The 57671-nt window shown below is 73.5% G+C and carries 47 protein-coding genes, 1 tRNA gene and 1 pseudogene (2 of these 49 only partly in view); 21 read left to right on the plus strand and 28 right to left on the minus strand.

The window, feature by feature from the left end; all coding sequences use genetic code 11:
• A protein-coding gene (gene hppD, locus LX15_RS13270) for a 4-hydroxyphenylpyruvate dioxygenase (RefSeq protein ID WP_253669863.1) crosses the window boundary here: on the plus strand, nucleotides 1-1040 show its 3' portion. Its footprint begins 160 nt before the window's first position; the window shows 1040 of its 1200 coding nt (coding positions 161-1200); the start codon falls outside the window, past its left edge; its stop codon occupies nucleotides 1038-1040.
• A gap of 159 nt (nucleotides 1041-1199) precedes the next feature.
• On the opposite strand, the gene ilvA is transcribed toward hppD, so the two are convergent.
• Entirely contained in the window at nucleotides 1200-2408 is a 1209-nt protein-coding gene (gene ilvA, locus LX15_RS13275) for a threonine ammonia-lyase (protein ID WP_253669864.1), read from the minus strand.
• Between the two features lie 140 nt (nucleotides 2409-2548).
• Here ilvA and LX15_RS13280 point away from each other — a divergent pair, with 140 nt between their 5' ends.
• A complete protein-coding gene (locus tag LX15_RS13280) occupies nucleotides 2549-2818 on the plus strand; it encodes a hypothetical protein (RefSeq protein WP_253669865.1) in 270 nt (89 codons plus the stop codon).
• A gap of 59 nt (nucleotides 2819-2877) precedes the next feature.
• Here LX15_RS13280 and LX15_RS13285 read toward each other — a convergent pair whose 3' ends face one another.
• The 5 genes from LX15_RS13285 to LX15_RS13305 all read right to left on the minus strand — a co-directional run bounded on the left by LX15_RS13285 (nucleotide 2878) and on the right by LX15_RS13305 (nucleotide 8647).
• Entirely contained in the window at nucleotides 2878-4017 is a 1140-nt protein-coding gene (locus tag LX15_RS13285; protein WP_253669866.1) for a cystathionine gamma-synthase, read from the minus strand.
• Nucleotides 4018-4462: 445 nt separating this feature from the next.
• Nucleotides 4463-5080 (minus strand): hypothetical protein, encoded by a 618-nt coding sequence (locus LX15_RS13290; protein ID WP_253669867.1) that lies wholly within the window; start codon nucleotides 5078-5080, stop codon nucleotides 4463-4465.
• A 221-nt stretch (nucleotides 5081-5301) separates the two neighbouring features.
• On the minus strand, nucleotides 5302-6507 hold the full coding sequence (locus LX15_RS13295; RefSeq protein WP_253669868.1) for an RDD family protein: 1206 nt from the start codon (nucleotides 6505-6507) through the stop codon (nucleotides 5302-5304).
• A 191-nt stretch (nucleotides 6508-6698) separates the two neighbouring features.
• Nucleotides 6699-8069 carry a cystathionine beta-synthase gene (locus tag LX15_RS13300; protein WP_253669869.1) on the minus strand — a complete coding sequence of 457 codons (1371 nt, stop codon included), beginning with the start codon at nucleotides 8067-8069 and terminating at the stop codon, nucleotides 6699-6701.
• 266 nt (nucleotides 8070-8335) lie between these two features.
• Nucleotides 8336-8647 (minus strand): hypothetical protein, encoded by a 312-nt coding sequence (locus tag LX15_RS13305; protein ID WP_253669870.1) that lies wholly within the window; start codon nucleotides 8645-8647, stop codon nucleotides 8336-8338.
• 247 nt (nucleotides 8648-8894) lie between these two features.
• Between LX15_RS13305 and LX15_RS13310 the strand changes: the two genes are divergently transcribed.
• The 3 genes from LX15_RS13310 (at nucleotide 8895) to LX15_RS13320 (ending at nucleotide 12032) form a co-directional block, all read left to right on the plus strand.
• A complete protein-coding gene (locus LX15_RS13310; protein ID WP_253669871.1) occupies nucleotides 8895-9557 on the plus strand; it encodes an NADPH-dependent FMN reductase in 663 nt (220 codons plus the stop codon).
• 155 nt (nucleotides 9558-9712) lie between these two features.
• Nucleotides 9713-10723: an SGNH/GDSL hydrolase family protein gene (locus LX15_RS13315; RefSeq protein ID WP_253669872.1), complete on the plus strand. Its 1011-nt coding sequence runs from the start codon at nucleotides 9713-9715 to the stop codon at nucleotides 10721-10723.
• Nucleotides 10724-10811: 88 nt separating this feature from the next.
• Nucleotides 10812-12032 carry an acetyl-CoA C-acetyltransferase gene (locus LX15_RS13320; RefSeq protein WP_253669873.1) on the plus strand — a complete coding sequence of 407 codons (1221 nt, stop codon included), beginning with the start codon at nucleotides 10812-10814 and terminating at the stop codon, nucleotides 12030-12032.
• Between the two features lie 285 nt (nucleotides 12033-12317).
• Here LX15_RS13320 and LX15_RS13325 read toward each other — a convergent pair whose 3' ends face one another.
• On the minus strand, nucleotides 12318-13091 hold the full coding sequence (locus LX15_RS13325; RefSeq protein WP_253669874.1) for a Bax inhibitor-1/YccA family protein: 774 nt from the start codon (nucleotides 13089-13091) through the stop codon (nucleotides 12318-12320).
• Nucleotides 13092-13499: 408 nt separating this feature from the next.
• Between LX15_RS13325 and LX15_RS13330 the strand changes: the two genes are divergently transcribed.
• Nucleotides 13500-14939: a SpaA isopeptide-forming pilin-related protein gene (locus LX15_RS13330; protein ID WP_253669875.1), complete on the plus strand. Its 1440-nt coding sequence runs from the start codon at nucleotides 13500-13502 to the stop codon at nucleotides 14937-14939.
• Nucleotides 14940-14949: 10 nt separating this feature from the next.
• Nucleotides 14950-15732 carry a class F sortase gene (locus LX15_RS13335; protein ID WP_504977911.1) on the plus strand — a complete coding sequence of 261 codons (783 nt, stop codon included), beginning with the start codon at nucleotides 14950-14952 and terminating at the stop codon, nucleotides 15730-15732.
• A gap of 523 nt (nucleotides 15733-16255) precedes the next feature.
• On the opposite strand, the gene LX15_RS13340 is transcribed toward LX15_RS13335, so the two are convergent.
• Nucleotides 16256-17329: a PQQ-dependent sugar dehydrogenase gene (locus LX15_RS13340; protein ID WP_253669877.1), complete on the minus strand. Its 1074-nt coding sequence runs from the start codon at nucleotides 17327-17329 to the stop codon at nucleotides 16256-16258.
• A gap of 552 nt (nucleotides 17330-17881) precedes the next feature.
• Between LX15_RS13340 and pqqA the strand changes: the two genes are divergently transcribed.
• The 10 genes from pqqA (at nucleotide 17882) to LX15_RS13390 (ending at nucleotide 29259) form a co-directional block, all read left to right on the plus strand.
• Complete coding sequence (gene pqqA / locus LX15_RS13345) at nucleotides 17882-18028, plus strand: pyrroloquinoline quinone precursor peptide PqqA (protein ID WP_253669878.1); 147 nt, start codon at nucleotides 17882-17884, stop codon at nucleotides 18026-18028.
• A 268-nt stretch (nucleotides 18029-18296) separates the two neighbouring features.
• On the plus strand, nucleotides 18297-19025 hold the full coding sequence (gene pqqC, locus LX15_RS13350; RefSeq protein WP_253669879.1) for a pyrroloquinoline-quinone synthase PqqC: 729 nt from the start codon (nucleotides 18297-18299) through the stop codon (nucleotides 19023-19025).
• Nucleotides 19022-19360: a pyrroloquinoline quinone biosynthesis peptide chaperone PqqD gene (pqqD, locus tag LX15_RS13355; protein ID WP_253669880.1), complete on the plus strand. Its 339-nt coding sequence runs from the start codon at nucleotides 19022-19024 to the stop codon at nucleotides 19358-19360. Before pqqC ends, pqqD begins: the two co-directional genes overlap by 4 nt.
• Complete coding sequence (gene pqqE, locus LX15_RS13360) at nucleotides 19353-20471, plus strand: pyrroloquinoline quinone biosynthesis protein PqqE (RefSeq protein ID WP_253669881.1); 1119 nt, start codon at nucleotides 19353-19355, stop codon at nucleotides 20469-20471. Before pqqD ends, pqqE begins: the two co-directional genes overlap by 8 nt.
• Nucleotides 20468-21364: a pyrroloquinoline quinone biosynthesis protein PqqB gene (gene pqqB / locus LX15_RS13365; protein WP_253669882.1), complete on the plus strand. Its 897-nt coding sequence runs from the start codon at nucleotides 20468-20470 to the stop codon at nucleotides 21362-21364. The genes pqqE and pqqB overlap by 4 nt, the downstream gene beginning before the upstream one ends.
• 200 nt (nucleotides 21365-21564) lie before the next feature.
• Nucleotides 21565-22374 (plus strand): ABC transporter ATP-binding protein, encoded by an 810-nt coding sequence (locus tag LX15_RS13370; protein WP_253669883.1) that lies wholly within the window; start codon nucleotides 21565-21567, stop codon nucleotides 22372-22374.
• A complete protein-coding gene (locus tag LX15_RS13375) occupies nucleotides 22368-24959 on the plus strand; it encodes an ABC transporter permease (RefSeq protein WP_253669884.1) in 2592 nt (863 codons plus the stop codon). Before LX15_RS13370 ends, LX15_RS13375 begins: the two co-directional genes overlap by 7 nt.
• 11 nt (nucleotides 24960-24970) lie before the next feature.
• Nucleotides 24971-25708, plus strand: coding sequence for a DUF4097 family beta strand repeat-containing protein (locus LX15_RS13380; RefSeq protein WP_253669885.1), 738 nt, complete (start codon nucleotides 24971-24973; stop codon nucleotides 25706-25708).
• Nucleotides 25709-26506: 798 nt separating this feature from the next.
• A complete protein-coding gene (locus LX15_RS13385; RefSeq protein ID WP_253669886.1) occupies nucleotides 26507-28006 on the plus strand; it encodes an ArnT family glycosyltransferase in 1500 nt (499 codons plus the stop codon).
• Nucleotides 28003-29259, plus strand: coding sequence for a glycosyltransferase family 2 protein (locus tag LX15_RS13390; protein WP_253669887.1), 1257 nt, complete (start codon nucleotides 28003-28005; stop codon nucleotides 29257-29259). Before LX15_RS13385 ends, LX15_RS13390 begins: the two co-directional genes overlap by 4 nt.
• 595 nt (nucleotides 29260-29854) lie before the next feature.
• Here the strand turns inward: LX15_RS13390 and LX15_RS13395 are convergent.
• From LX15_RS13395 to LX15_RS13415, 6 genes are all read right to left on the minus strand, one after another.
• Nucleotides 29855-29928, minus strand: a tRNA-Leu gene (locus LX15_RS13395).
• A 172-nt stretch (nucleotides 29929-30100) separates the two neighbouring features.
• Nucleotides 30101-31177 (minus strand): SagB/ThcOx family dehydrogenase, encoded by a 1077-nt coding sequence (locus LX15_RS13400; protein WP_253669888.1) that lies wholly within the window; start codon nucleotides 31175-31177, stop codon nucleotides 30101-30103.
• Nucleotides 31158-32348 carry an ATP-grasp domain-containing protein gene (locus LX15_RS13405; RefSeq protein ID WP_253669889.1) on the minus strand — a complete coding sequence of 397 codons (1191 nt, stop codon included), beginning with the start codon at nucleotides 32346-32348 and terminating at the stop codon, nucleotides 31158-31160. Before LX15_RS13405 ends, LX15_RS13400 begins: the two co-directional genes overlap by 20 nt.
• 1 nt (nucleotide 32349) lies before the next feature.
• On the minus strand, nucleotides 32350-32472 hold the full coding sequence (locus LX15_RS32450) for a hypothetical protein (RefSeq protein ID WP_268844447.1): 123 nt from the start codon (nucleotides 32470-32472) through the stop codon (nucleotides 32350-32352).
• Between the two features lie 258 nt (nucleotides 32473-32730).
• Nucleotides 32731-34059, minus strand: coding sequence for an NAD(P)/FAD-dependent oxidoreductase (locus LX15_RS13410; protein ID WP_253669890.1), 1329 nt, complete (start codon nucleotides 34057-34059; stop codon nucleotides 32731-32733).
• Between the two features lie 179 nt (nucleotides 34060-34238).
• Entirely contained in the window at nucleotides 34239-34982 is a 744-nt protein-coding gene (locus tag LX15_RS13415; protein WP_308213462.1) for a uracil-DNA glycosylase, read from the minus strand.
• Nucleotides 34983-35031: 49 nt separating this feature from the next.
• Between LX15_RS13415 and LX15_RS13420 the strand changes: the two genes are divergently transcribed.
• Nucleotides 35032-36537: a S10 family peptidase gene (locus LX15_RS13420; RefSeq protein ID WP_253669891.1), complete on the plus strand. Its 1506-nt coding sequence runs from the start codon at nucleotides 35032-35034 to the stop codon at nucleotides 36535-36537.
• 754 nt (nucleotides 36538-37291) lie between these two features.
• Here LX15_RS13420 and LX15_RS13425 read toward each other — a convergent pair.
• The 9 genes from LX15_RS13425 to LX15_RS13465 form a co-directional block, all read right to left on the minus strand.
• Nucleotides 37292-38311 (minus strand): hypothetical protein, encoded by a 1020-nt coding sequence (locus LX15_RS13425; RefSeq protein WP_253669892.1) that lies wholly within the window; start codon nucleotides 38309-38311, stop codon nucleotides 37292-37294.
• A complete protein-coding gene (locus LX15_RS13430) occupies nucleotides 38311-38937 on the minus strand; it encodes a hypothetical protein (RefSeq protein WP_253669893.1) in 627 nt (208 codons plus the stop codon). The genes LX15_RS13425 and LX15_RS13430 overlap by 1 nt, the downstream gene beginning before the upstream one ends.
• A 56-nt stretch (nucleotides 38938-38993) precedes the next feature.
• A complete protein-coding gene (locus LX15_RS13435) occupies nucleotides 38994-39878 on the minus strand; it encodes a hypothetical protein (protein WP_253669894.1) in 885 nt (294 codons plus the stop codon).
• 382 nt (nucleotides 39879-40260) lie between these two features.
• Nucleotides 40261-41214, minus strand: a complete 954-nt coding sequence (locus LX15_RS13440; RefSeq protein WP_253669895.1) for a Ppx/GppA phosphatase family protein — start codon at nucleotides 41212-41214, stop codon at nucleotides 40261-40263.
• A gap of 79 nt (nucleotides 41215-41293) precedes the next feature.
• Complete coding sequence (locus LX15_RS32455; RefSeq protein WP_308213463.1) at nucleotides 41294-42517, minus strand: lytic transglycosylase domain-containing protein; 1224 nt, start codon at nucleotides 42515-42517, stop codon at nucleotides 41294-41296.
• A 593-nt stretch (nucleotides 42518-43110) separates the two neighbouring features.
• A complete protein-coding gene (locus tag LX15_RS13450) occupies nucleotides 43111-43638 on the minus strand; it encodes a DUF501 domain-containing protein (RefSeq protein ID WP_253669896.1) in 528 nt (175 codons plus the stop codon).
• Nucleotides 43635-44180: an FtsB family cell division protein gene (locus LX15_RS13455; protein ID WP_253669897.1), complete on the minus strand. Its 546-nt coding sequence runs from the start codon at nucleotides 44178-44180 to the stop codon at nucleotides 43635-43637. Before LX15_RS13455 ends, LX15_RS13450 begins: the two co-directional genes overlap by 4 nt.
• A gap of 7 nt (nucleotides 44181-44187) precedes the next feature.
• Nucleotides 44188-45474, minus strand: coding sequence for a phosphopyruvate hydratase (eno, locus tag LX15_RS13460; RefSeq protein WP_253669898.1), 1287 nt, complete (start codon nucleotides 45472-45474; stop codon nucleotides 44188-44190).
• A gap of 45 nt (nucleotides 45475-45519) precedes the next feature.
• Nucleotides 45520-46563, minus strand: a complete 1044-nt coding sequence (locus LX15_RS13465) for a LysR substrate-binding domain-containing protein (RefSeq protein WP_253669899.1) — start codon at nucleotides 46561-46563, stop codon at nucleotides 45520-45522.
• 64 nt (nucleotides 46564-46627) lie between these two features.
• Here LX15_RS13465 and LX15_RS33555 point away from each other — a divergent pair.
• From LX15_RS33555 to LX15_RS13475, 3 genes and pseudogenes are all read left to right on the plus strand, one after another.
• Nucleotides 46628-47005: pseudogene (locus LX15_RS33555) on the plus strand (DMT family transporter); the annotation flags it as partial.
• Between the two features lie 292 nt (nucleotides 47006-47297).
• On the plus strand, nucleotides 47298-47576 hold the full coding sequence (locus LX15_RS13470) for a DMT family transporter (RefSeq protein WP_253669900.1): 279 nt from the start codon (nucleotides 47298-47300) through the stop codon (nucleotides 47574-47576).
• Between the two features lie 13 nt (nucleotides 47577-47589).
• Nucleotides 47590-47979, plus strand: coding sequence for a tetratricopeptide repeat protein (locus tag LX15_RS13475; protein WP_253669901.1), 390 nt, complete (start codon nucleotides 47590-47592; stop codon nucleotides 47977-47979).
• 129 nt (nucleotides 47980-48108) lie between these two features.
• On the opposite strand, the gene LX15_RS13480 is transcribed toward LX15_RS13475, so the two are convergent.
• The 5 genes from LX15_RS13480 to mfd all read right to left on the minus strand — a co-directional run.
• Complete coding sequence (locus LX15_RS13480) at nucleotides 48109-48972, minus strand: lytic transglycosylase domain-containing protein (RefSeq protein ID WP_253669902.1); 864 nt, start codon at nucleotides 48970-48972, stop codon at nucleotides 48109-48111.
• Between the two features lie 296 nt (nucleotides 48973-49268).
• A complete protein-coding gene (locus LX15_RS13485) occupies nucleotides 49269-52625 on the minus strand; it encodes a S41 family peptidase (protein ID WP_253669903.1) in 3357 nt (1118 codons plus the stop codon).
• Between the two features lie 523 nt (nucleotides 52626-53148).
• Nucleotides 53149-54156: a nucleoside triphosphate pyrophosphohydrolase gene (locus LX15_RS13490; protein WP_253669904.1), complete on the minus strand. Its 1008-nt coding sequence runs from the start codon at nucleotides 54154-54156 to the stop codon at nucleotides 53149-53151.
• Nucleotides 54157-54500: 344 nt separating this feature from the next.
• On the minus strand, nucleotides 54501-55439 hold the full coding sequence (locus LX15_RS13495; RefSeq protein ID WP_253669905.1) for a hypothetical protein: 939 nt from the start codon (nucleotides 55437-55439) through the stop codon (nucleotides 54501-54503).
• A 160-nt stretch (nucleotides 55440-55599) separates the two neighbouring features.
• Nucleotides 55600-57671 carry the 3' portion of a transcription-repair coupling factor gene (mfd, locus tag LX15_RS13500; protein WP_253669906.1) on the minus strand. The gene runs 1540 nt beyond the window's last position, so only the last 2072 of its 3612 coding nucleotides appear in the window; the start codon falls outside the window, past its right edge; its stop codon occupies nucleotides 55600-55602.

Consider the following 57671-nt stretch of genomic DNA (forward strand, 5'->3'; position numbering starts at 1 on the left):
CGCTGTTCTACCAGTTCGCCTTCGGGATGGAGCAGGTCGGTTACTCCGGGCCCGAGACCGGCAACCGGGACCACAAGGCGTTCGTGCTCAAGTCCGGCTCGGCCCGCTTCGTGATCAAGGGCGCGGTGGACCCGAAGAGCCCGCTGCTCGACCACCACCGCGCGCACGGCGACGGCGTGGTCGACCTCGCGCTGGAGGTCGCCGACGTCGACAAGTGCATCGAGCACGCCCGCTCCCAGGGCGCGACCGTGCTGGAGGAGCCGCACGACGTCTCCGACGAGCACGGCACGGTGCGCGTGGCCGCGATCGCCGCCTACGGCCAGACGCGGCACACGCTCGTGGACCGGTCCCGCTACCAGGGCGTCTACCTGCCCGGTTACGTCGCCAAGAAGGGCTCCTACGTCCGGCCGGAGGGCGCGCCGAAGCGCCTGTTCCAGGCGGTGGACCACTGCGTCGGCAACGTCGAGCTGGGCCAGATGGACTACTGGGTCCAGTTCTACAACCGGGTCATGGGCTTCGTGAACATGGCGGAGTTCGTCGGCGACGACATCGCGACCGAGTACTCGGCCCTGATGAGCAAGGTGGTCGCCAACGGCAACCACCGGGTGAAGTTCCCGCTCAACGAGCCGGCGGTCTCCAAGCGGAAGTCGCAGATCGACGAGTACCTGGAGTTCTACGGCGGCCCCGGCTGCCAGCACATCGCGCTGGCCACCAACGACATCCTCATGACGGTGGACCAGATGCGCGCGGCGGGCGTGGAGTTCCTCGACACCCCGGACTCCTACTACGACGACCCCGAGCTGCGGGCCCGCATCGGTGAGGTCAGGGCGCCCATCGAGGAGCTGAAGAAGCGCGGCATCCTGGTCGACCGGGACGAGGACGGCTACCTGCTCCAGATCTTCACCAAGCCGATCGGCGACCGGCCGACCGTGTTCTACGAGCTGATCGAGCGGCACGGCTCGCTGGGCTTCGGCAAGGGCAACTTCAAGGCCCTGTTCGAGGCCATCGAGCGCGAGCAGGAGCGTCGGGGCAACCTCTGACGCGACGCGCCCTCCCGGCGCGGCGCGCCGACCGACCGCGACGCCCCCGGCGCACCGACCGACCGCGACGCCCCCGGCAGGCCGCCGGGGGCGTCGCCCGTCTTCCCGCTCGGAGCCCTCCGCCACGCCGCGTGGCGGAGGCGCGGGCCAGCACGGCGCTCAGGGCTCCTCCACCACCGTGTGCCCGGCCTCGCGCAGCGCCGCCACGACCTCGTGCCGGTGGTCGGGCCCCCTCGTCTCCAGGTTCAGCGCCACCTCCACCTCGTCCACCGCCAGCAGCCCGGAGATCCGCGAGTGCTCGACGTCGAGCACGTTGCCGCCGAGCCGTCCCACCAACGCCAACAGCCCGGCCAGCGCGCCCGGCCTGTCCGGGATGCGCAGGCGCAGGGCGAGGTAGCGCCCCGCGGCGGTCATGCCGTGCTGGATCACGTGGAGCAGGAGCAACGGGTCGATGTTGCCGCCGGACAGCACGGCGACGACCGGCGGTGGGAAACGCCCCGGGTACCGCGCCACGGCGGCGACGGCCGCGGCCCCCGCCGGTTCGACGAGGAGTTTCGTCCGCTCCAGGCAGAGGAGCAGCGCCCGGGACAGCGCCTCCTCGTCCACCGTCACGATCTCGTCCACCAGCGCCGAGACGTGCGCGTAGGTGACCTCCCCCGGTTCCCTGACGGCGATGCCGTCAGCCATGGTCCGCGTTCCGGGGAGCCGGACAGGGCGCCCCTCGGCCAGGGAGGGCGGCCACGCGGCGGCCCGCTCCGCCTGGACGCCGACCACCCGCACCTCGGGCCGCAGCGGCTTGACGGCGGCGGCGATGCCGCTGACCAGCCCGCCCCCACCGGTCGGCACGAGGATGCTGCCCACCTCGGGGAGCTGGTCGAGCACCTCCAGCCCGACCGTCCCCTGCCCGGCGATGACGTCCGGGTGGTCGAAGGGGTGGATCAGCTCGGCGCCCGTGTCGGCCGCGAACCGGCGGGCGACCGCGAGCGCGTCCTCCAGGCCCTCGCCGTGCAGCCGCACGTCGGCGCCGTAGCCGCGGGTCGCGGCGATCTTGGGCAGCGGGGCGGCCTCCGGCATGAACACCGTCGCCCGGACGTTCAGCAGGGACGCGGCGAGCGCGACGCCCTGCGCGTGGTTCCCGGCGCTCGCCGCCACCACGCCGCGGGTTCGCTGGACCCGGCTCAGGCCGTGCAGGCGGACGTAGGCGCCGCGCACCTTGAACGAGCCGGCCCGTTGCAGGTTCTCGCACTTCAGGTGGACGGGTCCGTGGTCGCGCGCCAGCGCCCGGGAGGGTTCGAGCGGGGTCTGTCGGGCCACGCCGGCCAGCAGCAGGCGCGCGGCGCGGATCCGGTCGACGCTGACCAGCTCCATGGCGGACATGGTCGGACAGGGCGGAAGATCCAGTCCCGGCGACGCGCCGACGGCCGGCCCGGTACGCTCGGACGCGCGTCGCCGCTGGCGCACGCCCAGTCACTCCACGACGTCGAGCCACCGCTGCTGGGAGGTGTGACATGACGCGCCTGGGTCGGGGCACCGGAACCGCCCCGCTGGTCGCGTCCCTGGCCGCGGCCGTGGCGTTGGCCGGCGCGGCGGTGTTCACGGTGGCCAGGGCCGGATGCGCGGACCCCGGTCGGTACGTGTCGCGGGACGGGGTCGTCGAGCTCGTCGGGGGCTGCGTCGAGCAGGGCGACCTGCGCGAGGTGCCGCGCCTGGAGTACTCCAGGGTCGGGCCGAGGCAGGGCGAGACCATCCCCAACTCGTCGAACTTCTACGACCAGTAGCACGTCGGGGCGGTGGGGCCGCGCGGGCGCCGCGCGACCCCACCGTCGTCGGCGTCCGGTCAGCCCAGGGCCTGCACGAGGTCGGCGACCAGGTCGGAGCCGTCCTCGATGCCGACCGACACGCGCACGAGGTCGTTGGGGACCTCCAGCAGGGAGCCGGCGGTGCTGGCGTGCGTCATGCGCCCCGGGTGCTCGATGAGCGACTCCACGCCGCCGAGGGACTCGGCGAGGGTGAACAGCCGGGTCCGGGCGCACACGTCCATCGCCGCCTGCTCGCCGCCGGCGACGGTGAACGACACCATGCCGCCGAACCGCCGCATCTGCTTGGCGGCCACCTCGTGCCCGGGGTGGGTGGGCAGACCCGGGTAGTAGACCTGCTCGACCCTGGGGTGGTTCAGCAACGCCTCCACGATCCGCTCGGCGTTGTCGGAGTGCTTCTCCATCCGCAGCGCGAGCGTCTTGATCCCCCGCAGCGTCAGCCACGCGTCGAACGGGCCGGGCACGCCGCCCGCGCCGTTCTGGAGGAACGCGACCTGCTGCGCGAGTTCGTCGTCGTTCGTGACCATCGCGCCTCCGACCACGTCGGAGTGGCCGCCCAGGTACTTCGTGGTGGAGTGCAGCACGACGTCCGCGCCCAGCTCCAGCGGGGTCTGGAGGTACGGCGAGGCGAAGGTGTTGTCGACGGCGAGCTTCGCGCCGGCGCCGTGCGCCACCTCGGCCAGCGCGGCGATGTCCGCGATGTTGAGCAGCGGGTTGGTCGGCGTCTCGCACCAGATCAGCTTGGTGTTGGGGCGCAGCGCGGCCCGCACCGAGTCCACGTCGGACAGCGGGACCGGCGTGTGCTCGACGCCCCAGTGCCGCAGCACCTTGTCCACCAGGCGGAACGTGCCGCCGTAGGCGTCGTTCGGGATGACGATGTGGTCGCCGGGCCGGACGACGGCCCGCAGCACCGCGTCGCTCGCGGCCATCCCGGAGGAGAAGGCGCGGGCGTGGCGGCCGCCCTCCAGGGAGGCCAGGCACTGTTCCAGCGCGGTCCGCGTGGGGTTGCCGGTGCGCGAGTACTCGTAACCGCCCCGCAACCCGCCCACGCCGTCCTGCGCGTAGGTCGAGGTGGCGTAGATGGGGACGATCACCGAACCCGTGCCGGGCTCGGGGTCCTGGCCGACGTGGATGGCCCTGGTGGCGAAACCGTCACTCATGGACGCAGCCTAGCCACCGTTCCCGCCGGGGGAACCGTCGTCGCGCGCGCCGCGCGGGGCCGACCGCGTCTCACCTCGCTGAGCCGGGGCGTTGTCCGTCCAGCGGGATCAGCGGTCTGTCGTGTCCCTTGCGGACGGGGACGAGGAGGCTCTGGTGACGTGTGGCACCCCCATCGCGCCCATCGCGCCGGTGCCCCGTGATCGCGGCGCGGTCTCCTCGGATCGGCGTCACGCGCGCCGACCCCTGGCATGCGCGCGCCTACAGGCCTGTAGTTGGGGGACCCCCCACTTCAAACGTCTCATGGGGGGCTGACAGAAACCGCTGGTCCGAGGTCCCCCGGAGGAAGGAGAAGCGGGCCGAACCCCACGAACGAGTGGTGTTGGCCCGCCTCGCGCCGACCGGAGACGAACGCCTCTCCCGGACGACCGTGAACCGACACGCCCGTCAGCCGGACCACCCCTGTGGCGGCGGCCCGTAGCCGGGTGCCGGCGGCTGCTGCGGAAACGCGCCCGGCTGACCGTACGCTCCCGGTGGAGCCATACCGGGCTGCGGACCGTAGCCCTGGGGCATGCCAGGACCGGCCGGCGGCCCGGCGGGGACGAACGCGGGAGCCCCCGACACCTGAGCGTTCCGGTAGGCCAGGTACCGCAGGGTCTGTGGGAGAAGAGCGAGAACCACCACCGCGATCGCGAGCACGACGTTGGCCAGCAACTGGAACGTCGCGTTGCTGGCCAAGGGTGGCAGGCCGAACGTCGACACGCTGACCAGCACGGTGACCAGTCCCATCGACGCGCCGACGAAGACCAGGACATGCCCGACGCGCTTGCCCAGCATGAGGAGCACCCCTCCGAGCCCGAGGCACGGCAACCGGACGAACGCCATCAGGGTGAGCACGAACGTCACGGGATCCGTCTTCATGGTGAAGACGAAGAGCAGAACCCCGTTCAGCGCCATCTCCACGATGGTGCCGCCCACCAGGGCCGCGGCGAAGAGGGCGGCGACGGCCGCGAGGGTTGTGGTGACGTTGGTGGGCGGCTTGACCGTGGGCGGGGGTGGCGCCACGGGTCCGGGATGACCGTACTGGGCCGGGTGACCGGGCTGATGCTGTCCGGGCGAGCCGGGGTTCCACATGGGAGCGGACGTTACCGCCCGCTCCGTCGGCGAGAGAGCGGATCCGTGGTGAAACCACCACCACGGCCGGAAACACCGAGGCCCCCGGGCGCGCACCCGGGGGCCTCGGCCGAGAACGGGCTCGGCGAGAGAGGACTCGGCGGAGACCGGTCTCAGTTGACCTTGACGACCACACTGCCGACGATCTTGTCGGCGAAGGTCTGCTTCTTCTCGTCGAACAGCGGCCACAGGAACCCGATGGCCAGCGGCGAGTCCGCGGCGTGGCAGATCTGCCTGAGGAACGCGGTGCCCGCGCCCACCGGCTGGCCGGTCTGCTCGTTGACCAGCCGGGTGCCGGCGACCTTCCTGCCCAGCGACTGCCCGGTGGTGCCCTGCTGGAACACGCTGTTCCACAGGACGAAACCAAGCATGCCGACGTAGCCGACCAGCGGCAGGAAGACGCCGACGCCGCCGATCAGGGTCCCCAGCAGCGCCAACACGCCCACGAGGGCGGCGGGGACCACGAAGTCGATCAACGCGGAGACGGCGCGCGCCCCCCAGTCGGCGAGCTGGCCGGCCGGCGCGCCGTACGGCTGCCCGTAGGCCCCGTAGGGCTGCTGCCCGTACCCGGGCTGCTGCCCCCACTGCTGCGGCTGGCCGTAGCCCGGCTGCTGCCCGTACCCGGGCTGGCCCTGCTGCGGAGCGCCCGGCCACTGCCCCGGCTGGGCGGCGCCCGGAGCCCCGGCGAACGGCTGGCCCGCCTGCGGCATGCCCGGAGCGCCCGGCCACTGGCCCTGCTGCTGCGGGACGCCCGGCATCCCCGGCTGGCCGTACCCGGGCTGCTGGCCCCACTGCTGCGGCTGACCGTAACCGGGCTGCATCCCCGGCTGGGGGAAGCCAGCCCCGGTCGCGGCCTGCTGCCCGAACTGGCTCGGGTTGACGACCTGGGTGGCGCCGGAGTCGGTCCCGGACGCCGACGCGCCCTGCGCGAGCGCCGCGACCTGCCCCGGGGTCACGACCTGCGTCGCGCCCGCGTCGTCGGAGGAGGCCGAGGCCGCGGGGGCGGACGCGCTCGCCGGCGAGGGCGCGACCTTGCCGGGCGGGACCACCTGCGTGGCGCCCGCGTCCGACGCGGCGGACTGGGCGGCCAGCGCGGCGGACTGCGTCGGCGAGACCACCTGGGTCACCCCCGGCTCGCCGCCGGCGGGGGCCTGAGGCTGCTGGCCGGGAGCGACCACCTGGGTGGCGTCCGGGGTCTGCTGCTGGCCCACCGGGGGCTGCGCCCCGCCGCCCGGGTTCACCGTCGGGTCCTGGGGCACCGGGGCGCCGAACGGCGCGCCGGGTGCCACGCCACCGTGCGGCGGCTGTGGAGCGGTCATCGGGTCTGCAACTCCCTTGGCCGTGCCGGTCACGAACGGGGCATCACGGTAGCGGATGCTCCGTTCGGCCCCTGTGAGAACGGCGGGGGTCCACCCGATCGACCGGAAAGCACCCGACGGGGTGAGGCGGCGCGCCGGCCGAACCCGGCGCCGCCGACCAGCCAGGTCGGGGCGGCGCCGGGAGGCCCTGATCAGCGCCCGGCGAGGAAGCCCAGCACGTCCTGCCGGGTCACGACACCGGTGGGCTTGCCGTCCACCAGCACCAGGACGGCGTCGGCCGCGGAGAGCGCGGTCAGCGCGGCGTTGATCGACTCGCCGGCGCCCACCGCGGGCAGCGGCGAGGACATGTGCAGCTCCAGCCGGTCGGAAAGCTGCGCCTTGCCGGCGAACAACGCGTCCAGCAGGTCCCGCTCGTTCACCGCGCCCGCGACCTCGGCCGCCATCACCGGCGGCTCGGCCTTGACGACCGGCATCTGCGAGACGCCGAACTCCCGCATGATCGCGATCGCGTCGCCGACCGTCTCGTTCGGGTGCGCGTGCACCAGCTCCGGCATGTCGCCGGCCTTGCGCCGCAGCACGTCGCCCACGGAGGCGCCGGAGTGGTCGGGCGCGAGGAAGCCGTAGGAGGCCATCCACTGGTCGTTGAAGACCTTGGACATGTAGCCGCGCCCGCCGTCGGGCAGCAGCACGACGACCACGTCGTCCGGCCCGCACCGCTCGGCCACCCGCAGGGCGGCGACGGCGGCCATGCCGCAGGAGCCGCCGACCAGCAGCCCCTCCTCCCGCGCGAGCCGGCGGGTCATCTCGAACGAGTCCTTGTCCGAGACGGCGACGATCTCGTCGCAGATGTCGCGGTCGTAGGTGGTGGGCCAGAAGTCCTCGCCCACCCCCTCGACGAGGTAGGGCCGGCCGGAGCCGCCGGAGTACACCGAGCCCTCCGGGTCCGCGCCGATGATCCGCACCCGCCCGCCGCTGACCTCCCTGAGGTAGCGGCCGGTGCCGGAGATCGTGCCGCCGGTGCCGATGCCGGCCACGAAGTGCGTGATGCGCCCCTCGGTCTGCCGCCACAGCTCGGGGCCGGTGGAGTGGTAGTGGCTGGCCGGGTTCTCCGGGTTGGCGTACTGGTTGGGCTTCCACGCGCCCGGGATCTCGCGCACCAGCCGGTCGGAGACGTTGTAGTAGGAGTCGGGGTGCTCGGGCGCGACAGCGGTCGGGCACACCACGACCTCGGCGCCGTACGCCTTCAGCACGTTGCGCTTGTCCTCGCTGACCTTGTCCGGGCAGACGAAGACGCACTTGTACCCCTTGCGCTGGGCGACCAGCGCCAGGCCGACACCGGTGTTGCCCGACGTCGGCTCGACGATCGTGCCGCCGGGCCGCAGCTCGCCGGAGGCCTCGGCCGCCTCGACCATGCGCAGCGCGATCCGGTCCTTGACGCTGCCGCCCGGGTTGAGGTACTCGACCTTGGCCAGCACCAGCGGAGCCAACCCGTCGGCCACCGACCCCAGCTTCACCAGGGGGGTGTTCCCGACCAGGTCGACGACGTGCTCGACGTACTCCACCAGTGCTGCCCTCCCAGTCGTTGAGACGCTCCAGTGAGCCTATGTCCTCCCCCCGCCGGCGTACAGGACCCGCGCGGACGGCGGAGGACGACCAGGCGGGGACGACAGCGGGACGACCGAACGGGAGAGACACAGCCCACAACCGGCCTCCCGGCGGCGCGGCTCACCCGCGCCCACTCCGCCCGCCCCACTCCGCCCGCCCCGCTCCGGCGACCACGGACGTGGGAGCGCCCCGGACCGGAGTCCAGGGCGCTCCGACCGCCGGTTCAACACGGTTGCTGCTGGAAGCCGTCCGACCCCATCCCGAACACCTTGCACGGGTGGGCCGCGGCGAACGACGAGTCCTTGCCGAACATGCCGAGGCCGGCCTGCTCCGCCATGGTGGGGTAGTCCAGGACCGCCCGGATGCCCTTGGCCGACAGGCTCGCGTGGTCGGTGGTGATGCCCTTCGGCCCGAAGGCGGCGTCCCCCACCCCGAACCTGTTGGACGGCTGCTCCGCACCGGCGGTGCCCGCCGCGGCGATGGCGAGCGCGGCGCCCGCGGACATGACGACCGCGAGGTTCCTGATCTGTCGCAACTCCACTCCCGAATGTCTCTGGGATTCTCGGTCCAGTTGTCTGGAACCCGTGCGGGATCAAAGACCCGGCGCCCACCCCGGTCGAGCCGACCCACCGCGACATCACCTGGACGTATGGACGGCGCCACCCGGGCGGGCAGCGCCACCGGCCGACGATCGCGTCCCGCAGGGCCGTCCCGCGCCGACGGGCGGCCCTCCCCCCGCTTGCCTAGCCTGTCCCCACGCCCGCCCGCGCGAGGAGGTCGGCATGGCAGTCGGCGTGCCAACGGACAACCGCCGTCGGATCCGGTTCCTGGTGTTCGCCGCCTCGCTGCGCGCCGGCTCGCTCAACCACCGGCTGGCCACGCTCGCCGCGACCGTGATCGAGGCGCTGGGCGGCCGGGTGGACTTCGCCGCCATGCGGGACTTCGACTGCCCCTCCTACGACCAGGACGTGCAGGACCTCGACGGCTTCCCGGAGGGCGCCCAGGAGTTCCGCCGCCGGCTGGAGGCCAACGACGCCTTCGTCATCAGCTCCCCCGAGTACAACTTCTCCGTGCCGGGCGGGCTGAAGAACGCGATCGACTGGGTCTCCCGCTTCCGGCCCCAGCCGCTGAACGAGCGGCACGGACTCCTCATGTCCGCCTCCCCGTCCATGGCGGGCGGCAACCGGGGGCTGTGGGCGCTGCGCGTCCCGCTGGAGCACCTCGGCGCCCGCGTGTACCCGGAGATGTTCAGCCTGGCCCAGGCGCACCAGGCGTTCACCGAGAACGGCTGGTTCGCCGAGACCCGCCTCCAGGTCTGGTTCGAGCGGATGATCGTCGGGTTCATGGACCTGGTCGAGGCGGCCAAGCACTACCCGTGCGCCAAGACGGCCTGGATCGAGTTCCTCGGGGAGCGGCCGGACCCGGTCACCGAGCGGGTCGAGTGAGCCCGACGCGGCGTGGGGTCGTGTCGGAAGAAGGTGTCCGCCATGTGCGTTAATTTCCCGCGTCGTCGGCGTCGTTCCCGACGACTCTCGTAGCTGACGGTCCCGACGGCGCTCGTGTCCGGTGGGCGCGGCCATGTGACGGGGAGGGGGACGCGGTGATCGGGGTTCGGGTTCTGCGCGCGGTGGCCCTCGCCACGGGCGCGATCGGTGGTTTGTCGGGAGCGGCGTACGGGCTGCTCACGGAGCAGTCCCGCAGGGCGCGGCGGGTCATCGGGGTGCCCGAGGCGCCCCCGCTGCGCGCCGACGGCGTCTACCTGCCCGACGGGTCGGGGCCGCTCACGGCCGACGACCCCGCCGTGGGCGGGCGGCCCCTGACCTTCGCGGTGCTCGGCGACTCCTCCGCCGCGGGGGTCGGCGTGGACGCCCCCGAGGAGCTGCCGGGCGTGCTGCTGACCCTCGGTCTCGCCGCGGAGGCCGAACGGCCGGTGCGCCTGGTCACGCACGCCGTCAGCGGCGCCACCACCAGGGAGCTGCCGGGCCAGGTGGACGCCGCGCTCGTCGAGCCGCCCGACCTGGCCCTGGTCATCATCGGCGCGAACGACGTGACGACGAAGCTGTCGGTGCGGACCTCGGCCGAGCTGTTGGGCGAGCAGGTGGGCCGGCTGCGGGCCGCCGGGGTCGAGGTCGTGGTGGGCACCTGCCCCGACCTGGGGGCCATCCGGCCGATCCCGCAGCCCCTGCGCTCGGTCGCCCGCACCTGGAGCCTGGCCCTGGCCAGGGCGCAGCGCCGGACGGTGGAGGCGGCGGGCGGGCACCCGGTCCCGCTGGCCGACCTGCTGTCCCCCGAGTTCCTGACCAGGCCGGCCGAGCTGTTCAGCACCGACCAGTTCCACCCCTCCGCCGCCGGGTACGCGGCGGCTCGCGAGGTCCTGCTGCCCACGCTCTGCGTGGCGGCCTCGCTGTGGACGGGGCCGGTGCCCGTGGCGCCGACCCGGTCGGCGGCGGCCGAGGCCCGGCGGCCGACCGCGCGGATCGTCTCCCGGCTCAACCGGGCGCTGCGCAGGGCCGAGGCCGCACGCTTCTCAGACGGCGCACCGGGTGCGAAGGGCGCGGTCGGCGCGGTTGGCACGGTTGGCACGGTCGGCACGGTCGGCGTCGACGGCTGAACGGCCCTCGCCGAGTGGCCTTCGTCGCACTGGCGGCGACGGCGCGCGACACTACCCTCACGGCAAACCCGGACAAAGGAGTTCCGTAATGCCTGAGGCAGTGATCGTCGCCGCGGCACGTTCGCCCATCGGGCGCGCCGGCAAGGGCTCGCTGGTCGACATGCGCCCGGACGACCTGACCGCGCAGGTGGTCCGCGCCGCGCTGGACAAGGTCCCCCAGCTCGACCCGACCGAGATCGACGACCTGATGCTGGGCTGCGGCCTGCCCGGCGGCGAGCAGGGCTTCAACATGGGCCGGGTCGTCTCGGTGCTGCTCGGCTACGACCACCTCCCCGGCTGCACGGTCACCCGGTACTGCGCGTCGAGCCTCCAGACCACGCGCATGGCCTTCCACGCGATCAAGGCCGGTGAGGGCGACGTGTTCGTCAGCGCGGGCGTGGAGACCGTCTCGCGCTACTCCAGGGGCAACTCCGACACCTGGCCGGACACGCACAACCCGGTGTTCGCCGAGGCTGAGAAGCGCACGGCCCTGGTCGCCGAGGAGGGCGCCGAGGAGTGGCGGGACCCGCGCGCCGACGGCGGGGTGCCCGACATCTACGTCGCCATGGGCCAGACCGCGGAGAACCTGGCGCTGCTCAAGGGCGTCAGCCGCCAGGAGATGGACGAGTTCGGCGTGCGGTCGCAGAACCTCGCCGAGAAGGCCATCGCCAACGGGTTCTGGGCCAGGGAGATCGCCCCGGTGACGCTGCCGGACGGCAGGGTGGTCAGCGCCGACGACGGCCCCAGGGCCGGCACCACCTACGAGAAGGTGGCCGGGCTCAAGCCGGTGTTCCGGCCCGACGGGCGGGTCACCGCCGGCAACTGTTGCCCGCTCAACGACGGCGCGGCAGCCCTGGTGATCATGAGTGACGAGCGGGCGCGGGCGTTGGGCATCACCCCGCTGGCGCGGATCGTGTCCACCGGCGTCTCCGCGCTCTCGCCGGAGATCATGGGCCTCGGCCCGGTCGAGGCCTCGCGCAGGGCGCTGGCCAACGCCGGGATGACCATCGACGACATCGACCTGGTGGAGATCAACGAGGCGTTCGCCGCCCAGGTGATCCCCTCGTACAAGGACCTGGGCATCCCGCTGGAGAAGCTCAACGTCAACGGCGGCGCCATCGCCGTCGGCCACCCGTTCGGCATGACCGGCGCCCGGATCACGACCACCCTGATCAACTCGCTCCAGTTCCACGACAAGCGGTTCGGCCTGGAGACGATGTGCGTGGGCGGCGGCCAGGGCATGGCCATGGTCATCGAGCGGCTGAGCTGACCGGAGCCCGCCGGCGCGTCCACCAGATCCACGACGCTGACGCCCGTCCGTCCCCGTCCGCCGGGGTGGGCGGGCGTCGGCGCGTGACAGGAGCGGTCGTTGGGCCGCCGGCGCGCCCGGCTCGGCATCGGCCCGGCTCGGCACCCGCCCGGCTCGGCATCGGCCCGGCACCCGTCCGGCTCGTCACCCGTCCGGCCGGGACCGCCATGAGTCCGGCAGAGATCCGCCAGAAAGGGCGAGGGCCCCGGCGTGCGCCGGGGCCCTCGTGATCTCTCGCCGGACCGCTCAGTCCTCGCGGAAGTACTGGAGCAGCCGCAGGATCTCCAGGTACAGCCAGACCAGCGTGGTCATCAGGCCGAAGGCGATGTACCAGGCGTACCTGGCCGGCGTGCCCGAGCGGATCGCCTGGTCGGCGGCGTCGAAGTCGAGCAGGAAGCTGAACGCCGCGATGCCGATGCACAGCAGGCTGAAGCCGATCGCCAGCGGCGACCCGTCCCGCAGCCCCAGGCCGCCGGTGTGGAAGAAGCTCACCAGCAGGTTGGCCAGCATCAGCACGGCGACGCCGATGGTCGCGCCCACGATCCACCTGGTCAGGCGCGGGGTGACCCGGATGGCCCCGGTCTTGTAGACCAGCAGCATGCCGCCGAACACGCCGGCGGTGCCAACGATCGCCTGGAAGCCGATGCCCGGGTAGAGCTTGTCGAGCACCCCGGTCAGCGCGCCGAGGAACACGCCCTCGGCGACCGAGTAGCCGAGCACCAGGCCGGGGTTGGCGCTCTGCTTGAAGATGATGATCAGGGAGAGCACCAGGCCGACGACCATGGCGGGCAGGGCCAGGACGTACATGCCGGTCACCGCGGTCAGGACGCCGGCGGCCAGCGCCGACCCCGCGGTGATCGCGGTCTTGGTGACCACGTCGTCGATGGTCATCGGTCGCTCGGCGGTCGTGGGTGCGCCGGCGGCCGGGTAGCCGTAGGGACCGCCCGGGTAGTTGTCGAAGGTCGCGTACCCGCCGCCCGTCGGCAGGTTGCGGAACGCAGGGTTGCTGGTCGTGCGCACCTGAAGTCCTCCTGGAGCGTGGTCACGCCGTCAAGGGTTCAACGGCGGCTGCCGCCGGCCGGTTCCCCGGACGGTAAAGGCGACTTTACTCGGGGGGTGGCCGAACCGAGGTGAGCTTTCTCGGGATATGTCGGTCACGACACTCACGGTGATGAGCCATCCCCACCGCCCGGACCCGAACCTGCGCCGTCCCGGTGATCCTGGCCACCCGTTCCGGGCGGTTCCTCGCGCATCGTGGTGTCACCCGTCCTCCCACTGGCGGCTTGTGACTCACCGTGATCAAGGGAAAGCCTTGGGGACCGCGCGGTCGGTCGTCGTCGGGGGACGCCGGCAGGACCGTCCCCCTCGGGCGGCACACCACCGGCCCGGCCGCACACCGCACGGACTCGATCGGGAAGCGGGGAACACATGCAGGGGCTGCGAAAGCTGCTCACCTGGCTGGCCGGGTCCACGCTGCTCGCCGCGGCGGCCACCGTCGCGGTGCCCGGCAGCGCGACAGCCGCCGGCGAGCGGCTCGGACACAACGTGAAGGCGCAGCCGTACAAGGGCCAGCGCCACGACACCGACTGGCTCGGCTCGTACACCTGGCGTGGCCAGCAGGTGTGGTGCGTGCAGTTCGCGTTGAACGAACCCAGCGACGACGTCGACTTCCAGCCGGGAGGACCGCTCACCACCAAGTGGGGCGAGCCGCTCTCGGCCGAGGTCGCGGCCAAGGTGTCCTACCTGTTGCTGCGCTACCAGAACACCACGTCGGCCGACGAGGCCGCCGCGTTGGCCCACCTGTTGCACTCCTGGACCGCCGGCACCACCGACCAGGGCCGGCTCGACCCCAACAACGGCTACGAGACCATCGGGTACAACGTCCAGTACCACCTCGACGAGCTGGCGAAGACCAAGCCGAAGGCCAAGGAGGCCGTGGCCAGGCTGGAGGCCGACGCCGAGGCGCACCGCGGCCCGTGGAAGCTCACCCTCACCCCGCCGAAGCAGGCGCAGACCGTGGGCAAGGCGGACAAGTGGACCGTGCAGGTCGTCTCGGCGACCGGCAAGCCGGTCGGCGGGGTGCCGGTGCAGCTCACCGTGACCGGGGGCACCCTCGGCGGCGACGCGGCCGGCGGCACGGCCAAGACACCGGCCAACGGCGCCCCGCTCGCCGTCGACCTGACGCCGACCGGGCTCAACCCGAAGCTGGCCGCCTCGGTGCGCGCCCCCAGCGCGCAGCCGGTGCTGCTCAAGCCGAACAAGCCCGGCGTCCAGCAGGTGATCACCACCGGTGGGGAGACCCCGCTGTCGCAGGAGGGCACCGTCACCGCCCGCAACGCCCCCGGCGAGGTCAAGGTGTCCAAGGTCGACGCGTCCACCGGCGCGGCCATCTCGGGCGTGGCGCTGCGCGTGACCGCCGCCGACAAGACCAGCCCGGCGCTCAGGCAGGACGACGGCAAGCTCACCGGCTCCGACGGCAAGCCGCTGGTCGTCAGGACCGGCAAGGACGGCACCGCGGCCGTGCCCGACCTCAAGACCCCGCAGGAGGTCTGCCTGGTCGAGGTCGAGGCCGCGCCCGGGTACGACAAGGGCTTCGACGCCAAGAACCCGCCGACCGCCTGCGGCACGCTCACCCCGGGGAGCACGCTGGCGTTGACGCTGGTCAACAAGCCCAACCCCGCGCCGAAGCCGGTGGTCCCCATCACCATCCCCGCCGGGTCGGAGCAGGCCGCCGGCGTCGCGCCGACGCGGACCGTGCTCACCCCGGCCGGGGTGTTCGGCCTGGGCGCGCTCACGCTGCTCGGCGCCGGACTGGGCGGGGCGCTCTGCTGGCGCCGGCTCGCCGTCCGACGGGCCGGCAGGCGGTGACCAGGAGGCGCTGACCATGCCGGGGCGCGGACGACAGTCGGGCCCACGCGGAGCGCACCGCGGCCCGGCCGGGTGGGGGCAGGTCTCCCGCCCGGCCGGGCTCGCGCTGCTCACGGCGGCGGTCCTGGCGACCGCGGTCCTGTCCGAACCCACCCTCCCGGTGGCGGGCACGCCCTCCGCGGCGGAGCCACGGCCCACCGGACCCGCGCACAGCCTCACCGACGACGGCGCCCGCGACCAGCACTGGGGCGTCCCCGGCGGCGGCGTGCCCGCCCAGGACCCGGTCGCGGCCGGCGAGCAGGCGGCGGCGCGGCCCGACCCGCCGGCGCCGCCGCCCCGCCCCGCGGCCGGCCAACGACCGGGCACGGTGCGCCTGCCCGCCGGCGGCACGGCGCGCCTGGTGCGGAAGGAGGTCGGCGGGGACGGCGTTCTCCCGGTGCCCGACGGCGTCGGCGACGCCACGTGGTGGGGCGCCGGCCTCGACGCGGCGGCCGGGGCGACCGTCCTGGCCGGCCACGTCAACTGGCGGGGAGCCGTGGGGCCGTTCGCCGAGCTCTGGCGGGTCCAGCGGGGCCAGGAGGTCTCGGTGGCCGACGCGGCGGGCACGACCTGGCGCTACCGCGTGACCGAGGTGCACACGATCGACAAGGACGACCTGCCGGGGCGGGCGGCCGCGTTGTTCGGCCAGGAGGGCGAGCACCGGCTGGTCCTGGTCACCTGCGGCGGCCGGTGGGTCGGCGGCGACCTCGGCTACGACGAGAACCGGGTCGTGGTGGCCCAGCCCGCGTCCTGACCTCGGCGGGTGACTCCGGCGCGATGACACCGCGCAAGCGGTCCACAAAGGACTGCAAAGGGCCGCGCCGTGGCGGGTCGGGCCGTGTGGGCCCTCGCGCGCGACTCCAGCCTGTAGTGAAGGGGGACCCCCTGATTTCAGCCTGGCAGGCGGGACCGACAGTTTCGGGATGGTGCTGGGTCGCCTGATGGCGTGAACGCGCGGAGGGGTCGGTTCGCGTCGCCGATCGGCGGTCGCCGGCCGTGTGCCCGAGGTCGTGAGCCCCAGATCGGAAGCCGCAGATCGGAAACGGCAGACGGAAGTGGCAGATATCGGAAGCCGCAGGACGTGAGTCCCAGAAGGTGGGTCCCGGGCCGTGAGGCGTGGTGGGCGGGTCGGCCGAGGCGGGAGGACCGCGAGCACCACCGAGGACACCCGACCGGGTCCTCTCCCGGTCCGGCGCCCCAGCCGGACCGGGAGAAGGCGGTCGGTCACGCCCCACGCCCCCGGCACCCCTGGCGGGCCGGGGGCGGGCCCGCCGAGGTCAGTCGTCGAAGACGTCCATGCTGATCACTCGGTCGTCGTCGTCGGCCAGGGTCGAGCTTCGGTTGTCCCGGTTGGACGTGGTGACCCACAGGGTGCCGTCCGGAGCGGCGACCGCGGCGCGCAGCCTGCCGTTGCGCGCGGTCGACACGTGGTACGCGCTGGCGCGCTCGTCCTCCGGCGAGATCGGCGCGCGGAGGAGGCTCTCGCCCCGCAGCGTCGCGATGTAGAGGTAGCCGTCGCGGTAGGCGATCCCGGAGGGAACGCCCTCCTCCGGCCGCATGACGATCACCGGGTCGACGTGGCCCTCGCCGTTCTCGCAGTAGCCCTCGCACACCGGCCACCCGTAGTTGCCGCCCGGCTGGATGCGGTTGATCTCGTCCCAGTTGGACTCGCCGATGTCCCCCGCGTACAGGGTGCCGTCCCGGTCCCAGGTGAGGCCCTGCACGTTGCGGTGGCCCAGCGAGTAGACCAGCGAGTCGGGGAACGGGTTGCCCGGCGCGGGCTTGCCGTCCTTGGTCATCCGCAGGATCTTGCCGTTGAGCGCGTTGCGGTCCTGCGCGACCTGGTAGCCGTAGGCGTCCCCGACCCCGGCGTAGAGCATCCCGTCCGGGCCGAAGGCGAGCTGGCCGCCGTTGCGGTAGAGGTGCCGCGAGATCCCGGTGACGAGGGGTTCCGGCTGCTCCCCGAGCCGGAACCGCGCGATCCGGTTGTCCGTGTTGGTCGTGTAGTAGACGAAGATCCAACCGTCGCTCGCGTAGTCCGGGGAGACCGCGATGCCGAGCAGCCCGCCGTCGGTGCCGTAGGGCACGGCGTCCTGGATCCGCTGCGCCTCCGACGCCCCGCTGTCCGTGACGCGGAGCACGCGCCCGCTGGCGCGCTCCGTGACCAGGGCGGACCCGTCGGGAAGGAACGCCACGCCCCACGGCACGACCAGGCCGCCGGCGAGGGTCCGCTCCTCGTTCCGCCCGCCGGGGGGAGACGGCGCAGCGGTGGCGGCGGGGGCGATGCACAGGGCCACCGCACAGGGAAGCAGGGCCAAGGCGACACCGACGACGCTGCGTCTGATGCTCACTTAACCTCCAGGTGTGCTGACCGGGGAGCGCCGCTGTCGTCGACGGTGTCCCGACACGCGCGACGACGCCTCCCAGCGGTATCGGGCCACCACCCACTGAGCTGAATCGCTACAACGTGTGGAGCACCGCGGTGAGAGCCATGACCACCAGCGGCGATCAGCCCTTGATGTCCTAAGTGGACACGACGTCGCGACCGCCGTGCCCACCGTGCCCACATGTCCACATGTCCACGGGTGCCCACCGTGTCCACCGCGACGACGCCCCGCTCCCTGCCGCCGCCGACGACGATTGTCCGTCGTCACCGGCCGACGCGCCGCCGGACGCCGGCCGCGACCGCCGACACCCGGGCGTCCCAGCGCCCGACGCGGTCGGCCGCGGCATCATCCGTCACATCACCACGATCGACACCGCTCGTCACGGTCCCCTCACCTGGATCGGAGTAGAGGTTCACCCTTGCAGGGCTGTTCTCTGTCCGCCGCTCCGAACTACGTTGGGGCCGCCCGCGACCGGCTCCGCGAGCCGGTCGCCGCGACCACGAGGGAGTGAGGCCGATGACCACGAGCACGAACACCCGAGGGGCCGGCGCCACCGGGACCGAACGGCCCGCCGCGACGAACGACCGGCGGCGCTGGGTCCGTCCGGACTTCACCGACTTCGAGACGGCCCCCGAGGTCACCGCCTACGTGGCGCGCGACTGAGTCGGGGCGCCAGACCGAACGCAGGACAACGACATCGAGCAGGTGGCGGACATCCCCGTGCCCGGCGGGCGTCGCCGTCGGCCGGCTCCGCCGCCGGCGTGCTGACGCGTCCCGCGCCACCGCGCCGACGGCGTCCGATCCGGCCACGCGCTCCAGGACGCGTCGCGTGTCGCGCGCGGATGCCCGCGTGCCGACGCTCGTCATCCGAAGAAGTGAACACGGGGGGCCGCGCCTCACCGGCGCGGCAGGGGGGACCGAGGTCTTCGGCATGGGAAGCGCACCGACCGACCCGGCGGCGCCGGCCGGCCCGATGCCGGCGGCGGACTTCGTCGCCGCGTTGCGGGACCTGTCCGACCGGTACTGGGACCGTCATCCGTTCCACCTCAGGTTGCACGAGGGACGGCTGACCAAACCGGAGTTGCAACTGTGGGCGGCGAACCGCTGGTACTACCAGCGGCGCCTGCCGCAGAAGGACGCCGCGATCATCGCGAACTGCCCGCTGCCCGAGGTGCGGCGCCACTGGCTGGAGCGCGTCGTCTACCACGACGGGCGGGACGCGGGCGAGGGCGGGGCGCACAACTGGCTGCGGCTGGCCGAGGCGGTGGGGCTGGACCGCGCCGAGGTGCTCGACGAGCGGCACGTGCTGCCCGGCGTCCGGTTCGCGGTGGACGCCTACGTGAACTTCGCGCGCGCCCGCTCGTGGCAGGAGGGTGTGGCCTCGGGGCTGACCGAGATGTTCTCCCCCGGCCTGATGCGCCGCCGGCTGGCGGACATGCGCGAGCACTACCCGTGGATCGGCGAGGAGGGGTTCGCCTACTTCACGTCCCGCCTGCGGGTGATCGCCGGCGAGGGTCAGTCCACAGTGGATCTCGTGGTGCGGCACTGCGTCACCAGGGACCAGCAGGACGCCGCCGTGGCCGCGCTCGCCTTCAAGTGCGACGTGCTGCGCGCCATCCTCGACAGCGTCGACTACGCGTGCCACCAGATCGCGCCATGACCGTTCCCGACAGCCACCCGGAGAAACGGGCGTTCCCGTTGCCGGACACGGCGGTTCCCCGGCTGCGGCGCGGGGTCCGGCTGAGCTTCGACCCCACGCGCGACAGCTACGTGCTGCTGTACCCGGAGGGCGTGTTGCTGCCGAACGAGACGGCGGCCGCCGTGCTCGGCCGGTGTGACGGCGGCGCCGACGTCGCCACGATCGTGGCATCGCTGGCGCGGGACTTCGACGGCGTCGACGCCGCGCAGGTGTCGGACCTGCTGCGCCGCCTGGAGCGGCGACGTCTCGTGGAGATCGTGGAGCGCCCCGACGGGACGGTGCGCGACGATGGGTGAGCCAGGTCCCTCCGTCGGGCCGCCGTTCGGGCTCCTCGCCGAGCTGACCCACCGCTGCCCGTTGCGCTGCGCGTACTGCTCCAACCCGCTCCAGCTCGTCCCGGCGTCAAACGAGCTGGACACCGACCAGTGGCGGTCCGTGCTCGACCAGGCCCGGCGGTTGGGCGTCCTCCAGGTCCATCTCTCCGGTGGGGAGCCGATGGCCCGGCGCGACCTTCCCGCGCTGGTCGAGCACGCCCACTCCCTGGGCTGCTACGTCAACCTCGTCACGTCGGGGCTGTCCCTCACCGACGGCGCGGCCGCCGAGCTGGTGGCCGCCGGCCTGGACCACGTGCAACTGTCCATCCAGGACGCCGACACCCGGGGCGCCGACGCGATCGCGGGGGCCAGGGCACACGAGCGCAAGCTCGCCGCCGCGGCCGTGGTGCGTCGGCTGGGCCTGCCGCTGACGGTCAACGTCGTGCTGCACCGGGGGAACCTCGACCACGTCGAGGCGATCGTGGACCTGGCGGAGCGGATGGGGGCCGACCGGTTGGAGCTGGCCAACACCCAGTTCTACGGGTGGGCCCTGCGCAACCGCGCGGCGCTGCTGCCGACAGCGGCGCAGTTGCGCGCCGCCGACGTCGTCGTCCGCGACGCCGTGGAGCGGCTGGCGGGCCGCATGGAGATTTCCTACGTGTACTCCGACTACCACGAACGACGCCCCAAGCCGTGCATGCACGGATGGGGGAGCCGGCAGCTCACGGTGGCGCCGAACGGCGACGTGTTGCCGTGCCCAGCCGCCAGCGTGATCGAGGGGCTGGACTTGGAGAACGTCCGGACGAGGCCGCTCGCGGAGATCTGGTACGAGTCGGCGTCGTTCAACGCCTTCCGGGGCACGGACTGGATGCGGGAGCCGTGCCGGAGCTGCGCGTTCCGCGAGGTCGATTTGGGCGGGTGCCGGTGTCAGGCGTTCCTGCTCACCGGGGACGCGGCCAACACCGATCCGGTGTGCCAGCTTTCGCCCCACCGGGCGGTGGTGGACAGGGTGCTCGCGGAGGACGTGCTGCTCGTCCCACCTCCGAGCGTCCCTCGACGGATGCCCGTCAGCCGGAACGGAGACGCGTTGTGAAGGCCCGCATCCTGGGCACGGCGGCGGGCGGCGGGTTCCCCCAGTGGAACTGCGCCTGCGCGCTGTGTGTGCGCGCGGGCAAGCCCGGCGTGCCCAGTCGCACGCAGGACTGCGTGGCGGTCAGTGGCGACGGGCGGAGTTGGTGGCTGCTCAACGCGTCGCCGGACGTGCGGGCGCAGATCCTGGCCACGCCGGAGCTGACGGCGGGGCCGGGACCGCGTGAGACCCCGGTGCGGGGGGTGTTGCTGACCGACGCCGAGCTGGACCACACGGTCGGGTTGGTGTCGCTGCGGGAGGGTGCTGGTCTGCGCGTCCACGGCACGTCGCCGGTGCTGGCCGCCGTACGGGCGGGCGTGGGCGGTGTGCTGACCCGTTACAACGGGGTGCGGTGGGAACTCGTCGAGCCGGACGTGGAGTTCCCCCTCGACGGGGGTCTCCTGGTGACGGCGCTGTCGGTCGGGCACAAGCGCCCGAAGTACGCCCGTGAGTCCACTGTGGAGGGTTCATGGGTGGTCGCCTACCGGGTCGTCGACCCGGGTACCGGCGGCGTTCTCGTCTACGCGCCCTGCCTGGCGGAGTGGCCCTCCACGTTCGACGAGGTGCTGTCGCGAGCCGACTGCGTGATCCTGGACGGCACGTTCTTCGACGCGGAGGAGATGTCCGGCGCGACCGGCGCGCGCGTGGACAGCCGTGCGCAGCACGCGATGGGACATCTTCCCGTCGGTGGTCCGGATGGCAGCCTTCGTCGCCTGCGCGGGTTGACTCGGCCACGGTGCGTCTACACGCATCTCAACAACACCAACCCCCTGGTCGACGCGTTCTCCCCACAACGAGCGGAGTTGGCGGCGGCCGGGGTCGAGGTGGCGGACGACGGCGCCGAGCTGGAGTTGTGACCGGCGCGCCGATCTGGTGTCGATCACCACGCTGACCAGCCCGAATGCCATCCGTCCCGCCCGAAGGTGGGGATTTCCCTACCTCCATGGGGGCGGACTCCACCCGGAGCAGGACTGTGCCGCGCACCCTCGTTTCCGGAAGTCCCGCTCCCTAACGTCGAACGCGACGGTTCTGGTCGGTTCGGGGCGAGGAGACGGTGGTGCGAGGCAGGCACACGGGCGGCACGGTGGCCGGCGGCGGTGGCGGCGGAAACGGCGCGGACGCGATCCGGCTGGAGGCGGTGCGCAAGGTCTACGGGACCGGACGCGCCGCGGTCGCCGCGCTGGACGGCGTGACCGCGGTGTTCCCCCCGGGAGGCTTCACCGCGGTCATGGGTCCCTCCGGCTCGGGCAAGAGCACGTTCCTGCACTGCGCGGCGGGACTGGACCGGCCGACCGAGGGTCGGGTGCTGCTGGGCGGCGTCGACCTCGGCCAGCTCTCCGAGACCGCGCTGACCACGCTGCGCCGCGACCGGGTCGGCTTCGTGTTCCAGGCGTTCAACCTCATGTCCGCGTTGGACGTGAGGGACAACATCACCCTCCCCCTGCGGCTGGCGGGACGCCGGCCGGACGGGGAGTGGCTGACGCGGATCGTGTCCCGGGTCGGGCTGGCCGACCGGCTGGGCCACCGGCCCGCCGAGCTGTCCGGCGGGCAACAGCAGCGGGTGGCGATCGCGCGGGCGCTGGTCACCCGGCCGGCGGTGGTGTTCGCCGACGAACCGACCGGCGCCCTGGACGCCACCACCGCCCACGAGGTGCTCGGACTGCTGCGGGGCGTGGTCGACGGCCTCGGGCAGACCGTCGTCATGGTCACCCACGACCCGGTCGCGGCGTCCTACGCCGACCGCGTGCTGTTCCTGGCGGGCGGCCGGCTGGTCGACGAGCTGCGGGCTCCGACGGCGGAGGCGATCAGCCACCGCATGCGCGGGCTTCGGGGCGGGGCGGAGCCCGTGGGGGTGGCGCGGTGCTGAGTCTGTCCCTGCGCACCCTGCGGACCAGGGCCGGCGGCTTCGTCGGCGCGTTCGTCGCGCTGCTGCTCGCCAGTGCCGTGGTGACCGCGTGCGGTGTGCTACTGGAGAGCGGCATCCGGGGTGGCCCCCGCCCCGAGCGGTTGGCGGGGGCCGACGTCGTGATCACCGGTGACCGCCAGGCCAAGGCCCCGCCCGTCGTCGGCGGGGACGAGCCCGAGCTGACGGAGCCCGATCTCCCCGACCAGCGCTTCGCCGAGGTGGTCCGGCCCGAGGCGGCCGTGGTGGAACGCGTCAGGGCCGTGCCCGGCGTCCGCGCCGCCGTGCCCGACCTGAGCTTTCCCGCGCACGTGGTCGTCGACGGCCAACCCGTGGCGGGTGTGGAGCGGTCGCTGGGCCACGGCTGGGACTCCGCCCAGCTCACCCCGTTCACCCTGCGGGCGGGGCGGGCTCCGGCGGCCGAGGACGAGGTCGTGGTCGACGCCGCCCTCGCGGCGCGCGCCCGACTGGGCGTCGGCGACCAGGCCCGGATCCAGGTGGACGGGGAGCCCCGCCCCCACCGGGTGGTCGGCATCGTCGCCCCGCCGGCAGGCGACGGGCTGGAGCGGCAGGCCGCGCTGTTCTTCGCCCCCTCCACGGCCGAACGGCTGGCCGGGCACGCCGGGTGGGTCGACGCCGTCGGCGTCCTCGCCGCGCCGGGGACCGACGGCGAGCGGCTGGGGGAACGGATCGCGCAGGCGCTCCACGACGACCGGCTCGTCGCGCTGGTGGGGGACGACCGGGGCCAGGCGGAGTTCCCGAGGGAGGCGGACCGCCCGTCGCTGCTGATCCTGGTGTCCACCCAGTTCGGCGTGATCGTCGTGTTGGTCGCGGTGTTCGTCGTCGCCGGAACGTTGGCCCTGTCCGTGCGGCACCGGCACCGGGAAATGGCGTTGTTGCGCGCGATCGGCGCCACGCCGCGCCAGGTGCTGCGCATGGTGACCGGAGAGGCGCTGGTGGTCGCCTCGCTGGCGAGCGTGCTCGGCACCGCGCCGGGCATGGCCCTCGCCGCCTGGGCACGGGACGAGATGGCCGCCAGGGAACTGGTCGGGATCGAGACCCCGCTGAGCCTCAGCCCGCTCCCCGCGCTGGCCGCCGTGGTGGTCGGCATGCTCACCGCCGCCCTCGCGGCGCTGTCCGCCGGCCGTCGCGCGGGCCGCGTCCGCCCCACGGAGGCGTTGCGGGAGGCCGCGGTCGAGCCGGTCGGGATCGGCCGCGGTCGGCGGATCGCCGGCTCCGTGCTCCTCGGGCTCACCGGCGTGCTGGTCGTCGTGACGGTCGCGGTGCGGAACAAGGAGATGGCGGCGGTCGCGGCCCAGACCGTGCTGCTGCTCGTCATCGCGATCGCGTTGCTCGGCCCCGCGGTCGCCAGGGGGATCACCGCGCTGCTCGGGTGGCCGCTGCGGACGATGTTCGGCGCGACCGGGTACCTGGCGGCGGAGAACACGCGGGCGAACACCCGCCGCCTGGCCAGTGTGATCACGCCGCTGGTGCTGTGCGTCGGGTTCGCCGCCGCCGTGCTCGGCGTGCAGGCCACCGCGCTGACCACGGCCGAGCGGGACCAGGCCGCGAGCAGCAGGGCCGACCAGGTGCTCGTCTCCACGACCGGCGGGCTGCCGCCGACGGTGGCCGAGGCCGCGCGTCGCGTGCCGGGGGTGGTCGCCGCGACGGGCACGGCGCGGACCAACATCGTGGTCGAGGGAACGTCCGCCTTCGACCCGGTCCTCCACACCTACGACGCCACCGCGCTGGGCGGACCGGGCGTGGAGGCCACCCTGGACCTGGACGTGCGCTCCGGCCGCCTGGCCGACCTGGGCGGGGACGGCGTCGCGCTGAGCGTGGACGCGGCGGGGACGCTGGACGCCGCCGTGGGCGACCGGGTGACGGTCAAGCTGGGCGACAACACGCCCGCCGAGCTGCGGGTGGTGGCCGTCTACGACCGGTCCGCCGGGTTCGGCGACGCCGTGCTGCCGCGCGAGCGGGTGGCCGGGCACACCACGACCGGGCTGGACGACGCCGTGCTGATCCGGTTCGCCGAGGGCGCCGACCGGTCCGCGGCGGCGGCGGCGCTGCGCGAGCTGTCCTCCCGCTACGCGGGTGCGCACCTCGTGGACGCGGTGACGACCCAGACGGAGCAGGTGCGCGCGCTGCGCCAGTCGGCGTGGCTGAACCTCCTGCTGGTCGCCATGATCATCGCGTACACGGCGGTGGCCGTGGTCACGACGTTGGCGATGGCCACCAGCGACCGGGCCCGCGAGTTCGCCCTGCTCCGGCTGGTCGGGACCACCAGGAGCCAGGTGCTGCGGATGGTGCGCTGGGAGGGGCTGCTCGTGGTCGTCGCCTCGGTGGGCCTCGGGGCGCTCGTGGCCGCGGCGACCCTGGTGCCGTTCAGCCTCAGCCTGGCCGGCTCGGCGCTACCCGCCCTGCCACCCCTGGCGTACCTGCTGATCCCGGGCGGAGCGGCGGCCCTCGCCCTGCTCGGCACGCTGTTCCCCGCCCGGCTGGCCCTGCGGACCCACCCGGCGGACGCGATCGGAACCAAGGAGTGAAGGAGCACGTCATGACCACGCGCCGCGTCGCGCTCGCCCTGGCCGCGTTGGCTCTCGGCGGCGCCCTGGTGGGATGCCGGATCACCGGCGGGGGTGGCACCGCGGAGAACGGCGGCTCGCCGGGCGGAGGCAGCCGGGGCGACGAGACCTTCGAGTTCCGAGAACGGATCCAGACGGTCGTGGTCCGCACCGAGGCTGCCTCGCTGGAGGTGGAGGTCGGCGACGGTCCGATCCAGGTCCGGGAACAGCGCCGGTACAGCGACGAGCCGCCCCGCACGACCCGCGCCGTCGACGGCGCCACCCTGCGGCTGGAGGAGAACGGCTGCGGCGACGGCATCTCGTTCGGCATCCACCGCTGTGAGATCAACTACCGGGTCCGGCTCCCCAGGGACACCGCGGTGGACGTGGAGACCGGCGCCGGCTCGGTGTCCGTCCGCGGCCTGCACGGCGGCCTCCGGGTCGTCACCAACGCGGGGCGGGTGCGCGGTGTCGACCTGGGCAGCCGCGAGGTCACGGTGAAGGCCGACGCGGGCACGGTGGACCTCGCCTTCACCCGCCCGCCGACGACGGCGGACATCCGCACCGACGCGGGCACGATCGAAGTCCGCGTCCCGCGGGACGAGCGGTACGCGATCGACGCCAGGACCATGGTCGGCACGGCGCGCCTGGACGTGCCCCACACCGCGGGCGCGCCGAACCGGATCGTGCTGGAGTCGCAGGCGGGAGCGGTGTCCGTCCGCCCCGCCTGACCACCCTCTGGTCGGCTCTCTGGTCGGCTCTCTGGTCGACTCTCTGATCGGCTCTCTGGTCAACCCCTGGTCCGCACCCGGACCGGGTCGCGCCCGGGGCGGGTCGCGCCCGGGGCGGGCGACGCGGCGGCGCGTCGCCCGCCCTGGGCCGTCCTCGCCGGGTCAGGCATGCACCCACCCTTCCCCTGGCCCCGGCCGACCCAACGCCGGCCCGTGGTTCTCCCCCTCTCCCGCGATCGCCGCGGTGACGCGGTTGGCATTCACCTACCGCGCAACGGCCATGAGCGCGCGAACGCCACTGGCTCTCCCTGTCGACCACCTCCGGGTCGCCCCCTCACCATTCACGCCGACATCCGGCCGCATTCAAAGCGAATAGGGACGCGCGACAGCCGGGAAGGTTGTTCGCGACACTCACAACTACACTGATACCACTCGTTCGAGTGAGATTTTTCCGCGGCGTTCCCGATACGGAACCGCGTTTCCTCCCACCACTCCGATCATGGGCCGAATTGACCCGTGCGTGACGCCGTCAACCGGAGGCCCCGAAAGACCTGATCACAAGCGTGACGGGAGAGGTGACCCGACAAAAGGAACCACACTCCGACCAGGTGACTCGTAACGCGGGTTCGATCTCGACCCCGCTCATCGTTCAGTCAACGGGATACCGAAAAGACATTCACGTTTCGACTTCCCGTGTATCGTTCACTTCCGGTTCGTCGCCTCCGCTCGCCGGGAGAAGCCCGGCCCCCGCATTTCGATCTCCCTCGTCCCTTGTCGACCGAGACCGAGAGGCCGCAATTGACGACGGACAGCCCGCACCGCCGGTCCCGGCTGGCCGCCCTCGCCGCCCAGCACTGGCCGTTCGGCGCCGTGTTCGCGGTCGGCGTCGTCATCCGCGTGCTCACGACGGTCTCCTACTGGCCGGCGTTCTGGTTCCTCACCGACAGCGGCCGCTACCTCGACGCGAGCACCGACCTGCGACCCGCGTCCGGCGTGAACGGCATCGGCTACCCCGCGCTGCTCCGGCTGCTCAGCCCGACCGGCTCGGTGGCCACCGTCTCGATCCTCCAGCACCTGGCCGGTCTCGGGCTGGGCGTCGCGATCTACGTCTTCCTGCGGCGCAGGGGCCTGCGCGGCTGGCTGGCCGCCCTGGGCGCGACCCCGGTCCTGCTCGACTCGCACCAGGTGGTGCTGGAGCACTACGTGATGTCGGACGTCCTGTTCATCGTGCTCCTCACGAGCGCGGCGCTGGTCCTGCTCCGGCGGGAGCGGCCGGGCGTGCTGGCCTGCCTCGTGGCCGGCCTGCTGATGTCCGGCGCGGTGCTGACGCGGTCGGTGGGTCTGGGCGTGGCCGGCATCTTCCTGCTCCTGCTGGTCGTCCGGCGGACCGGGTGGAAGCAGCGCGGCGCGTTCGCGCTCGTGCTGGCCCTGGTGGTCGGCGGGTACCTGGAGTGGACGAGGCGGGAGACGGGACGGGCGACCTTCAGCCCGCTCCAGGGCCGCTACCTCTACTCCCGCACGGCCAAGATCGCCGACTGCGACCGGCTCCGGCTCACGCCGGAGCAGCGGAAGCTGTGTCCCAGCCAGCCGCTGGACCAGCGGCCCGAGCGCGGCGACTGGTACCTGACCTTCGACCAGAACCTGGCCAGCTACCCGGTCTCGGCCGACGACTTCATCGGCGGCTTCGCCAAGGAGGTCATCCGGCAGCAGCCCGGCGACTACGCCTGGCTGGTGCTGCGGGACACCTTCCGCTACCTGGCGCCGGGCCAGGAGGTCGGCCCGGCCCACCGCTGCCTGTTCGGCTGGTGGGTCATGCCGGTGGACGTCCGCGACGAGGGGCCCGACCTCGCGCGGTGCAAGCCGTTCCTCGCCCAGTCCTCGTCGTTCGACCCCGCGCACGCCGACCCGGCCGCGGACCAGCCGTCCGCGCTGCGGCGGGCCCTGCACGTCTACTCGCAGCGCGTCCAGACCCCGCACCTGGCGCTCGGGCTGTCCGTCCTGCTGGCCCTGGCGGCGCTGGTGTACCGCCCGCGCCGACCGGGCTGGCGGGACGGTCTGGACGGCTTCGTGCTGGTCGGCACCGGCGTCGCGATCATGGCCGCGTCCGTGGCGACCTCCATGTACGAGGTCCGCTACGGCGCGCCCTCGGTCGTGCTGATGGCGGTCGGTGGGGCGCTCGCGGCGCACCGGCTGATCTCCGTCCGCTCCCGCTCCTCGGAGCGGGCCCCTTCCCCGACGGACGAGGACAGCGGCTCGCACCGGGCCGCTCCGAACAAGGTCGACGTGGAGACCTCGTGAACGACAAGCTCGAAGTGACCGTGCTCCTGCCGTGTCTCAACGAGGCGGAGACGCTGGCCGTCTGCGTCACCAAGGCACGCCGCAGCCTGGAGGAGCTGGGCGTGGCCGGCGAGGTGCTGGTGTCGGACAACGGCAGCACCGACGGCTCGCAGCGGATCGCCGAGGAACACGGCGCCCGGGTGGTGCACGCCCCGATCAAGGGGTACGGCGGGGCGCTGCTGGCCGGGATCGAGAACGCCCGCGGCAAGTACGTGATCATGGCGGACGCCGACGACTCGTACGACCTGAGCAACCTGGGCCCGTTCGTCGAGGGCCTGCGCCGGGGCCACGACGTGGTGATGGGCAACCGGTTCCGGGGCGGGATCGCCCCCGGCGCCATGCCGCCGCTGCACCGCTACCTCGGTAACCCGGTGCTGAGCTGGCTGGGCCGGGTGCTGTTCGGGCTCAAGGGCGTGGGTGACTTCCACTGCGGCATCCGGGGCTTCAACCGGGAGCGCATCCTGGCGCTGGGGCTGTGCATGCCGGGCATGGAGTTCGCCTCGGAACTGGTCGTGCGGGCCGCGCTGGCCGGGTACGACATCGCCGAGGTGCCGACGACGTTGCGGCCGGACGGCCGCTCCCGCCCGCCGCACCTGCGCACCTGGCGGGACGGCTGGCGGCACCTGCGGTTCCTGCTCATGTTCGCGCCGGGCAAGACCCTGATCGCGCCGGGCGCGGTCCTGCTCGTGCTGGGTCTGGTCGGGACGGCCGTGCTGACCAGGGGGCCGGTCACGGTCGCCGGGGTGCGGTTCGACATCGCGGCCCTGGTCTACGCGAGCCTGTTGGTGCTGGTCTCCGTGCAGCTCCTGTTGTTCGGGGCGTGCGCGAAGATCTACGGGCGCAGCTCGGGCATCCTCAGGGACGACAACAGCCCGCTGTGGCTGTCGCTGATGCGGTTCGAGGTCCTGCTCGGCGCCGGCCTCGCGCTGATCGCGGCGGGCCTGCTCGGCACGGTCGGCGCGGTGTCCTGGTGGGGCTCGCGCGGCTTCGCCGACCTGGAGCCGCAGACGATCATCCGCATCGTGATGCCCTCGGCCACCGCGATCGGGGTGGGCGTGGTGTCGTTGTTCTCCGGCCTGCTGACCAGCCTGCTCGCCCTGCGGGGCGTGGGCCGGCCGACGCCGCAGGACCGGGGCGCGGTGCGGGACGGCAGCGCCACCGGGGGCGGCGGGGTCGCCGACCTCGCGCACAGCTCCGCCGCCAGCCGCGACTGATCCGGTCGACCCGTGAGGGGTGCGTCGGCGACCGCCGGCGCACCCCTTTCGCGCATCCGGGGCGCGCCTCGGTCACTCACCCGGGGCGCGCCTCGTTCGCCGGCCTGACCCGTGGACGTCGACCTCGGGCACTTTGTGATCATCGACCCCGCGAACGGGCGTCTCCGGCGCTCTCAGCCCCCGGAACAGCCCCCACCCGCCCTGGGGGGCGAGCCCCGCTCCAGCCTATCGGCCCGGACGCCGCCGCACCCGCCACTCGGGCTCCACTGTGGACAATTTCGGGTGACTGTGGACAACACGCCGGGAATCGCAGGAAAACGAATTGACGAATCAACCACTTCTCGTGACCCACCGCCCCCCGAGCCGGCGCGTCCGCCGTCGACTCGCATTCGGCGGCCCTGCCGCTCCCGGCCGCGCCGGGCGCTCGCACACGAGGAGAGAGGCGTTTCCTCGACGCTCCGTGATGATTCGCCGTCCCGCTCCGCCCGCGTTCGGCCCAGCGCCACACCCCCTCACGGGGTAACCGGCCCCAGACAAGATCAGCCCCTCGCCTGTTTTTCCAGGTGAGAGGCCGATCGGGTTTGGCTACGGAGAGTGCCCCCGATCGGATTCGAACCGACACTGGAACCCTTTTAAGGGGCCTGCCTCTTCCGATTGGGCTACGGGGGCAGGAGGAGCCTAGGGCCTTTCGCGGCGGTTGCGAACGAACTTGCCCACAACTCCCCCGCCCGGCCCAGTGACCGACCGTGCCCCCTCGGCCGCACGGAGCAACGGGTGCCGACCCGAGTCGGCACCCGTTCGTCGCTCGTCACACTCCTGTCCCGCACCCGCCCGGGGCGGGTCAGCGGCGGCGGCGCGGCCGCCCCAGCGCGGTCACTCCGAGCACGATCTCGTGGTGGGGATCACAGCCGAGGACCTCCTCCACCAGCTCGTCCCGCAGCGCGGCGGTGAAGCCGATCCGCAGTCCCATGGCGGTCGCCACGAGGTAGGCGGTCTGGGACAGGTGCCCGACGTCCATCTGCACGACCCGGTAGGCGCGGGCGGTGTCGTACTTCCACCGCGTGCGGCCCAACACGGCCGTGTAGTAGATGGCGGCCGCCGCCTCCCCGACCCACTCCTGGTCCCCGGCCGACGCCGCGACCTGCTCCGGCGTCCACGCGCACCCCAACGGCTCCAGCACGTGCCGCGCCGCGTCGTAGTGGTACCAGCCCGGCTCCAGGCCCTCGACGCGTTGCGCGTGCAGGTACAGCTCGACCGGATGCCGACCACCGCCCGAGGGGCTGGTCTTCAGCACCGTGCCGGAACGGCCGATCGCGCCCCGCACCGGGAGCGGGCCGCCCACGATCCGCAGCAGGTGGCCCAGCTCGCCCAGGTCGAGCGGCTCGGGACCGAACCGCCGGCTGGTGCGCCGCTCCAACAGCACCTGCAACAGGGGACGGTTGGCCCACGCGGGAAGGCCGTTGCCCTTGGGCAGCTCCACCGGGCCGGTGCCGATGCGCTTGAACGGCGGGGGCGGCGGGTTGGTGGCGAGCTTGTCGTCCAGCTCGGCGTCCTGCTCGGTCCAGCTCGCGTACCGCGTGTCGCCCAGCGTCCTGGTCGCGAAGTGGAAGTGCCGCGCGGAGGGGCCCCAGTCAGCCCACGCCGCCAGCAGCGCCTGTTCCTCGCCGTGCTCCGGGGACCCCTCCACCACGAGCACGCCGGCCTCGACCAGCTCGTCGACGACCTTGCGCACCGCGGCGGCGTCCTCGGGCGCCAGCTCGGCGCAGACGTCGTCCGGGTCGGCGAACTCGGCGAAGGCCCGGCACACCCGCTCGGCGACCTCGGTCATCTCGAACTGCCTGTGGTGCAGGTAGTCGTCCCAGACCAGGCGCCCTCGGTCGTAGAACAGGGCCGCGTACTCAGCGACCTTGACCCGCATACCGCAGCTCCTCGAACCGGGCGGCCACCCACGCGTGCACGGCGTCGGACACCTCGGTGGTTCCGGCTCGATGTTCGAACCAGCGCCAGTCGCAGTTCACGTTCACCTCGAGGAAGACGTGCTCGCCGTCGACCGCGAGCAGATCGAAGGCGGCCACCTGGAGCCGCCAGTGACGGGTCAACGCGAGCAGTCTTTCACCCAGTGGTGTGGGCAGTCGCGCGCGGTCCACCGTCACGGCCTCGGGGTCGACCCAGAGCTGCGCGGGGTCGTCCTTGCGGACGCGGAAGGTGATCAGCCGCTCGCCCACGACGAACACGCGCAGCTCGTGGTCGGCGCCCAGGTACTGCTGGACGATCACCGGGGCCGGTTCCGGGGTCTCGCCGGCGCGGTTGACGTCGAGGGGTCGGGGGAACAGCCCGTGCAACGCGCCGGGGCGCGGCTCCAGCAGGTGGTGGCCGGTGCTCTTGACGACGCAGGGCCCGCCGCCGGGGCGGTTGCGGCCCGGCCAGGTGGTGACGGCGGTGCGGGGCACGCGGAGCCCGAACGCGGCGGCGTCGGTGAGCTGGGTGAGCCGGTCGAGGCGCGCGGTGTGCCGGGCGGGGTTGACGTGGGCCCAGTCGCCGCGGTGGGCCATCCAGTCGGCCAGGGCCTGCCACTGGGTGCGGGCGTAGGCGCCGGCCACGGTGCGCGGGTCGACGGGCAGGGCGGTGAGGTCGAAGTGCCGGCGCCACACCAGGACCGGGCGCAGCAGCCAGCGGTCCAGCTCGATGATCGGGGTGTCGACGTGCACGGTGAGCGCGAGGTCCAGGCAGCGGTCGACGTCGATGCGGGCCATCCGCACCCCGTGCTCGGCGAGGGCGAGCGACAGCTCGTTCATCTCCATGTCGGCCGCGCGGGCGAGCACCAGCACGCAGGGCACGGGCTCCCCGCCGGGGTCGCCGACCAGGTCGCCGCCGTGCACGCGCTCCTGGAAGTCCAGGCAGGTGGCGGGGGCGCGGAAGAAGTAGTCCTGCCCCTGGAGCAGCAGGGGCGCCGGTCGGTCGGTGATCCGGGAGCGGGAGATCAGGGACCGCGAGGTCGCGGGGTGGGAGGGCCGCTCGGTCCGGTGGGGCGCTACGAGGGGTCCGGGCGGGAGGGGATCGTCCTGCCCGTCCCGCCCGGCGTCGCGCACCTCAGTCGTCCTTCTTCCGGGCGTAGATCTTGTGGGCCCTGGCGTACTCGGAGGCGTACTCGGCCAACACGCCGTCCTCGACCTCACCCCGGCGGACCCGCGCCGCCAACTCCTGGAGCGACATGGCGGTCACCTCTCCCCACACGGTGTTCACACGTTCAGGTGATACACCTTGGGTAGTCTTGGTTTCACCTAACGCAAAGTCAAGTCGGTCCGGTGATTTTGTCACCTGCTGGGACCAACCGCTTGCGACGATCGGGCGCATCAGGTGATCATCCCCAAACACGACGTCGCCCGGAGCCTACGCGGACTCCGGGCGACGATCGACCTCGTCCCGGCGGGCGCACCCGCCGGCCGGGGACCGGCGGGTGGCGACGGCGCGTCAGCCGCCCTTGGCGACCCGCTCGAACTCGGCCTTCGGCTCGTTGATCTGCCCCAGCGAGATCACCTCGCGGCGGAACAGCAGCGCCAGCGTCCAGTCCATGATGATGCGGAACTTCCGGTTGAAGGTCGGCATCTTGCTGACGTGGTAGGCGCGGTGCATGGCCCACGCCGGGTAGCCCTTGAGCTTGATCCCGGCGACGTCGGCGACACCCTTGTACAGGCCGAGGCTGGCCACCGACCCCAGGTACTTGTGGTAGTAGTCCTTGGTCTTGCGACCGCGGAGCGTGGCGACGATGTTGTTCGCCAGCACCTTCGACTGCCGCACCGCGTGCTGGGCCGACGGGCTGCACGTGGCCTGCGGGTCCTCCTCGATCCGGGACAGGTCCGGAACGGCCGTGCAGTCGCCGGCGCCCCAGGCGTCCGGGGTGCCCTCGACCTGGAGCGAGGCGGTGCACCGCAGCCGGCCGCGCGGCTCCAGCGGCAGGTCGGTCTCGGCCAGCACCGGGTTGGCCTTCACGCCGGCCGTCCAGATCACCGTGTCGGTGTCGAACTCGGTGCCGTCGCTGAGCACCACGTGCCCGCCCTCGACGCTCTTGACCAGCGTCTCCAGGTAGACCTCGATGCCGCGGTCCATCAGCCGCTCGACGGTGTAGACGCCCATCTTCGGGCTGACCTCGGGCAGCACCCGGTTCGCGGCGTCCACCAGGACCCACCGCATGTCCTCGGGCTTGATGTTGTCGTAGTACCGGCAGGCGTAGCGCGCCATGTCCTCAAGCTCGCCGAGCATCTCGATGCCGGCGAAGCCGCCGCCGATGACCAGGAAGGTCAGCATCCGGCGGCGCTGCTCGGGATCGGGCGTGCTCGCCGCGGCGTCCAGCCGGGACAGCACGTGGTTGCGGAGGTAGATGGCCTCGCCGATCGTCTTGGCGGCGATGCCCACCTCGGCCAGCCCCGGGATCGGCAGGGTCCGCGCGACGGAGCCCAGCGCGACGACCAACTGGTCGTACTCGATCTCCTCGACGTGGCCGTCCGGCGCCTCCATGGTCGCGACCTTGCGCGCGTGCTCGATCTTGGTGATCCGCCCCGTGAGGACGTTGCACCGCCTGAGCACCCGACGCAACGGCACGACCACGTGCCGCGGCTCGATGGAACCGCCCGACGCCTCCGGAATGAACGGCTGGTACGTCATGTGCGGCTGCGGGTCGACGACGGTGATCGACGCCTCGTTGCGCCGGAGCTTCGACTGCAGCCGCAGCGCGGTGTACAGGCCGACGTAACCGCCGCCGGCCACGAGGATCCGTGTCGGACCGCTCTTCCCTGCTGCCATGGCTCCATGGTCGCACCGCACCCAACCGGTCGCTTGACACCCTCCTTACGGGTGTGACGTCCGTTGTAGACGTACGTCACAGTAGCGGCCCTACGTATGCCTTGACCTGCGGCGTTGGTGGTGCCACATCAGTTCAGGGTGACGGGTGCCCGGTGCGCGACCCGGTTTTTCTTGATCAACTAGAGGGTCGCGAGGCCGGCCGTCGCACCCGCCCTCCGCAACACGTCCTCCACCATCGCCGGGGTCAGCCGCCCGGTGAACGTGTTCTGCTGGCTGGGGTGGTAACACCCGAACAGACGCAGGTCGGCCCCGCCGTCCGTGGCCGGCAGGACGACGTCCACGCCGTGCCCGAACACCGGGCGCGGGGTCGGCACCCGCCACGCCGTGTGGTGCAGCACCGGGAGCAGGGCCTGCCACCCGAACCCGCCGAGCACCACGACCGCCCGCAGCGTCGGCCGCAGGAGCTGGAGCTCCCTGGCCAGCCACGAGCGGCAGTTGTCCCGCTCCCCCGGCGTGGGCTTGTTCTCCGGCGGGGCGCACCGCACCGGCGCGGTGACGCGGGTCCCGTACAGCTCCAGCCCGTCGTCCCTGCTCAGCGCCACGGATTGCGAGGCGAGGCCCACGGCGTGCATGGCCGCGTAGAGCACGTCGCCCGACCGGTCGCCGGTGAACATGCGCCCCGTCCGGTTCGCGCCGTGCGCCGCCGGGGCCAAGCCGACGATCGCCAGCCTGGCGTCCACCGGGCCGAAACCGGGCACGGGGCGACCCCAGTACACCTGGTCGCGGAAGGCCGCCCTGCGCGTGCGGGCCACCTCCTCGCGCCAGGCCACGAGCCGGGGGCAGGCACGGCAGTGGGTGACCAGCTCGTCCAGCTCCGCCAGGTCGGACACGCCGGCGGCGGCCGCGGCCGGATCGGTGAGCACGGAACAACTCCTCCCGTGGTGGGCGTGATCACCTTTAGGGTGACTCAGCATGTCAAAGGACGCCACGGAGCGACGTTCCTCGGGGCAGCCGGACGACGCGGAGGACACCCGGGTCGACGCGAGTCCCGAACCCACCGACGACCTGGTCACCACCCGGCACACCCTGACCGCGGACGGCCGCGAGCTGACCTACACGGCCACCGCCGGCCGCGTCGTGCTGCGCAGGGAGGTGCACAACGACGGCAGGTTCGACGGCCACCTGCCGAAGGCGGAGGTCTTCGTCACCGCGTACACCCTCGACGGGGCCGACCCGGGGACGCGGCCGGTGACCTTCGCGTTCAACGGCGGCCCCGGCTCGTCGAGCGTCTGGCTGCACCTGGGCCTGTTCGGGCCGCGCCGGGTCGTGATGGGCGACGCGGGGAACCTGCTCCCCCCGCCCTACGGGCTGACCGACAACGCCGAGACCCTGCTCGCGCACAGCGACCTGGTGTTCGTCGACCCCGTGTCCACCGGCTACTCCCGGGCGGTCAAGGGTGAGAAGCCGGAGGACTACCACGGCTTCCAGGGCGACCTGGAGTCCGTCGGGGAGATCATCCGGCTGTGGACGACCCGGCACGGGCGCTGGATGTCGCCGAAGTTCCTCGCCGGCGAGTCCTACGGCACGCTGCGCGCCGCGGCGCTCGCCGACCACCTCCAGACGCGCTACGGCATGTACCTCAACGGGCTCGTGCTGATCTCCGCCGTGCTGGACATGGGCACGATCCGCTTCACCCAGGGCAACGACCTGCCGTACGCGCTGTTCCTGCCCACCTACGCGGCCATCGCGCACCACCACGGCCTGCACGGCGACCGGCCGCTGCCCGACCTGCTCGCGGAGGCCACCGAGTTCGCCGCGAAGGACTACCCGTGGGCGCTCAGCCGCGGCGCGCGGCTGTCCGACGCCGAACGCGCCGAGACGGTGCGCAGGGTGGCCTCGCTGACCGGCCTCGACGCGGACTACGTGGACCGGGTCGACCTGCGGCTGGAGCACGTCCGGTTCTTCACGGAGCTGCTCAGGGACCGGCGCCAGGTGGTGGGCCGGCTCGACGGCCGGTTCACCGGGTGGGACCCGGACGCGGGCCGGGAGCACTTCGTCGAGGACCCGTCACTCCTGGCGATCATGGGCCCGTACACGGCGGCGCTCAACCACTACGTGCACGCGGAGCTCGACTACCACAACGACCTGCCGTACGAGATCCTCACCGACCGCGTCCACCCGTGGTCCTACCGGGAGTTCGAGGGCGCGCACGTCAACGTGGCGGACAAGCTCGCCAACGCCATGCGCTCCAACCCGCACCTGCTGGTCCACGTGGCCTGCGGCTACCACGACGGCGCCACGCCGTTCGCCGCGGCCGAGCACACGATGGCGAACCTGGCGATCCCGCCGGTGCTGCGGGACAACATCGAGTTCCGGTACTACGAGGCCGGACACATGATGTACGTCCACGAGCCGACGCGCGTCCAGCAGTCCGCGGACATCGCGGCCTTCCTCCGTTCGGCCGCGCCGACGAGCTGACGCCGAACGCCCGGCCGGACGCGTCGTGCCTCGCGGCGCGGAACGCGTCCGGCCGGGCGGATGTTCCGCGTCTCCCGCCTTCCAGCGACGCGCCAGCGCGCTCTCGTGGCCCCGGGCCGACAGCCCTCGCACCCCGCTCTGGTCAGCCCCCTCCCACCCGGGGGGCGAGCCCCGCTCCAGGCTATCGGCCCAGCTCAGGCGCGCAAAACCCGTTGCCTGTCGCCTGTGGATAACTCCGCTCCACCCCGCCCCGGAAGCCTCTGAAACACCGGGCTGTGGATAACTCGGCCCTTCCAGTTGCGGAACCCCGAACCTCAGGACAAGATCCGCAGGGCTCTGTCGGCCCTCGCGGGGGGGACAAGATGCCGCACTCCAGCGAGCACCAGGCACCACACCGCCTCATCGTCCCGACACCCCGACACCCCGGCGCGACGACGCGACGACCGCACGCCGGAGAGACGACCCCACGCCGGAGAGACGACGAGAAGATCAGGGAACGCGTTCCGCCGTTCCACAACCCCTGGATCGCCTTCCGCCTTTCCCGGTGTCAGGTCGCATCCCGGTTCCCGGATCGAGATGCCAGAACCCGGCCCTGTTCCGCCAGTGCCGACGCGGAATCGCGCGTGAGCGGCAAGAACCCGCCTGAACAACGAAGACGACGCACGAGACACCTCGCCAGGAACCCGCGTTCCTCACCTGACGAAACCCTTGCGCCCCAAGCGGTCCTGGCCGCCGTCCTGAGCCCCGCGCATGCTCAACCCCCGCGCACGAACTCCATCCGCGTGTTGCTGTCGTCGGGAAGCACGACCACGACGCCCCGACCCCTGGTCCAGCCGTCGGGAATCAGAAAGAACCTGTTCCCGGTGTGCTCCACGAGCCGCAGCCCCCGGTACCGGAACCGGTAGTGCGCGTTCTCCGGGTCGAGCCGCGTCTCCTCGGCGATCGAGGTGTCCAGGTGCAGCCGCTCGGTGGCGTAGACGACCACGGCCGGCCGCTTCGCCAGGTCCCGTTCCAGCCCGTCCACCTGCCACTGCCCGTACACCTCGGCGTACCGCGACGCCGACCAGAACAGGCTCAACGCGACGACCGACGCCACCAACCACTTCGCTGACCGCCACCGCCACGACCCGCCGCCGAGCTGCCCGCCCAACCTCACGCCTGGCTGCGCGCCTGCCTGCCCAGCGAGGCGCCGCAACGAAAGGGCGTACAACGACAGCAGCGCCCCCAGCCCGATCGACGCCGGGAAGAGCAGCCGGGCGAGCAGTGGGACCACCAGACGCGCCGCCAGGACCACGGCGGGAAGCACGAGCCAGGCGAGGGCGAGCACGCCCAGCACGCGCCTGGCCCTCGGCCCCGGGCCGTCCCCGCCGAACCGCGCCCGCAGCCGCCCGTCGACCCACAGCCACCCCAGCGCGAGCAACGCGAGGGCGGACAACACCGGGAACAACGGGCCGACGCTGCTGAGCAGGTAGTACTGGTTGGACAGTCCGCGAAGGCTCTCGTCGACGCCCAACGCGCGCGACTCCGCGTCCGCCCGTTGCCAGCCGAAGTAGACCAACAGCGCGGACAGCACGGTGGCGTTGGCCAGCACCCCGCCCGCCAGCCGCGCCAGCTCGGACCAGTCCGTGTTCGGCGCGCCCCCGCCGCCTGTGTCGCCCCCGGCGCCCGTATCGACCCCGGCGCCCCTGCCGACCCCGCCGCTCCTGCCGGCCCCGGCGCCCCTGTCAACCCCGGCGCCACGGCCGGGACGCGGTGCGAGGCGGCGGGGCCGCATCACCGACTGCCCGTCATCCCGGTCGGCTTCCCCGGCGTGGGGCCGGTGCCCGGCCGCGAGGGCGCCGACGTCGTGGTCGTCCCCGTGGGGTACGGGCCCGTGGTTCGCGACGGGCTCGTGGTCCGTCGGGTGGTGGGCGTGGAGGTGGTCACCGCGACACGGGGATCCAGCCGGCGTCCCTCCGGCCACTTCGGCGGCGGCTGCGGCTCGCACGTGATCTGCGAGTCGGGCATCTTGTCCAGCGCGTGCACCAGGTTGCAGTCGATCTCACCGGTGGGGCCCTCGGTGCCCATCGCGAAGCGCTGCTTCATCTGCTGCGTCTCCCTCCGCGCCCGCTCTTCGTCGCCCGACGCCATGGCGATCGCCGCCTGGTAGAGCATCACGTTGCGTGGCGTGGTCATCTCCTGCCAACCGCTGTCGAGCAGCTCCTGCGCCCGCCGGGGGTCGCCCGCCCGCAACGCCTCGTAGATCTCCCGTTCCCTGGACGGCGTCGCGCCGGGCGATACGGGCGGCGGCGGAGGCAACGCCATGCCCTGACCGGCCGGGGTTCCGACGACGTCGCAGCCGGGAAGCAGGAACGCCAGTCCGAGGAGGAGACCCGCCCCGCGCCGCACCATCCGGGTCATCGCCGCTCCTTCCGGGTCTCGGCTGACTCGGCCTCGGCCGGCTCAGCCTGGCCTGATCACGGCACGCGCGAGTCGCGCACGAACTCCAGCCGCACCGAGGGGTCGTTGGCCGGCAGCACCAGGACGACCCCGAACTGCGGCATCCATCCGTCGGAGACCAGGAGGTAGCGGCCGGCCGCGTAGTCCAGGAACCGCAGCCCGCTGTAGCGGTAGCGGTAGCGCGACTCCTCCGCGTCCAGCCGCTCCTCGTCGACCCTCGGAGCGGTCAGGTGGAGGCGCTCCGCGCTGTACACCACGACCTGCGCGTGGTCGGCCAGCCGCGCGGGGAACTCGTCCGCCCAGCGCCGGCCGAGCAGGTCGGCGTAGTTCTTCGCGCCCCACAGCAGGCTCAGGGACACGACGACCACGGTCAGCGCGGTGACCAGGGTGTGCCGCCACCGCGGCTCGGCCCGTCCCCGTCGGACCACGTGCTCCAGGTGCAGGACGTAGAGGGAGACGAGCAGACCCGCGCCGAACGACAGCGGGAGCAACACCCGCGCCGGGCCGGGCGCGGCCCTGCCGACCACCCACACGAGCATCGGGAGCAGCAGCCATGAGCCCGCCAGCACCGACGTGACCTGGCTGAGCACCGGGCTGTGGCCGGTCCTGCGCCACCACGGCCGGAGCCGTCGGTCCAGCCACGCCCACCCGAGCCCCGCTCCTCCGACCAGGAGGGCCAGCGGCGCCAGCGCCGCCACCCCGCGCGCGAGCTGGTCGGCCGCCGACAGGCCGAGGACGTTCTCGTGCAGGCCCAGCGCCCTGGCGTGCGCCCTGGCCCACTCTCGTCCGAAGTAGACGACGAGGACGCCGAGGGCGGTCAGGCCCACCAGGGCGGCGGTGACCTCGCGGGGCGGGTGTCGCCGCTGCTCGCCCGCCGCGCCGCCGTGGTTCGCCCTGGCCATCAGGGGCCGCCCGGGATCTTCGCGTCGACGAGCGCCGACCGCGTCGTTGTCCGTCCGTGAGGTGCCATGGCCACCTCCGCGTCTCGGGCGGAGCACGCCGGAGACACCCGCCCGTCACACCGTCATGAGGCGCCAGCGCACCCCGGCTCGCAACTGGGCGTGTGGGTGACAGGGTCACCTGTGGAGGTGAAGAAGCGGCGCCGCGCACCGGGCCGCGCACCGGGCCGCGCGCCGGTGAGCGGTCCGAGTCCACCGCCGGTCATTCGTCCGACTGCCCTCGGTCGGATGACTCACCACGATTGGCCGCACGGCCCGGTCCGCGTGCCGGGTCGGCCAAGGCGGGCTCGGCCCGGCGATCACGAGCGGTCCCCCACTCACGCCGTCACGCGACGGACAGGGCGATGCCGTCCAGGATGTCGTGTTCGCTGACCACCAGCTCGGTGACACCGGCGCGACGGGCCAGCTCCTCGGCCAGGACCTTCACCACCAGCCCACCGCCGCCGATCACGTCGACGCGGCCGGGGTGGATGCACCCGTACCGCGCGCGCTCGTCGTGCGGCAGCGCGAGCAGGTGGTCGGTGGTGGACCGCACCTGGTCCAGGGACAGCCGCGACAGGTGGGTGCGGTCCGAGTCGTACTCGGGCAGCTCCTGCGCGACGGCCGAGAGCGTCGTCACCGTCCCGGCGACGCCCACCCACGTGCGGGCGTGCTCCACCGGGACCGCCTCGAACGCCTCGGCCAGCACCTCGCGCACGACCCGCTCGGCCTCGGCGACCTCGTCGGGGCTGGGCGGGTCCGACCGCAGGCACCGCTCCGTGATCCGCACGCACCCGACGTCCACCGAGCGCGCGGCCTCCACCAGCGCCTTCGACCCGTCCCAGGTGCCCAGAACCAGCTCGGTCGAGCCGCCGCCGACGTCGGTCACGACGAACGGCCCGTCCTCCGGCTCCAGGTCGCCGACCGCCCCGGTGAAGGACAGCCGCGCCTCCTCGTCACCGGTGATCACCTCGGCGTCGACGCCGAGGACCTGGCGCACCATGCCGAAGAAGTCCTCGCGGTTCGCCGCGTCCCGCGTGGCCGAGGTGGCCACCATCCGCACGCGCTCCGCGCCCTTGCGCCGCAGCACGCGCGTGTAGTCGGCCAACGCGTCGGCGGTGCGCCGCACCGCGTCCGGCGAGAGCACGCCGGTGGCGTCCACGCCCTCACCGAGGCGGACGACGCGCATCTCGCGGTGCACGTCGCGCAGCCAGTGCGACCCGTCGTCCCTGGTGGTGACGTCGGCGACCAGCAGGCGGATCGAGTTCGTCCCGCAGTCGATCGCAGCGACCCGCGACATGGGCGTCCTCCCGGTGGTGAGGGGTTTCCCCAACCACGATAGAGAGCGCGGGAGACCGGCCGGCGCGGCCGTCCCGCTCTCAGCGGGACGGCCGGACGCCCGGCGTGGGCGCGGGGGTGGTGGTCGGGGTGCCCGCCGGGCCGGTCGACGTGCCGGTCGTCGTCGTGGTCGTGGTCGTCGTGGCGCACGGCGAGGACGTCGGCGTCGGGCTCGTCGACGTGCTGGGCGAGGTGGTCGTCGTCGTGGTCGTGGTGGTCGTGGTGGTCGTCGACGTCGTGCAGTTCGGCGTGCTCGTCGTCGGGCCACCCGTCGTCGTGGTCGTGGTGGTGGTCGTCGTCGTGGTGGTGGTCGTGGTCGTCGTGGAGGTCGACGAGCTGGTGGACCCCGCGGTCGACGAAGACCCCGAGGAACCCTGGTTCGGCGGCGGCACGTCTCCCCCGCCGCCCTGCCGGGCGTCGTCGGGGCGCGGCGGGGCCGGGGGCGGCCCCTGCGGCGGGAACGCCAGGACGTGCTCGTCCGCCGGACCCGGCTCGATGTCGAGCGGGGTGACCCCGGACGCGTAGGCCCTGGCCCAGCTCAGGACGTCCCGCACGTACTCGTTGGAGTGGTTGTAACGGAAGACCGCGGCGGCGAGCTGGCGCGGGTCGCGCAGGTTGGTGTTGTAGGCGCACAGGTACTTCCCCGCGGCCAGCGCCGCGTCGAAGACGTTGTGCGGGTCGGCCTTGCCGTCGCCGTTGCCGTCGGAGGCGTAGGAGGCCCAGGTGGAGGGGATGAACTGCATGGGGCCGACGGCCCGGTCCCACGTGGTGTCGCCGTCGAACCGGCCGCCGTCGGTGTCGCGGATGGCGGCCATCCCCGGCCCACCGGACAACTGCGGCCCGAGGATCGGGCTGATGGTCCTGCCGTTCACGTCGACCCGGCCGCCCCTGGCGTGGCCCGACTCGATGCGGCCGATGCCGGCCAGCACCGACCAGTGCAGGCCACAGCCGGGCTGGGTCTGGGCCAGCGTGCGCTCGGCCCGCTGGTAGGCCTGGAGCACGATGCCCGGCAGGCCCAGCGGGCCGCTCGGCACCGTCGACAGCGGCCCGCCGGCGCCCAGCTCGCCGTCGCCCAGGTCGTCGAGCAGGTCGGGGCTGACGTCCTCGGCCGAGGGCAGCCGACCGGCCGCGCCCAGCTCCGAGCTGTTGCTGGCGTTCAGGACCGCGAGGACGTCACCGGCGCCTGGCATCTCCAGCCCCACCGGGCCGCCGTCGGCGGCGGGCAGCAGGCCCACCGTCCCGGTGCCGGCCACGGCGACCGGCACCAACAGGGCGCCGAGAATGGCCGCCGCTCCTCCGAACCGGTGACGACGGCGGGAGCCCCGCCGCCGCGATCTTCTGCCTGCCTTCCCGTGCGGCGCTGCCACGAATGCCCACACCCTCCTCGAACCGCCCTGGCCGGTCGCGGCGTCGCCGCGGTCCCGGTCCGGACGTCCCCTTCGTAGCCTTCCCCAGCGTGCCCGGCGGGCCACGCGCTGTCACCACATCTCACCGGAGGACTCGGCCGTCCGCACCTCGTCCCCGGCGTGTCGCCCGACACCGTGAAGGACCCGGGACCGCCGATCCCCCGGAAGGGCGACGGTCCCCAGACCAGCAGGAACAGCGCGCGGTCACAACCCGCCGTTCGGCGGACCGCCCGCCCTCCCGCCGACACCGACCGGTCGCACCGACACCCTCGGCCGCTCCCGGGAGGGCCGACGACGTCACCTCGACCCGTCGTCCCCCGAGATGATGATGGCCGGCACGGGATCAACGCCGTGTGAGGCCGCGCGCCTCCGGACGACGGAACTCCCGACGACGGGCCTCCGGACGACGGAACTCCCGACGACGGGCCTCCGGACGATCGGTCTCCGGGCCGTCAGGAGGTGTGGACGCAGCTCCCGGTCCGCCACCACTCGCCGAGCAGCTCCAACGCCTCGTCACCGAACGGGTTGACCCCGGGGCCCATCGCCAACGAGTGCGCGACCAGCGCGTGCAGGCACTTCACCCTGCCGGGCATGCCGCCAGCCGTGACCGTCGTGCCGAGCGGTTCGAGCGCGTCCCGCTGGGCGAGGTAGGACTCGTGCGCCGCCCGGTACCGCGCGGCCAGCTCCTCGTCCTCGGCCAGCCGGTCGGTCATCTCCCGCATCAGCCCGGACGCCTCGAGCGTGCCGATCATGGCCGCCAGCTTCGGGCAGGTCAGGTAGTACAGCGTCGGGAACGGCGTGCCGTCCTCCAGCCGGGGGTTGGTCTGCACGACCGTGGGCAGGCCGCACCCGCAGCGGTGCGCCACCGCCCGCAACGCCCTGGGCGGCCGGCCGAGCTGGGCCTGGATCGCCGCCCGGTCCGCCTCGCTCACCGGCTCCAGGCGCGGCGGCTGCGCCGGCTGGGGTTCCTGCCCCGTCACGATCCACTCCCCGCGATCGAGTTCCACAGCTCCGTGTACCACTCCGCGCGCGCACCCCGCGGCTGCTGCCGGGGCTGCTGCGCCTGTTGGCTCGGCGGGAGCTGCACGACGTACGGCGTCTCGCCGGGCCGGACGAACCGCAGCCGACGACGGGCCTCGGCCTCCACCTGGGCCGGGTCGTCGAGCTGCTCGCGCCGCCGCCGCAGGTCCTCCACCTCACGGCGCAGGTCGTCCTGGCGGCGCTGTTCCTCCTGCACCGCGGCCCGCTGGCTGAGGTAGGTGCGCAACGGCACCGCGACGCTCAACGCCAACGCGCACACGACGAGCGCGAGCATCGCGGCGCGCCGGGTGGAGGACAACCCGAACGCGCCGCCGGTGCCCGGTGCCACGCGCTGCCGCCGCCACGGCGGGGGGAAGCGGCCGGAGCGGGGCGCCCCGGCGCGTCCGCCGCGCGTGGTGCGTCGAGCGCGTTCGGGGCGGCGCGCCGACGAGGGGTCGCCCCGTCGGCGGCGCCGCTCCCGGTCCTGCTCGCGCCCGGTCATGCCGGGATCAGCTCTCCGGGCTGTACCGAGGGAAGGCCAGCTCGCCGGCGTACCGGGCGGCGTCGCCGAGCGCCTCCTCGATGCGGAGAAGCTGGTTGTACTTGGCCACGCGCTCGCTGCGCGCCGGCGCGCCGGTCTTGATCTGGCCGGAGCCGACGGCGACCGCGAGGTCGGCGATGGTGGTGTCCTCGGTCTCGCCGGAGCGGTGGCTCATCATCGTGCGGTAGCCGCAGGAGTGGGCCAGGGTGACGGCGTCCAGCGTCTCCGACAGCGTGCCGATCTGGTTCACCTTGACCAGCAGGGCGTTGCCCGCGCGCCGCGAGATGCCCTCCTCCAGCCGCTCGGGGTTGGTGACGAACAGGTCGTCGCCCACGAGCTGGACGCGCTCGCCCAGCTCGGCGGTGAGCCGCACCCAGCCGTCCCAGTCGTCCTCGGCCAGCGGGTCCTCGATGGACACCAGCGGGTAGGCGTCGAGCAGCTCGGTGTAGTACGCGGCCATCTGCTCGGCGCTGCGCTTGGACTTCTCGAACGTGTAGGCGCCGTCGGCGTAGAACTCGGTGGCGGCGACGTCGAGCGCGAGCACGATGTCGCGGCCCAGCTTGTAGCCGGCCTTGTCGACGGCGGCGGCGATCAGGTCGAGCGCCTCGCGGTTGTTCGGCAGGCTCGGCGCGAAGCCGCCCTCGTCGCCGAGGCCGGTCGCCAGGCCCTTCGTCTTCAGCACCGACTTCAGCGCGTGGTAGACCTCGGTGCCCCAGCGCAGCGCCTCCCTGAAGGACTCGGCGCCGATCGGGGCGATCATGAACTCCTGGATGTCCACGTCGGTGTCGGCGTGGGCGCCCCCGTTGAGGATGTTCATCATCGGCACCGGGAGCAGGTGCGCGTTCGGGCCGCCCACGTAGCGGAACAGCTCCAGCCCGCTGGACTCGGCGGCGGCCTTGGCCACGGCGAGGGACACGCCGAGGACGGCGTTGGCGCCCAGCCGGGACTTGTCGGGCGTGCCGTCGAGGTCGATCAGCTTCTGGTCGATGACCCGCTGCTCCACCGCCTCGACGCCGACCAGCTCGGGGCCGATCTCGTCGAGGACGGCGCTGACCGCCTTCTCGACGCCCTTGCCGGAGTACCGGTCGGCGACGCCGTCGCGCAGCTCGACCGCCTCGTGCTCGCCGGTCGACGCGCCGCTGGGCACCGCGGCGCGGGCCAGGGTGCCGTCGTCCAGCGCGACCTCGACCTCGACCGTGGGGTTGCCGCGAGAGTCCAGGATCTCGCGGGCGCCGACCTGCTCGATGACCGCCACGTGCGCTCCTTACCAGCGTGCGGACTGCCACAACCGGGGCCGAGCCTAGTCGGCCGCTCCTGGCTCGCCGGTCGGGGACGCGCGGTGCCGACGCACGTCACAACCCGCCAGGTAGGGGGCGTCGGGTCCGGACACCGCGACGGCGGGCGTGTCGGCAGGTGTGCCGACGGGAGTGTCGGCATGTGGTCCGCCGCCAGGACCACCAGGGTCACCCGCGCCGCCGGGGGCGACGAGGACCGCGCGGAGGGCCGCGGCGGCGTCCCTGGCCAGGTCGACGGGCAGGCCCTTGCGCACCCTGACCCTCAGGGGCCGCGACGGCACCTCGGGCAGCTCCGGGCATCGGACCAGCCCCTCCGCCCGGCGGGGGCCGGCGGGCAGCAGCGTGACGCCGAGCCTGGCCCTGGCCCTGGCCGCGGCCTGCACGCCGGCGAGGTCGGCGGCCTCGACGACGACGTCGGCCGGGATCCCGGCGGCGGCCAGCGCCTCCAGGCCGATCCGGCGCAGGGCACAGGGCTCGTGGTACGCGACGACCGGCAACGGCCGGCCGGGACGCGGCCGCCAGTCGGGGGCGGCGAACCAGGCAAGCGGCACGGTCCCCGCCGCGCGGGTGCGGCCGCCGGTCGGTGCGCCGAGCAGCACGGCGAGGTCGACGACCCCCTGCTCGACCGCCTCGGTCAGCCGGGCGCCGCGGTCGAGCCGGAACCGCACCTCGGTGCCGGGCAGGGCGACGCGCAGGGCGTGGGCCAGCTCGGGGAGGAACTGGTCGGCGGCGTACTCGGCGGAGCCGACGACGAGGGTGCCGGTGTCCTCCACGCCGAGTCGGCGGATCGCCTCGTCGTGCAGGGCGCGCAGCCGCCGGGCCTCGGTCAGCAGCGCCTCCCCCGCCGGCGGGAACCGGAAGCGACGCCCCTCCCTGCGCACCACGGGGCGCCCGAGCACGCGTTCGAGGCGGCGCACGTGCTGGCTGACCGCCGACTGGGTGAGGTGGAGCGCGGCGGCGGCGCGGTGGAAGCCGCCGCGAGTCGGCCACCGCGACCAGGCTGCGCAGCGGGACGATGTCCAGGACCGACGCCACGGGGCGGAGACCACCGCGACGACCGCGACCGCCGATGACCGATCGCGTTTCCTGATCGATCGCGATCACTGATCATTGTTGGACGGCGCTGCGCGGCCGCGTCGAAGCTGCCCGCGTGCGCATCCCCCTGGCCTCGCCGCGCTCACGAACCTGATCTGGGCCACGAGTTGCCTGGCCGGCGCGCTCGGCGTCTCGGCGGCGCCCCCGTTCCTGGTCACCACGGTCCGGTTCGCCCTCGCCGCCGTCCTCATGGGCGTCATCGCGGTGGTGGCGCGGGCCAGGTGGCCGCGCACGCCGTCTGCTCGCGCACGTCGCCGTGTCTGGGCTGCTGTTCCAGGGCGTGCAGTTCGTGGGGGTCTATGCGGCATGCGCGCCAGGGTTCCGGCCGGAGTCACGCCCCTGGTCATCGGACTGAACCCGGTGGTGATCGCGGGACTGGCCGCAGTGCTGCCGCGCGAGCGGATCGGTCGGACGCGGGTGGTGGGCCTGGTCGTGGGCGTGGCGGCCGTGGTCGCCGCACTGGGCGGTCGCCGTCGAGACCGGGATCGACGCCGGCATCGGGTTCACGCTGCTCGGGCTGGTCGGCGTCTCCGCCGGCGCGGTCTACCAGCAGCGGTTCTGCCAGGGCGTCGACGTGAAGGCGGCGAGCACCGTGCAGCTCGTCACCGCGACCCCCGCTGGTCGGGGTGCTCGCGCTGCTCGAACCGGGGACGGTCACCGAGCCGCTCCAGGCCGCACTGGCCGTGGTGTGGCTCGTCGTGTTCGGGTCAGCGGCGAGGGCACGTTGTTCCTGGAGGTCGTCCGGTGGGGCGGTGCCGCCAGGGCCGGCACGCTGTTCAGCGCCGTCCCCTCGGTGACCGCGGTGATCTCCTGGCTGGTGCTGGGTGAGACGCCCACGGTCGGGGCGGTCGTCCGGCTGGTGCTCGGTGCCGTCGTCTGCGCGTTGGGTACCCGGACGCCGAAGGGGACCGAACCGGACTGCGGCACCCACCAGATGGCGGTCCAGGAACAGCCGACCCGGGCGTAGCGTTAGGCGGACCATGAGCGCGGACACTCCGTTCGAGGCGTTCCGGCGGGCCGAGTCGTTGCTGGCGGCACGGCAACCGCTGGCGGCGCTCCGCGCGCTGCGCCCCGTGCTCGACGAGGCGCCGCACGCCAGGAGCGTGCACCTGCTCGCCGCCCGCGCCTACCTGTTGTCGGCCCAGCTCCGTCGGGCCGAGAAGGCGTTCCGCCGGGTACTGGAGATCGACCCCAGCGACCACTACGCGCGGTTCGCCCTCGGCAGGACGTTGGAGCGGCAGGGCCGGCTCGCCGAGGCCCACACCCAGCTCAGGATGGCCGCGGTCATGCACCCGAGCCCGGACTACCAGGAGGCCCTCGGCGAGGTGCGGGCGCGGATCGCGGTGCAGAACGACCGCGACTCCTCCTGACGGCCGCTCCAGCCCCGGGCGCCCGGCCCGACCGCTCGCGCCACCACTCCCCCCTGAGGCGCCCTGAGGCGCGCCGCGACAACGGCGCCGCGAAAAGGGCACCCGGCGACGGCTCCCCGCGAGGGCGTCTCAGCTCGTGCTGGCGCGGGCGTACCGCTCGGCCACGCCGAACACCCGCTGCCCGTAGTCGACGGAGTTGTTGTACGAGCGGAGGGCGGACCACCATCCCTCGCCGGTGGACAGGTCGCGCCCGTTCGCGCAGAGGTAGCGCGCGGCGGTCATCGCCGCGTCGTCGATGTTCTGCGGGTCCGCCACCCCGTCGCCGTTGCCGTCGGTCGCCCAGATGGCCCAGGTGGCGGGGATGAACTGCATCGGACCGACCGCGCGGTCGTGCCGGGTGTCGCCGTCGAGCCGGCCCTGGTCGGTGTCCGGGATCGCCTCCAGCCCCGGCGAGCCGTCCAGCGCGACCCCGATGATCGGCTTGGACGGCCGGCCGTCGTCCCCGAGGGTGGCCCCGCCCCACCGCCCGTGGTCGGACTCGACCCGCCCGATCCCGGCCAACGTGGCCCACGAGATCCGGCAGGCAGGCGCCTTCGCCCGCATCGCCAGGTCGGCGCGCACGTAGGCGCGCAGCGCCCTGGCCGGGGCCCCGGTGCGGTCGGCGATCCGGCGCGCCCACTCGCCGACCGGGTCGGGCGCCCCGGTCTGGCCGTCGGGGGCCGTGGCCTGCCCGGTCTCGGGCAGGCCGCCGAAGGCGGGCGCGGCCGAGCCGGGCTCCACCGGAGCGGGGTCGACGGGGTCGCGGACCCCCTGGGTGGGCAGGCGGTTGAGCGCGCCCAGCACCCAGGCGACGCCGGCCACCACGGCGAGCAGCGCGGTCAGCAGGAACGCGACCAGCGCCAGTCGGCCGAGCAGCCGGGCGGTCCGCCGGCGCGGGGGGCGCGGGTCCGCCGAGGGGGGCGCGGAGGGGAACGACGCCTCGGTCCTGGGCACGGCGACCAGGCTACGTGCGGAAAGTGGATCGAGAACGCCGGCGTTCGGACCGACCACCCCCGGAGATCGCCCGGTGGGACGCTCCCACTGCCCGCCGAACGGCCCAGCTCCCCGGTCGGGTGATGGTCGGGTGATGGAAGAGCACCCGACACGGGGACCGGACCCCGCACGCGGAGCCCGGGGTGTGGGGAGGCGTCCCGCACCCGGCCCGCCTCCCCCTTCCCCCACACACCACACCCCGGCGCTCCGCGCGGGCGGCCCCGAGAAGGACACCGCCCGCGCGGAGCGGACACCGGTCAGTCGGTGGGCAGGGGCGGCGGGGTCGCCGCCGGTCGCTCGGCCAGCGCCTCCAACGCCAGCCGCACCGCCGTGTCGAGCTGCGGGTCCCTGCCGGCCGCCCAGTCCTGCGGGGTCATCACCACCTCGACGTCCGGGTCGACGCCGTGGTTCTCCACCCCCCAGCCGAACCCGGACAGCCAGGTGGCGTACCGGGGCTGGGTGACCAACGTGCCGTCCACGAGGTGGTAGCGCGAGTCGATGCCGATCACCCCGCCCCAGGTCCGCACGCCGACCACCGGGCCGATCCCCAACGCCTTGATCGCCGCGTTGACGATGTCGCCGTCGGAGCCGGAGAACTCGTTGGCCACGGCCACCACCGGGCCGCGGGGCGCCTCCATCGGGTAGCTGACCGGCTGGTAGCCGCGCCCGTAGTCCCAACCCACGATCCGGCGGGCCAGCTTCTCCACCACGAGCTGCGAGGTGTGGCCGCCCCGGTTCTCCCGCACGTCCACCACCAGCGCCTCGCGCCGCAGTTCCAGCCGCAGGTCCCGGTGGAGCTGCGCCCACCCGCTCGCCACCATGTCGGGCACGTGCAGGTAGCCCACCCTGCCCTCGGACAGCGCGTGCACGTGGTTGCGCCGGCCGGCGACCCAGTCGTGGTAGCGGAGCTGCTCCTCGCTGTCGAGGGGGCGGACGACGACCCGCCGGGTGGCGCCGCCGTCGGCGGGGCGCACGGTCAGCTCGACCGGCTTGCCGGCCGTGCCGGCGAGCAGCGGTCCCGGCCCCCGCAACGGGTCGACGGGCCGACCGTTCACCGCGAGCAGGACGTCGCCGGCGCGCACGCCCACGCCCGGCGCGGCCAGCGGCGACCGCGCGTCCGGGTCGGAGCTCTCCCCCGGCAGCACCCGCGCCACGCGCCAGCTCCCGTCCTCCGCGCGCTCCAGGTCCGCGCCGAGCAGGCCCTGGCGTCGCCCGGACTCCACGCCGGTCCCCGGGGGGACGACGTAGGCGTGCGAGGTGGCCAGCTCGCCCTGCACCTCCCACAGCAGGTCGACCAGGTCGTCGTGGCTGCCGAGCCGGTCCAGCGCCGGGGAGTACCTGGCGAGCACGCCGTCCCAGTCCACCCCGCCCATGTCGGCCCGCCAGAAGTGGTCCCGCATCAGGCGGCCGGCCTCGTGGTAGGCCTGCCGCCACTCGGCGGCCGGGTCGACCTGCACCCGGATCCGGGACAGGTCGATGTCGATCACGCCGTCCGAGCCGCTGTCCCGCTCCGCCTTGCGGTCGGAGGGCTGGACGCGCAGCGCCCCCCGGTCGCGCAGGACCAGGCGGGCACCGTCCCCGCTGACCTCGAAGGCGTCCACGCCGTCGACGAGCTCCTCGCAGCGCAGCTCCCTGAGGTCGAAGCGCTCCAGCACCGGGCGGGGCTGCTCCGCGTCGGAGCCGGCGATGTCGTGGCCCAGCGTCCCGGTCAGCGCCTCGCGCAGCCAGAGCACGCCTCCCTTGCCGGCGCGGAGGGAGGCGTAGTTGCTCGCCGGCACCGGGAACGGCACCACGCGCTCGGCGATGCCCTCGGCGTCGATCACCACGGGCTCGGGGTCGCCGTTGCGCCCGCCGTTCTTGCCCTCGCGCTCGCCCGTGTCGTCGTCGGCGTCGCCCACGGGGCGGCCGCCCAGGCGCGGGTCGAACGGTGACGGGGTGCGGGCGCCCAGCGGCACCAGGTGCGGGCGGCAGCCCGCCGGGAAGGACAGGTCGAAGACGTGCGCGTCGTAGACCGGGTCGAAGGTGCGCACCGAGAGGAACGCCAGGTGCTTGCCGTCCGCGGTGAACACCGGGTTGTAGTCCAGGAACCGCAGCGGGGTGATGTCCACAATGGACAGATCTTCGAGGCGGGCGACGCGGATCTGCCGCAGCGGCGGCGGGCCAGGGTGCGACCAGGCCAGCCATGCCGAGTCCGGGGAGAACACCACGTCCTGCGCCTCGCCGTCCTCGGCCGCGACCACCTGGCGCAGCTCGGCGGTCTCCACGTCGAGCAGGAGCAGCCGGCCGTCGTGCGTCGCGATGGCCAGGGTGCGCCCGTCGGGCGAGCTGACCAGCTCCAGCACCCGCCCGAGCTGGCCGGTGGCCAGGCGTCGCGGCTGCACCGCGTCCTCCGGGCCGGACCCGCCGGAGCGCCGCTCCTGGCCCGAGGAGGACCCCGAAGAGGGCCCGGAAGAGGACGAGGAAGAGGACGAGGAGCGGTTGCGCGCCTCACGGTCCCCCACCGGAGCGATCTCCACGGCGTCCTCGCCGTGGGCGTCGGTGACCCAGGCGACGCGACCGCTGTCGCCGAGCACGACCGGGAGACGGGCCCGGACACCCGGTTCGACGGACACGGCGATCGCCGGCCCGTCCCGGTGGGTCAGCCAGTGCACCGTGCCCCGCACCTCGACGACGCTGGCGCGGCCGGTGCGGTCCGGCTGGAACTCGCCCAGCTCGTGGGAGGTGCGCACCGGGTAGGGCTGGCGGGCCGTCCTGGGGCCGCCGAGGCGGACCTCCACCGGGCGCGGCTCGGCCGACAGGTCCTCCAGCAGCCAGAGCTGGCCGGAGCAGTGGTAGACCACGCGCGTGCCGTCGGTGCTCGCCTGGCGCGCGTAGAACTCCGTGTGGTGGCTGTGCTTCCGGAGGTCGGACCCGTCGGGCCGGCACGAGTACAGGTTGCCGACGCCCTCGTGGTCGGACAGGAACACCACGCGGTCGCCGACCCAGCCCACCGAGTGGAGCTGACCATCCACATCGGACAGGATGCGGCGGAACTCCGGGGCGGAGCCCTCGGCGGCGGGGGCGAGCCAGAGCTTGCCGGCGGTGCCACCGCGGTAGCGCTTCCAGTGCGCCGGGTCCCGGAACACGGCGGAGACGAGCGCCACCGCGCCGTCGGGGCCGTAGGCGACCTCGCTCACCGGCCCGTACGGCAGCCGCCGCGCCGGCCCGCCGTCCACCGGCACCGCGTGGGCCCAGGTGCGGCGGGTCGAGGGCTCGCCGGTGGCGCTGATGGCGAGCACCGCGCCGTCGGGCGTCCAGCCGCGCACGCTCGTCCTCGGGTCGCCCCAGTACGTCAGCCGCTGGCTCGGCCCGCCGTCCACGGGCGCCACGTGCACCTCGGGCGCGCCGTCACGGTGGCTCGTCCAGGCCAACAGGGCGCCGTCCGGCGAGAACCGGGGATGATTGGCGGGCACGCGGTCGGCGGAGACCCGCCACGCCCTGCCGCCGTCCAGCGGCGCCAGCCACACGTCGTCCTCGGCGACGAAGGTCACGAGCCCACCATGCAGATGTGGGAAGCGGAGGTAACCGGTCACCAACGCGACGTTACCCGCCGTGATCGCGAGCGGAACGGGCATTCGCCCACACCGCCTACCGCCGTCCGGTGTCCCCTCGCCGAGCCCCGCCCCCGCGGTGTCAGGCTCTCCCGCGCACCCGGACCACCCCAGCCAGTCCGGACAGCCCCCACCCACCCTGGGGGGCGAGCCCCGCTCCAGCCTAACCAGCCACGACCCCGCGGGAGAAACGCACGCTCCCGCCCCTGTGGATAACTCAGAAATCCTGTCGCCCGAACGAATGAGCACGACCGCGCCTGTGGACAAGTCGCCAAAATCCTTTGACAACAACGCACTTCGCCGTTCAACGAACGTCCCTGCCACCGCACCCTGCCACCGCGCCCTGACGGCGCTCCCGACCCGCCCCCGAGCACCGATTCACCCGGTCGAATGGCGCACACTCCCACGAGCACGGGCAATCCGCCCGAGACGACCGCGAACGGACGAACAGGTCCCGAACCAGCGAAGAGACCCGAACCAGCGCCGGCGGGGCAGGCAGTCCTCGGCCGTCCTCGGCAACAGTCCTCGGCAACAGTCCTCGGGGGACTCAGGAACTCGCGGGCCAGAACCGACGCCACCCGGTCGGTCCCATGGTCGCCGGGTCCACCCCCGCCGCGCGCGCCGACCGCTCCGCCTCCCGCACCCGCTCGGCGAACCGCCGCGCCACCGCGCGCAGCTCGCCCTCGGGGTCCTCCCCGGCGAGCTTGGCCAACGCCGCCACGACGAACAACAACTCGCCCGAGGAGTCGCCCTCCGGCAGCAGGTCCGCCGGCAGACCGGCCCTCGCGGTGCGCTGCGCGAGCTTCGCGGCCAACGCCACCGCCGGCTGCCCGGTCGCGACGCCGTCCAGCGAGGACTCCCGGCGCTTCTCCGCCTGCTTCAGCTCCTCCCAGCGGTGCTGCTGGCTGGTCGCGTCGTGCACGTGCGGGTCGCCGTCGGCGAAGACGTGCGGGTGTCGGCCCACGAGCTTGGCGACCAGGTCACCGGCCACGTCGTCCACGGAGAACGGATCGGCCGGGTCCTCCGACGCCACCCGCGAGTGGAACAGGACCTGGAGGAGGACGTCGCCCAACTCCTCCCGCAGCGCGGCCCGGTCGCCGTCCTCGATGGCCTCCAGGAGCTCGTAGGTCTCCTCGATCAGGTACTGGCGCAGCGACTCGTGGGTCTGCTCGGCGTCCCATGGACACCCGCCTGGCGAGCGCAGGCGGTCCATCGCGGCGACGGCGTCCAGCAGGGCGGCCCCGACCGGCTCGGGCGTGCCGAGCACCGGCGCGCCCGCCGCGTGCAGCGCCGCCGCGGCCGGGTCGGCCGCGTCCGCCGCGACCAGCAGGACGGGACGCTCGCCGGCCTCCGCGACCAGGGCAGAGGGAGTGGGCGCGGGCGCGGCGCCCATCGCCGCCCTCAGCGCGTCGTCGACGTCCGATGCCACGTACACCGCCTCCGCCTCGCGGAGCAGCGGCACCGCCGCGGCCGGCAACACCGCGCCGAGGCGGTCGCTGAGCACCACGATGGCGCAGCCGGGGACCGGGACGGGCCGCAGAGTGGGGTCCTGCATCTCGGGCCGAGTCACCCTTCCAGTCTTACCGTTCGCGTGAGGGCCGGCCGAGCGGGCCTGGCTCCGCCGAACCGACCTCGCCGGCCGTGCCCGCCCGGTCGTGTCCGGTCGGTCGTGTCCGGTCGGCCTTACTGGTCCTGCTTCACTGGTCCGGCCTCACTGGTCCTGCTTCACTGGTCCGGCCTCACTGGTCCTGCTTCACTCGTCCGGCCTCACCGGCCCGGTTTCGCTGACCAGGCGTCGCAGGCCCGGCCTCGCAGGTCCGGCCTCGCAGGTCCGGCCTCGCAGGCCCGGCCTCGCTGGACCGAGCACGTCGGACCCAACAGGCGGACCGTGGACCGGGCTCACTGGGCGCGTTCGCGCGGCGGGAAGCGGAAGCCGCCGGTCTCCTCCGGGTTGGCGACCGCCGCCAGGCTCATCGGGTCCCACACGCCGTAGCGCGGGTTCACCCGCACGCCCAGCTCCTCGGACAGCGGGGCGAGCATGCGCAGGCCGATCGCCTCAAGCTGACGCGGGTCGAGCTGCTTGACGTCCACGCCGCCGGACGCGCCGTCCGACAGCGAGCGCTCCCGCACCACCGCGACCAGCCACTGCCCGTCCCGGTCGCTGACCGGGAACGCGAGCACGGTCCCCTTCTCCGCGCTGAACAACGGCGTCGAGGCGAGCTGGAGGTTGTCCGAGGCCCGCAGCCGCTCGTTGAGGCCGGCGGGAACGCCGCTGGCCCTGTCCTTCGCGATGACGTCGCGCGCCCGCTCCGGGTCGTTCGCGAGCTGCCGCGCCTTCTCCTCGGCGGCCTTGCGCGAGCCGGCCTGCGTGTAGTCGACGGTGATGCTCAGCCGGTCCAGGTACTTCTTGCCCAGCTCCACGAGCAGGAGCTGGTCGGCGGCACGCTCCCGGAAGGTGTGCTCGTCGTAGACCGTGCCCCGGGAGGCCGCCTCGGCCCCGCCCTGCTTGTCGATCAGCTCGCTGACCTGCTCCTCGCGGTAGGACAGCCCCTCCCTGTCGGCGGCCCTGCCGATCAGGTCGTGCCGCACCGACAGCGTCACGATGTTGCGGGCCACGACGTCGAGCGTTCCCTGCTTGCGCAGGTCGGACTTGATGTCGGGGTCCTTGTGGAACACCGAGTCCAGGCGCTGCCGCACGTGGTCCAGCGGGATGGTGGAGTCGCCGATGACGGCGGCCGCGCCGACCTGGCTGGGGCCGGAACCGCAGCCGACCAGCAACGCGCCGGCGGCGACGACGAGGGCGAGCAGGCGGGCGGGACGGCGGATGGCGGTCGTCACAGTCGCCTACCTTCTCATGACCGCGACGCTGAGTCAGCAGGTGCTCACCGAGAACCGTCAGGACATTCGCCCGACGGTCATGGGAGGGCGCACCGCCGAGAGGGTGGCGCTCCACCCGACCAATCCGGACCGGACGGAGCGCCACCACGGGCGGAAAGCGTCAGCTCGTCGCGACCGGCGTCGGGACCTCCAGGGAGTCCAGGAAGCTGGCGCACCACTGGAGCAGCGGGACGTCGCGCAACGGCGGCGCGCCGATCCGACCACCGGCCGCGCCCTCGGTGGGGCGCGGGACCGAGACCGTCCTCGTCGCCGGCTTGTAGACGGCGCGCGGGTGCAGCCGGCGCATCCGCACGAGCTGCGAGTCCCGCAGTTCCAGCGGCGCGATCCGGATGTTGTTGCCCTGCATGGCGACCTCGGTGACGCCGTGGCGTCGGCAGGCCTGCCGGAACCCGGCGACGGCGAGCAGGCGCTCGACCGGGGCCGGCGGAGCGCCGTAGCGGTCCACCAGCTCCTCGCGCACCGCGTCCAGCCCCTCCGCGTCCACGGCCGCCGCGATCTTGCGGTAGGCCTCCAGCCGCAGTCGCTCGCCCGGCACGTAGTCGTGCGGGATGTGCGCGTCGACCGGCAGGTCCACCCGCACCTCCGCGGGCTCCTCCTCCTCGACCGCCGCGCCGCCCGCGCCGGCGTGCCGCCGGAACGCGTCCACCGCCTCGCCGACCAGCCGGACGTAGAGGTCGAAGCCGACGCCGGCGATGTGGCCTGACTGCTCCGCGCCGAGGATGTTGCCGGCGCCGCGGATCTCCAGGTCCTTCATGGCCACCGCCATGCCGGCGCCCAGCTCCGAGTTCTGCGCGATCGTGGCGAGCCGGTCGTGGGCGGTCTCGGTCAGCGGCTTCTCCGGCGGGTACAGGAAGTACGCGTACCCGCGCTCCCTGCCCCGGCCGACCCGGCCGCGAAGCTGGTGGAGCTGGGAGAGGCCGAGCAGGTCCGCCCGGTCCACGATCAGGGTGTTGGCGTTGGAGATGTCCAAACCGGTCTCGACGATCGTGGTGCACACGAGCACGTCGTACTCGCGTTCCCAGAAGCCCTGGATGATCTTTTCGAGGCGGTCCTCGTTCATCTGGCCGTGCGCGGTCACCACGCGTGCCTCCGGCACCAGCTCCCGGATGCGCCGCGCCGCCTTCTCGATCGTGCTGACCCGGTTGTGGACGAAGAAGACCTGGCCGTCGCGCAGCAGCTCGCGGCGCACGGCCGCGGCGACCTGCTTCTCGTCGTAGGCGCCGACGTAGGTCAGCACCGGGTGCCGCTCCTCCGGCGGGGTGAGGATGGTCGACATCTCCCGGATGCCGGCCAGGCTCATCTCCAGCGTCCTCGGGATGGGGGTCGCGGACATGGTGAGCACGTCGACGTGCGTGCGCAGCGCCTTGATGTGCTCCTTGTGCTCGACGCCGAACCGCTGCTCCTCGTCGATGATCACGAGGCCGAGGTCCTTGTAGCGCAGGCCGGTCTGCAACAGCCGGTGCGTGCCGATGACCACGTCGACGTCCCCGGTCGCCAGGCCCGCGACGACCTGCTCGGCCTCCATCGGGTCGGTGAACCGGGACAGGCCCTTGACCGTGACCGGGAACGAGCGCATCCGCTCGGTGAACGTGTTCAGGTGCTGCTGGGCCAGCAGGGTGGTCGGCACCAGCACCGCGACCTGCTTGCCGTCCTGCACCGCCTTGAAGGCCGCGCGCACCGCGATCTCGGTCTTGCCGTAGCCGACGTCGCCGCAGATCACCCGGTCCATCGGGACCGGCTTCTCCATGTCCTCCTTGACCTCGTCGATCGCGGAGAGCTGGTCCGGGGTCTCGGTGTAGGGGAAGGCGTCCTCCAGCTCGCGCTGCCACGGCGTGTCCGGGCCGAAGGCGTGGCCGGGCGCGGCCTGCCGGGCCGCGTAGAGCTGCACCAGCTCGGCCGCGATCTCCTTGACCGCCTTGCGGGCCTTCGCCTTGGTGTTCTTCCAGTCCGCGCCGCCGAGCTTGTTCAGCGTGGGCAGTTCGCCGCCGACGTAGCGGGAGATCTCGTCGAGCTGGTCGGTGGGCACGAACAGCCGGTCGCCGGGCTGGCCCCGCTTGCTGGGCGCGTACTCCAGCACGAGGTACTCGCGGGTGGCCCCGGCGACGGTGCGCTGCACCATCTGCACGTACTTGCCGATGCCGTGCTGTTCGTGGACGACGAAGTCTCCGGGCT

It is taken from the genome of Streptoalloteichus tenebrarius, assembly GCF_024171885.1.
Taxonomy (GTDB): domain Bacteria; phylum Actinomycetota; class Actinomycetes; order Mycobacteriales; family Pseudonocardiaceae; genus Streptoalloteichus; species Streptoalloteichus tenebrarius.

Bases quoted from the DNA above. Each gene is read 5' to 3' on its own strand.
- pqqC (WP_253669879.1), top strand. From the start codon at position 18,297: ATGGGAAGCGCACCGACCGACCCGGCGGCGCCGGCCGGCCCGATGCCG.
- LX15_RS13280 (WP_253669865.1), top strand. From the start codon at position 2,549: ATGACGCGCCTGGGTCGGGGCACCGGAACCGCCCCGCTGGTCGCGTCC.
- LX15_RS13435 (WP_253669894.1), bottom strand. From the start codon at position 39,878: ATGGCCAGGGCGAACCACGGCGGCGCGGCGGGCGAGCAGCGGCGACAC.
- LX15_RS13320 (WP_253669873.1), top strand. From the start codon at position 10,812: ATGCCTGAGGCAGTGATCGTCGCCGCGGCACGTTCGCCCATCGGGCGC.
- LX15_RS13425 (WP_253669892.1), bottom strand. From the start codon at position 38,311: ATGCGGCCCCGCCGCCTCGCACCGCGTCCCGGCCGTGGCGCCGGGGTT.
- pqqE (WP_253669881.1), top strand. From the start codon at position 19,353: ATGGGTGAGCCAGGTCCCTCCGTCGGGCCGCCGTTCGGGCTCCTCGCC.
- LX15_RS13295 (WP_253669868.1), bottom strand. From the start codon at position 6,507: ATGACCGCTCCACAGCCGCCGCACGGTGGCGTGGCACCCGGCGCGCCG.
- LX15_RS13475 (WP_253669901.1), top strand. From the start codon at position 47,590: ATGAGCGCGGACACTCCGTTCGAGGCGTTCCGGCGGGCCGAGTCGTTG.
- LX15_RS13330 (WP_253669875.1), top strand. From the start codon at position 13,500: ATGCAGGGGCTGCGAAAGCTGCTCACCTGGCTGGCCGGGTCCACGCTG.
- pqqA (WP_253669878.1), top strand. From the start codon at position 17,882: ATGACCACGAGCACGAACACCCGAGGGGCCGGCGCCACCGGGACCGAA.
- LX15_RS13440 (WP_253669895.1), bottom strand. From the start codon at position 41,214: ATGTCGCGGGTCGCTGCGATCGACTGCGGGACGAACTCGATCCGCCTG.
- LX15_RS32450 (WP_268844447.1), bottom strand. From the start codon at position 32,472: ATGTCGCTCCAGGAGTTGGCGGCGCGGGTCCGCCGGGGTGAGGTCGAG.
- LX15_RS13310 (WP_253669871.1), top strand. From the start codon at position 8,895: ATGGCAGTCGGCGTGCCAACGGACAACCGCCGTCGGATCCGGTTCCTG.
- LX15_RS13285 (WP_253669866.1), bottom strand. From the start codon at position 4,017: ATGAGTGACGGTTTCGCCACCAGGGCCATCCACGTCGGCCAGGACCCC.
- LX15_RS13420 (WP_253669891.1), top strand. From the start codon at position 35,032: ATGTCAAAGGACGCCACGGAGCGACGTTCCTCGGGGCAGCCGGACGAC.
- LX15_RS13410 (WP_253669890.1), bottom strand. From the start codon at position 34,059: ATGGCAGCAGGGAAGAGCGGTCCGACACGGATCCTCGTGGCCGGCGGC.
- ilvA (WP_253669864.1), bottom strand. From the start codon at position 2,408: ATGGAGCTGGTCAGCGTCGACCGGATCCGCGCCGCGCGCCTGCTGCTG.
- LX15_RS13430 (WP_253669893.1), bottom strand. From the start codon at position 38,937: ATGACCCGGATGGTGCGGCGCGGGGCGGGTCTCCTCCTCGGACTGGCG.
- LX15_RS13380 (WP_253669885.1), top strand. From the start codon at position 24,971: ATGACCACGCGCCGCGTCGCGCTCGCCCTGGCCGCGTTGGCTCTCGGC.
- LX15_RS13485 (WP_253669903.1), bottom strand. From the start codon at position 52,625: ATGCCCGTTCCGCTCGCGATCACGGCGGGTAACGTCGCGTTGGTGACC.
- LX15_RS13400 (WP_253669888.1), bottom strand. From the start codon at position 31,177: ATGCGGGTCAAGGTCGCTGAGTACGCGGCCCTGTTCTACGACCGAGGG.
- LX15_RS13490 (WP_253669904.1), bottom strand. From the start codon at position 54,156: ATGCAGGACCCCACTCTGCGGCCCGTCCCGGTCCCCGGCTGCGCCATC.
- pqqD (WP_253669880.1), top strand. From the start codon at position 19,022: ATGACCGTTCCCGACAGCCACCCGGAGAAACGGGCGTTCCCGTTGCCG.
- LX15_RS13455 (WP_253669897.1), bottom strand. From the start codon at position 44,180: ATGACCGGGCGCGAGCAGGACCGGGAGCGGCGCCGCCGACGGGGCGAC.